Source organism: Jiangella anatolica, assembly GCF_003236295.1.
Taxonomy (GTDB): Bacteria; Actinomycetota; Actinomycetes; order Jiangellales; family Jiangellaceae; genus Jiangella; species Jiangella anatolica.
Genome location: NZ_POTW01000043.1, coordinates 1 through 51,932 on the forward strand (window position 1 = coordinate 1; position 51,932 = coordinate 51,932).

Sequence of the window (51,932 nt, forward strand, 5' to 3'; positions counted from 1 at the left end):
GGCGTCGGCAGCGTCAGATGGGAATAAGAGACAGGTGGGTGGGTGGGCTCATCACGGGAAGAAGCCAGTCGAGCCCGCGAAACCGGCGGATGCACGCCACAGCGACGGATCCGGGCGTGCGCCGGTCTGCATCCCGCGGTTTCGCGGGCATCGGTGGCCGGCGCAGCACTCTCGCAGCGGCCTGAGGGCCGGCGGCGGAATGCAGGCGTGGATCCAATGTCGACGAGATGGGATCCTCAAGCTACGATGCGTTCCATGACGCCCAGCTGGCTGGCCCCGAACCCGACCCTGCTCGGCACCCGGCACTCCGCGTCGTCGGGGCACTACCTCGCCTCGTCGGCCGCGTTCGCGATCCTCGAGGCGGGCGGCAACGCCGTCGACGCCGGGTGCTGTGCGGGCATGGCGCTGGCCGTGCTGCACGCCGACGAGGTGAACTTCGCCGGCGTCGCGCCCATCATGATCCGCCTCGCCGACGGCACGACCGTGAGCCTCGACGGGCTCGGGGTCTGGCCGCGGCGGCTGCCGGCCGACCTGTTCATGACCGAGCACGACGGCACGATCCCCACCGGCATCCTGCGCACCGTCGTGCCGGCCGCGCCCGACGCGTGGATCAGCGCGCTGCGCGACTACGGGACCATGACGTTCGGGCAGGTCGCCGACGCCGCGCTGCGGCTGGCCCGCGACGGGTTCGCCGTCCACCCGCTGCTCGCCGACGGCATCGCCAAGCGGCAGGCCGGCTACCGGAAGTGGGCCGCCAACGAGGCGATCTACCTGCCCGGCGGCCGGCCGCCGCGGGTGGGCGAACGGTTCGTCCAGGCCGACCTCGCCCGCACGATCCAGACCATGATCGACGCCGATACGACGGCCGGCGGCGACCGTGTCGCCGGCCTCGAGGCGGCCCGCGCGGCGTTCTACGAGGGCCCGATCGCCGAGCTGATCGTGGACTACCACGAGGCCAACGGCGGCTACCTGCGCCGCGACGACCTCGCCGAGTTCCGGTCCCGGTACGAGCCGGTCGTCGAGACGCGCTGGCGCGACTTCACCCTGCTGACCTGCGGCGCCTGGTGCCAGGGGCCGATCCTGGCCGAGGCGCTGCTGATCCTGGAGCGCTACGGTCTCGACGGCCTGGCGCACAACAGCCCGCAGTACGCGCACGTCGTCATCGAGGCGCTCAAGGGCGTCTTCGCCGACCGCGAGCACCACTTCGGCGACCCCGCGTTCGTCGACGTCCCGCTCGACCGGCTGCTCGGCGACGAGCACGTCGCCGCCCGGGCGGGCGCCATCGACCCCGAGAAGGCCTTCGCCGGCCTGCCACCGGCGCTGTTCGGGCAGTCGCAGGCGCTGCCTGACGCGATCAGCGCCGAAGAGGTGCGCCACATCGGCGAGGGCGGCACCAGCTACGTCTGCGTCGTCGACCGCTGGGGCAACGCGTTCTCGGCGACGCCGTCCGACGGCGCCTCGACCGCACCGGTGGTGCCCGGCACCGGCATCGTGCCGTCGCTGCGCGGGCTGCAGTCGCGGCCGGACCCCGCACACCCGTCCGGGGTGGCGCCGGGCAAGCGGCCCCGCCTGACCCCCAACCCCGCCATCGCGGTGCGCGACGACGGCAGCGTGCTGCCGTTCGGCTGCCCGGGCGGCGACATGCAGGTGCAGGCGATGCTCCAGGTCTTCCTCAACGCCTTCCACTTCGGCATGGACCTGCAGGAGGCGGTGAACGCGCCGCGCTTCTCGACGTGGAGCTTCCCGAACTCGTTCGCGCCGTTCGACTACCTCGCCGCGCACGTCTTCCTCGAGGACCGGTTCGACGAGTCGGTCCACACCGAGCTGGAGCGGCGCGGGCACGACGTGCGCCGCTGGCCGGCCTTCACCCGCGACGCCGCCGCGGTCGAGGCGATCTACCGCAACGCCCGGACCGGGTTCCTGGAGTCCGCCGCCGACCCGCGCCAGCCGGCCCAGGCGGTGGTCGCATGACGCGGATCCACGTCGCTCCGGTGCTGACGATGGACCCCGAGCGGCCGCGGGCCGAGGCGCTGGCCGTCGCGGGCGACCGCATCGTCGCGGTGGGCACACTCGAAGAGGCGCGCGCGGCGGTGCCCGCGGGGACACCGGAGCAGCCGCACGACGGCGTCATCCTGCCCGGCCTCATCGACGCCCACCTGCACATGCAGCGGGGCGGGCTCAAGGCGCTGGCCCACCTGCCCGCCGGCGCCGGGTTGGACGAGTTCATCGAGACGATGGGCCGGACTTTCCACGACGAGGACTGGCCACGGCGGCAGCCGCCGACGCTGGACGAGCGGGTCGAGGGCATCGACGTCGCCCAGCGGCTGTTCCACCAGCTCGGCTTCACCGGCATCGTCGACCCGGCCACGACGATCGACGAGATGCGCGGCTACCAGGAGGCGCGCCGGCGCGGCGTGCTCACGATGCGCACCGTCGCGATGCCCTACCTCGAGCCCGGCTCCGCGGCGACGCCCGACGTCGACGCCGTCATCGCGCACCTGGAGGGCACCGGCGTCTCCACCGGGTTCGGCGACGACGAGCTGCGGATCGGCCCGATCAAGGTCTACGCCGACGGCGAGGCGCTGAAGGGCCAGGCGCTGCTGGCTCAGCCGTGGGACGAGTCCGGCTACACCGGCCTGCAGCGGATCTCCGACGAGGACTTCCGGCGGCTGGTGCGCTTCTGCGCCGAGCACGGCTGGGGCGTGGGCACGCACGCCGTCGGCGGCGCTGCGATCGACCTCGTCGCCCGCACGTACGCCGACGTGGGCCCGGCCGTCGCCGAGCGCCGCTTCCAGATCATCCACGGCTACCTGGAGCCGACGGCGGAGACGATCGCGACCGCCGCCCGGGCCGGCGCGATCGCCTCGCTGCAGCCGTCGATCATCTGGCACAACGGCGCCGGCCTGCGCGCCAAACTGGGTGACCGGGCCGAGCGCGCCAACCCGGTGCGCAGCTGGCTCGACGCCGGCGCCGTGGTCGCGTTCGGTTCGGACGGGCCGTTCTTCGCCTTCGACCCGCGGCACCTCGTGTGGCAGGCGGTGACACGGCGGGTGCGCGACGAGGCCGAGCCGCTCAGCCTCGCCGAGGCGATCACCGTCGAGGAGGCGCTGGCCGCCTACACGACCGGCGCGGCGTACGCCGCCTTCGCCGAGGAGTCGCGCGGCATGCTGCGGGCCGGGCGCCTCGCCGACTGGGCGCTGTGGTCCGACGACCCGACGGCGGTGACCGTCGACGACCTGCGCACGCTGCGGGTGCTGCGCACCGACGTCGGCGGGCGGACGGTGCACGACGAGGCGGCCGGATGATCGAGACCGTCCTCGGCCCGGTCGACGCGGCCCGGCTGGGCCGCGTCGCCACGAACGAGCACGTGCTCACCGACGCGCGCGGCCTGACGCGGCCGACGCGCGAGGGCGGCGTCCTCGAGGGGCCGGTGCGCCCGGAGATCCTCGGCGACCTGCGGTGGAGCTACCTGTCGCTGCCCGACAACCTCACGCTCGACTCGCCGGAGACCGCCGTGGCCGAGCTGAAGGCCGCCGCGGCCGACGGCTTGGGCACGATCGTCGAGGCGACGTCCTGGGGGATGGGCCCGCGCCACGCGGACCTCCCGGCCGTCTCGCGCGCGGCCGGGGTGCACATCGTCGCCGCCTACGGCAGCTACATCGACAAGACGCTGCCGGACTGGTGGGCCGGGCAGACCGAGGCCGAGATGGAGCGCGCGTTCACCACGGCGCTCACCGACGCCATCCCCGGCACGGACTTCCGCGCCGGCCTGCTCGGGCTGCTCGGCACCAGCGACGAGATCACCGCGGCGGAGGGCCGCGCGCTGCGGGCCGCCGCCCGGGCCGCGGCCGCGGCGCACGCGGCCGTGAGCATCCGCCTCGACGCCCGGGCCCGCCGCGGGCCGGAGGTCGCGGCGCTGCTCGCCGCCGAGGGGCTGGACCCGTCGCGCATCCTGTTCTGCAACATCGACAAGGTCCTCGACGCCGCCTACGTGCGCGAGATCGCCGACACCGGAGCGACGGTCGAGTTCGCCTTCGGCAGCGAGCACTACTTCGGCGACGGCGCCCGCGACGCCACCGACGGCGAGCGCCTGGACTTCCTGCTGCGGCTGCTCGACGACCGCCCGGGCGTCGCCGTCACGCTGACCTGCTCGGTGTGGACGAAGGGCCAGCTCACCCGGTACGGCGGCATGGGCTACGGGCACGTCGTACGCCGCATCGTCCCCGCACTCGCCCGCCTGGGCGTCCCGCCCGAGCGGATCGACGACCTCATCGTCGCCCGCCCCGCCGCACTGCTCGACCGAACGGACGGAGCCCCATGACCGACACCCCGCTGCACTGGTGGAGCGCCGCCGGCCTCGCACGCGGCATCCGCACCCGGGAGATCTCCGCCGAGGAGGTGATGCGCGCCCACCTCGACCGCATCGCCGAGCACAACGACACCATCGGCGCGATCGTCTCGATGGTCCCGGAGCCGGACGCGCTCGCCGCGGCCCGCGAGGCCGACCGCGCGGTCGCCCGCGGCGACGACGTCGGCGTCCTGCACGGGCTCCCGACCGCGGTGAAGGACCTCATGGACGTCGCCGGGCTCCCGACCAGCCACGGGTCGGCCGCCTACGCAGGCGCGCCGCCGGCCACCGAGGACGCGCTCATGGTCCGGCGCATCCGCGCCGCCGGCGCGATCGTCATCGGGAAGACGGCCACGCCCGAGGAGGGCCTGGGCACGCTGACGTTCAACCCGCTGCACGGCGTGTGCCGCAACCCCTACGACCCGGCCCGGCATGCCGGCGGGTCCAGCGGCGGCGCGGCCGCGGCGCTCGCGGCCGGCCTGCTGCCGATCGCCGACGGTTCCGACAGCGGCGGCAGCCTGCGCTACCCGGCGGCCTTCTGCAACGTCGTCGGCCTGCGCCCGGCGCCCGGCCGGGTCGCGAGCGGGCGGCCCGACAACGGCTGGACCGCGCACGGCGTGCTCGGCCCGATGGCACGGTCCAGCCTCGACGCCGCCCTCGGCCTCGCCGCGATGAGCGGCGCGGACCCGATCGCGCCGATGTCGATCCCGGAGGACCCGGCCCGCTTCCTGCAGGTCGCGCCGGCCGGGCCGGACCGGGTGCGGATCGGCTGGAGCGCCACGGCCGGCGGCGTGCCGATCAGCGCGGAGATCGCCGCCGTCCACGCCGCCGCCCGCGACGCGCTCGCGGCGGCCGGCTACTCGATCGTCGACTTCGAGCCGGAGCTCGCCGACGCCGAGGAGGCGTGGGAGACGATCGAGATGTTCAACTTCTTCGCCTTCGGCCGCGACGCCGCGGCGAAGCACGGCGACGCGATGCGCCCGGACCTGCTGCGCAACATCCGGCAGGGCGAGCGGCTCACGGCGGCGCAGCTCGCCGACGCGCTGCGCACGCGCACCGAGGTCTTCCGCCGCACGGCGCAGCTGTTCGACGACGTCGACGTGCTGGTCGCGCCGGCCACGCCGGTCGTCGCGCCGCCGGCCGAGGTGGAATGGGTCGACCGCGTCGGCGACGTCGAGTACGACCGGTACTTCCGCTGGCAGATGCTGGCCAACCGGTTCACCGTCACCGCCCACCCCGTCGTCGTCACACCGGCCGGCTTCAGCGCGGGACTGCCGGTCGGCCTGCAGGTCGTCGGCCGCCACCGTGGCGAGTTCGAGCTGCTCGGCGCCACGGCCGGCATCGAGGCCGTGCTCGGCCACGTCGACCGCCACCCCGACCTCCAGAACGTCCGCGACGCTGCGGAACCCCACCCCCGCACTGCAGAGGAGCGTCCGACATGACCATCCACCCGCACGGCCGGCGGCTCGCCGCCACCGGCCTCGCCCTCATCACCGCCGCCGCGCTCGCCGCCGGCTGCAGCGGCTCCTCCGGCGACGACACCGCCGCCGAGGGCGGCATCGGCGGCGAGGTCATCTGGGCCGACTTCGGCGGCCCGACGAACGACAGCCGCCAGGTCGCCTACTTCGACGGGTTCGCCGACGAGCACGGCGTCGAGGTGACCTCCGTCCCCATCGAGGACGCCGTCTACTACCCGATGCTCGAGGGCGAGGCCGGCGACTACGACGTGTTCCAGGTCAGCGCCGCCGAGCCGATCAACTACCCCGACGGCGCGCAGGAGCTGCCGGCGGATGCGCAGTCGGACCTGCTGCCCGACGAGCTGCGCCCATACCTGATGGGCGGCTTCTACCTCGGCATGGCGCAGGGCTGGCTGACCGACACCTTCCCCGACGGCGGCCCGCAGAACTGGGCCGACTTCTTCGACACCGAGAAGTACCCGGGCAAGCGCGCCTGGCCCGGGCAGCCGCCGTTCTACGACTCGTCCTACGAGATCGCCCTGCTCGCCGACGGCGTCGCGCCCGAGGACCTCTACCCGCTCGACCTCGAGCGGGCCGTTGCCAAGCTCGACACGATCCGCGACGACCTCGTCTTCTACCAGTCCTACGCCGAGGTGCAGCAGCTCCTGGTCAGCGGCAGCGCCGCGATCGCGGTGTCGGTGACCGGCCAGTTCAACGCGCTGCGCAATGCCGGCCAGGACGTCACCGTCCAGTGGAACCAGGCGTTCACGACGCCGCAGGGCTTCGTCCTGCCGGCGGAGGCGGGCAACCCCGACGCGGTGCTGGCGCTCGCGGAGTGGATGAACGACCCCGAGCACCAGGTGACGTTCGTCGAGCGGACCGGCTACGGCCCGGTCAACTCCGAGGTGTTCGAGAGCCTGGACCCGGAGCTCGCCGCCACCCTGCCGAACGCACCGGAGCACGAGGGCCTCGTCATCCCGTGGAACGAGCGATGGCGGGCGGAGAACAAGCAGGCGATGCTCGACACCTACACCGAATGGCTGGCCGGCTGATGATCATCGACGCGTACAACACGACGCAGGACGTCCGCGGGCGCTCGGACTACCTCACCGGCGCCCGGCCGGGGGAGGAGCCGCCCGCGTACGTCCCGTTCGACCCGCAGCGGATCCTGACCAGCATGGACGCCGCCGGCGTCGACATGGCCATGGTGTGCTCGCTGTCCCAGCGCATCGAGAACGACTTCATCATCGGCATGCAGGACGCGTACCCGGACCGGTTCATCGGCTTCGGCCAGGTCATGCCGCAGGCCGACGACGCGCTCGACGAGATCGCCCGGCTGGCCGAGGCCGGCATCCGGGGCCTCAAGCTGCACCCCAGCCTGCACGGCTACCACGTCGCCGACCACGGCCTGCTCGACCCGGTCTTCCGCCGGTGCGCGGAGCACGGGATGGTCGTGCTGATCAACGCGCTCGACGACCCGTTCTGCGCGCCGTTCGCCATCGAGGAGATCGCGAAGGGCCACCCGGACGTGCCGACGATCATCGCCCACATGGGCGCGGTCTGGAACGTGCCCGAGGCGATCATCGTCGCCGAGCGGCAGCCGCACGTGTACCTCGAGACCTCAGCGACGCTCATGGCCGACGTCAAGCGCGCCTACGCCCGGCTCGGCGCGGAGCGGATCCTCATGGGCACCGAGTGGCCGGGCTCGGACTTCGACATCGAGCGGCTGAAGATCGCGAAGGCGATCCCCGACCCGGCCGACCGCGCGCTCGTCGAGGGTGGCAACTACGCGAAGCTGCTGGGCCTCGGGTCATGAGCCGGCCGCCGCTGGCCCGGCCGCCGGAGATGGGCGACGACGACGCCGCGCTGATGGCGGCGGCCGCGGCGCTGCTCGACCGCGTGTACGTGGCCGGACGGCACGAGGTCGTCGCCGCGATGCGACTGGCCGACGGGTCCGTGCAGCTGGGCGTTCACGTCGACGGGTCGGCGCGGCGCAGCGCGGTGTGCGCGGAGGGTGTTGCCGCCGGGAACGTCGTCGCGTACGCCGCGACCTCCGGGGCCGCACCGTCGGTGCTGAGCTCGGTGAGCGTGCTGCGCCGGCCGGGCGGCACCGAGCACGTGATCGAGCCGTGCGGCGTCTGCGCCGAGCTGCTCAGCGACTACTGGCCGCGGGCGCGCGTGTGGGTGACGCGCGGCGACGACACCGTCGCCGTCACCGCCGCCGACCTGCTGCCGGCCAAGCGCCTGCGTCAGTGGTGACGCGGCCCCGCTGGCCAGGTGTAACACAATCGTGACCCAATTGGATCCACTACCCGCTATGGTGGATCCACACAGATCGCGAGAAGGGGGTTCGACATGGCGCTCACACGCAGCGGCACCAAGGCGTTCACACGCAGGGACATCCGCCGGGCCGGTGTCGCGCTCGGCGCCGCGGCGACCAGCCTCGCCCTGCTCGCGGGCTGCGGCGACGACGCCGGCGACGACGCGCAGACCAGTGGCGACGGCGCGGCAGAGCTCAGCGGCGAGATCATCTGGTCCGACTTCGGCGGGCCGACCAACGAGGCCCGGCAGGAGATCTACTTCGGCCCGTTCACCGACGACACCGGCGTCGAGGTCACCTCCGTCGTGGTCAACGACGCCATGCAGGAGGAGATGATGTCCGGCGGGCCGGGCGACTACGACGCCACCCACGTCGGGCTCGACCTCGTCTACGCCAACATGGACAACGTCATCCAGATCCCGGAGGAGTTCCAGGACCAGGCGCTGCCCGAGGACATCCGCGCCTACGCCTTCGGGACCTTCTACGTCGGGCACGCGCAGGGGTACCTCACCAGCACCTTCCCCGACGGCGGGCCGCAGACCTGGGCCGACTTCTGGGACACCGAGACCTACCCGGGCAAGCGGGCCTGGCCCGGCACGCCGGGCAGCTACGACAGCTCCTGCGAGATCGCGCTGCTGGCCGACGGCGTCGCCGCCGAGGACCTGTACCCGCTGGACTTCGACCGGTGCTCGGCGAAGCTCGACGAGCTGCGGCCGGAGATGGTGTTCTACATGTCCTACCCGGAGATCCAGCAGCTGCTCGTCTCCGGCACGGCGGCCGTCGCCATGGGCCCGAGCGGCCAGTTCGCGGCGCTGCGCAACGCCGGCCAGGACGTCACGGTCTCGTGGGACCAGGCGGTGGTCGCGCCGAACGTGATCGCGATCCCGAAGGAGGCGCCGAACCAGGAGAACATCCTGGCGCTCACCGAGGTCTTCCACGACCCGGAGCTGCAGGCGCAGTTCGCCGAGCGCACCAACTACGGTCCCGGCAACCCCGACGCGTACGAGTTCATCCCCGAGGACGTCCAGGACAACCTCGTGAACGCGCCGAACCACGAGACCGTCGTCTACCAGGACTCCAAGGCCCGCTCCGAGGCCACCGAGGACCTGCTCAACTGGTACACGGAATGGCTGGCGGGCTGACCACCGCACCGGCCGCGGACGATCATCCGGTGATCGTCCGCGGCCGGATCCGCACGATGGACGACGAGCGGCCGCTCGCCGACGCGATGCTCGTGCGCGGCGGCCGGATCGTCGCGACCGGCACCCTCGCCGCGATGCACGGGCTCGACCCGTCCGCGCGGGTCGAGCGGGCACGGGGCACGGTCCTGCCCGGCTTCATCGACGCGCACCTGCACACGCTGGTCGTCGGCCTGGAACGGCGGCGGCTGACGATCTCCGACGCCGGGTCGGTGCGGGAGGTCGTCGAGCGGGTCCGCGACTGGCTGGCCGCCCACCCCGGGCTGGACTGGGCCGTCGTCGGCGCGCACTTCCACGCCGAGGATCTCGCGGAGGGCCGGCTGCCGGACCGGCACGACCTCGACCCCGTCTCCGGCGGCACCGCGCTCTACCTCGACCGCCGCACGCACGACGCGATCGTGAACACGGCCGCGCTGCGGCGCGCCGGCATCGACCGGTCCACGCCGGACCCGCCCGGCGGCACCATCGAGCGCGACGCCGGCGGCGAGCCGACCGGCGTGCTGGTCGAGCGGCCCGCCGCCGACCTCGTGTTCGCCCAGATCCCGCCGGTCGACGCCGACGAGCTGCACGCCGCGCTCGCCGAGGCGCAGACGTACCTGCACAGCCTGGGCGTCGTGGGCGCCGCCGAGCCTGGGCTCAGCCCGGCCGAGCTGGCCGTCTACCAGGAGGCCTGGGCCCGCGGCACGCTGACGCTGCGGACGCTGGCCATGCCCCTCGTCGACACCGCGGTCGCGCCGGAGGAGTACCTGGCCGGCCTCGGCACGGTCACCGGCTTCGGCGACGAGCGCCTGCGCGTCGGCCCGCTCAAGGTGTACTTCGACGGCACCGGCGGCTTCGGCACCGCGCTGCTCGGCCGCGACTGGCCGGGCCGGCCCGGCTACCACGGCACCCAGGTCTGCTCCACCGAGACGTTCCAGGCGCTGGTCGACCACTGCGCCGCCCGCGGCTGGTCGGTCGCCGTGCACACCGTCGGCGACGAGGCGGTCCGGATCGTGCTGGACTGCATGGAGCGGGCGGACAAGCGCCACGCCATCCGCGACTTGCGGTTCTCGATCATGCATGCCTACCTGTGGCCGTCGGCGGAGTCGATGGAGCTGGCCGCGCGGCTGGGTGTCGTCCTGTCGACGCAGCCGTCCATGCACTGGCGGGTCGGCGCCGGGATCGCCGATCGCTTCGGCCCGGCGGCCGAGCTGCTGGCCCCGCTGCGCGCCTGGGCCGACGCCGGCGTGCGGCTGGCCGGCGGCTCCGACGGCCCCGACTTCCCGATGTCGCCGCTGTTCGGCATGTGGCAGGCGCGGACCCGGCGGATCCGGGGCCGCGACGACCCGCTCGGCGCGCACTCGGCGCTCACCCCCGCCGAGGCGCTGCGGATGTGGACCGTGGACTCGGCCTACTACTGCTTCGCCGACGGCGTGCGCGGCAGCCTCGCGCCGGGCAAGCTGGCCGACTGGGTCGAGGTGAGCGTCGACCCGGTGGGGGCCAGCGACGACGAGCTCGCCGAGGCGGCCGTGCTGCGCACCGTCGTCGGCGGGCGCGAGGTCTATACAGATGGGTGAGGAGGCGCCACCGGTCGTCGTCCCGCCGCGGGTGATGGGCTACACCGGCCGCGTCTCCTACCGTCCCGGCGACACCGTCGAGCTGCACGTCAGCACCCCCGCCGAGCGCTGGCGCGGCGAGCTGGTCCGGCTGCGGGCGCTGGAGATCCCCGCCGCCGGGGTCCGGCGGCGCACCGAGGCGGTGCCCGCCGCCGAGCCCGTCGAGGCGCCCGGCATCGAGCAGCGCACGGCCACCGGCTCGTATGCGCGCTTCGGCGGCGTCCCGCCGATCGGGCCGGACGGGCTGGTCGTCGCGCTGGCGCTGCTGCCGACGACGCCCGGCGACCCGGCGCTGGGCCCGCAGGTCGCGATCGCGCACGCCGCCGACGGCACCGGCTGGTGGGTCGGGCTCGACCCCAGCGGCCGGGCCTGCGTCGGCGTCTGCACGACGTCCGGCCCGGTCAGCCTGTCGGCCGGCGAGCCGCTGGCCGCGGGCTGCTGGGTCGAGGTCCGGGCCGTGATCCCGGGCCGCCCCGGTGAGCGGCTGCGGATCGAGGTGGCCCAGGCGGGCACGTTCGCCGCGAACCGGTTCGTGCGGCCGCCCGCCGCACCCGCCACCGCGTCGGTCGTGCTCGGTGCGCCCGTCGTCCCGGCGCCCGGTCCGCTGCTGTGGGGCTGCCGGTCGCTGCGCGACGGCCGTGAGCCGGAGCTGAGCTTCGACGGCCGGATCGAGAACCCGGTGATCGTCGCCGCCGCGGCCGCGACCGGCTCCCGCCGCGAGCTGGCGGCCCACCCCGCGGTCGTCGCGGCCTGGGACCTCGGCGCCGGCATCGGGCCGGACGGGATCGCCGCCACCACGCACGTCGCCGACGTCAGCGGCCGCGGCCGGCACGGCGTCACCGCGCAGCACCCGCACCGCGCCGTCACCGCGTCGGGCTGGCGTGGCGACGTCACCGACGCCCGGTTCGCGCCGGACCAGTACGCGGCGATCCACTTCCACCGCGACGACCTCACCGACTGCGGCTGGCGGCCGCAGGCCGGGATCGAGCTGCCGCCGGACCTGCGCAGCGGGGTGTACGCCGTCCGGCTCACGGCCGATGACACAACTGAGGACCTGGTCCCGGTGTTCGTCGGCCCGCCCGCGGGCACCGCAACGGCGCCGCTGCTGCTCGTGCTGCCGACCAACTCCTACCTCGCCTACGCCAACGACCACGTGGGCGTCGACAGCCCGCGCACGCAGGTGTGGAGCCAGATGGTGCCCACGCTCGACGACTTCGAGCTGTTCCGCAACGCCCGCCGCGAGCTCGGGCTGTCGCTGTACGAAGTGCACGGCGACGGCTCGCCGGTGTTCTACTCCAGCTGGCGCCGGCCGATCCTGACCATGCGCGAGCGCGTCTACGACCACAACGCGCCGGTCTGGCAGTTCACCGGCGACATGCAGATCGTCGACTGGCTGGAGCGCACCGGCCGCCGCTACGACGTCGCGACCGACCTCGACCTGCGGCGCGAGGGCGCCGCCCTGCTCGCGCGGTACGCGGCCGTGCTCACCGGGTCGCACCCGGAGTACGCGAGCGGGCCGATGCTCGACGCGTACGAGGAGTACGTCGCCGGCGGCGGCCGGCTGCTCTACCTGGGTGGCAACGGCATGTACTGGGTGACGGCGTACGACCCGCAGGACGAGCAGGTCATCGAGATCCGCCGCTGGGGCGGCACGCAGGCCTGGTGCGCCGACCCGGGGGAGTACCACCTGTCCTTCACCGGCGAACCCGGCGGCATCTGGCGGTTCCGCGGCCGGGCACCGCAGAAGACGTTCGGGGTGGGGTTCGTCGCGGCCGGCAACCCCGGCGCGTCCGCGGGCTACCGCCGGGCCACCGACGACCCGCGGGTCGCCTGGGTGTTCGACGGCGTCGACGGACCCGACTTCGGCCGGTACGGCGTCGCCGGCGGAGCGGCCGGCCTGGAGATCGACTCCGCCAGCCCGCCGCTCGGCACGTCGCCGGACGCCGTCGTTCTGGCGACGTCCGTCGGGCACGGCGACGACATGCTCGAGGCGCGCGAGAACTTCAACATGACCAGCCGCGTCCTGGGCGGCGGACGCAACCCGAAGGTGCGCTCCGACCTCGTCCTGGTGCCGCGTGCGGGCGGCGGCGCGGTGTTCTCGACGGGGTCGATCGCGTTCGCCGGCGCGCTCGGCGGGGACGACGGCGAGACGTCGGTGTCCAGGCTGCTCGGCAACGTCGTCGACCGGTTCCTCTCCGGCGCTCCCGTCCTGGACTGAACGGGACGGGTGTTGCGGAGCCGTAACATCACCGATACGCTTCAGGATCCATAGAGGGCTAGATTGGATCCACAGAATGCACAGGTGAGCTTCTGCAACACGTCCGCAACCTCGATCCGGGAGCATGACGAAGTGAGCGTGCCGACCATCACCATGCCGGGAGCCCCGGTGAGCCCGGCAGTGCGCAAGCCGCTGGGGGTGTCCAGAGCCGAGTCCCGGTGGCTGCTCTGGCCGCCCCTGGTGTTCTTCGCCGTCGCGCTGGGACTCCCGCTGCTGATGCTCGTCACGCAGTCGTTCGAGGGCGGTGGCGTGGCGTACGGCGACGCACTGGACGTGCCGACCTTCGCCGGGTCGCTCATGCGGACGATCGTCATGGCGGTCGTCGTCATGGTCCTGACCGTGGTGCTGGGGACCGCCTACGCGCTGGCGATCGTCGCGTCGCCCGTGTGGTTGCGCTTCGGCCTGCTCGCCGCGCTGATCCTGTCGCTGTGGACGTCGATCATGGTGCGCTCCTTCGGCTGGATGCTGCTGGAGCTGCCACAGGGCGCCCTGCACTGGTTCCTCGGGCTGTTCGGCCTGGCCGACGAGCCGCTGGAGCTGTACCAGACAACCATCGGCATGTATCCGGCCATGGTCGCCGTCATGCTGCCGTTCGCGGTGCTCCCGGTGATGTCGGCGCTGCAGTCGATCGATCGCGAGCAGCTCAACGCGGCCACGATCTTCGGCGCGGGCCCGCTGCTGACGTTCCGCTCGGTCACCTGGCCGCAGATCCTGCCGTCCATGCTCAGCGGCGGCGTGCTCGTCTTCGTCATGGCCCTGGGCTTCTACGTCACGCCGTTGCTGCTCGGCGGGCCCAGCAACATGACGGTGTCCGGCGTCATCAACGCGCAGATGAACCAGGCCAACCGGCCCGACATCGGCGCCGCGATGAGCATCCTGCTCGTGGGCGGGACGATGATCGTCTACCTCATCGCCGACCGCCTGTTCCGGGTCAGCGAGAAGTGGGGATGACGCGATGAGCTCGACCGTCGGCCGCAGTCTCGGCTGGTACCGCGTCCCCGTCGTGGTCGTGGCGCTGCTGGCCAGCCTGCTCCTGATCGTCCCGTTCGTGATCCTCGTCGCGACGTCGTGGACCGGTGGGAGCTTCATCCTGTTCCCGCCCGAGGGCTTCTCGCTGCAGTGGTACACCGAGGTGCTCGACGACCCCCGCTGGATGGACTCGTTCCGTCTCTCGCTGTGGACGGCGTCGCTCTCGACGCTGATCGCCGCGGTGCTCGGCCTGCTGGGCGCGGTCGGGCTGGCGCGGGTGCGCAGCCGGCTGGCGCAGCGGTGGATCCGCACCCTGTTCATCGTGCCCATCGCGCTGCCGCCGATCGCCTACGCCGTCGGGCTGTACGGCGTGAACATGGAGCTGGGCTTCCTGCGCGGCACGCTCGTGACGCTGATCGTCGGGCACGCGCTGGTCGCCCTGCCCTACGTCTTCGTCATCGTCTCCGGCGGCATGTCCCGCATCGACCCGGCGCTGCGTCCGGCCGCGAGCACGCTCGGCGCGAAGTGGCCGCTGGTGCTCTGGAAGATCGAGCTGCCGGCGCTGCTGCCCTATCTGCTCTCGGGAGCGCTGTTCGCGTTCGTCGTGGTCTTCGACGAGGTCGTCCTCGCGGTCTTCCTCGTGCCGCCCGGCGAGCAGACGCTGCCGCTGCGGATGCTCAACGCGTCGCAGGAGGCGTTCTCGCCCGAGCTGACGGCGGCCTCCACGCTCGTCTCGATCCTCGCCATTCTCGTGCTCGCCATCATCCCCGTCACCAATGCCGTGCGGCGCCGGCGGGCGCTGGAAGGAGTCACCCGATGACCATCGCGCTCTCGATCACCGACGTGCATGTCACCCTGGGGCACAACCACGTGCTCAAGGGCGTGTCGCTGGACGTGCGGCCCGGCGAGTTCGTCACGTTGCTCGGCGCGAGCGGCAGCGGCAAGACGACGCTGCTGAACGTCATCGCCGGCCTGCAGGCCGTCGACAGCGGCCACCTCACGTTCGACGGCGTCAGCATGGAGAGGACGCCGCCGCAGAAGCGCAACGTCGGCGTCGTCTTCCAGTCCTACGCGCTGTTCCCGCACATGTCGGTCGGCGAGAACGTCGCGTTCCCGCTGCGGGCCGCGCGCCGCCCGGCCAGGGAGCGTAAGTCCGTCGCCGAGGAGATGCTCGCGCTCGTCCAGCTGCCTGGCATGGCCGGCCGCTCGCCGGCGTCGCTGTCCGGCGGCCAGCGCCAGCGCGTCGCCCTGGCCCGTGCACTGGCCGCGAACCCCGGGATCCTGCTGCTGGACGAGCCGATGGCCGCGCTGGACAAGCAGCTGCGCGAGCAGATGCAGGTCGAGGTCACCCGGATCCAGCGCAAGGTCGGCATCACGACGGTGTCGGTGACGCACGACCAGACCGAGGCCCTCACGATGTCCGACCGCGTCGCCATCATGCGCGACGGCATCCTGGTGCAGGTGGACTCGCCGGAGGACCTCTACCGCCACCCCGTCGACGAGTACGTCGCCGGCTTCCTCGGCGAGGCGAACCTGCTGCCCACGGCCGGCGGCCGGATCCTGGACGACGCCGCGGGCGCCGAGGTCGACGGCACCGCGGTGGTGCGCCCGGAGGACCTCGAGCTGGTGCCGTCCGGCGAGGCCTGTCCCGCCTGGCACGTCGAGGGCGCGATCCACCTGCTGAGCTTTCAGGGCACCCGGTTCCGGCTGGAGCTGCTCACCGACGGCGGCCGGAAGGTCGTCTGCTCCCTGCCCCCGTCCATCGACGCGTCGACGCTCGTGGTGGGCGAGCGCGCCCGCGTCGCCTGCCGCAACCCCGAGCGCGTCCACGTCATCGCCGCGACGCCCGCCACCGCCGCCATGGTCGCCGCCTGAGACGGCGGACCCTGCTACATCTCGCGCTCCCAGCCGCCGCGCGTGTCGACGCCCGTGGCGTCGGCCAGCGCCTCCAGCTCGGCGATCTCCTCGTCGCTGAGCTCGATGTCGCGGGCCTTGCTCAGCCCGTCGACGTGGCCAGGCTTCGTGACCCCGATGATCGGGATCGTCCCCTTGGCGATGGCCCAGGCGGTGGCGACGTCGGCGGCGGACGCGCCTCGGCCCGCGCCGATCGTCGCCAGCCGCCCGGTCAGCGCCTGCAACCGCGGCAGCATGCCGTTGTACACGACGGCGCGGCTGCTGCCGTCGGGCAACGGGTGGTCCGGGCCGTACGCTCCGGTCAGCGCCCCCTGTTCGAGGACCATGTAGGAGAAGAACCGCACGTCCTTCGTCCGGCAGTGGTCGAGGATCCCCGCGCGCTCGGAGCTGCGGTACAGCAGGCTGTAATGGTTCTGGACCGCCTCGACCCGGAAGCCGGCCTCGCCGAGGATCCGGTCGGCGAGCGCGAGCTCGTCCAGGTTGTGGTTCGAGACGCCGACGTGCCGGATCAGGCCGTTCCGCAGCAGCGGGATCAGCCGCGGCGTCCAGCGTGCGACGTCGGCCGGGTTGTGGATCCAGTACAGGTCCACATAGTCGGTGCCGAGCCGGTCGAGGCTCTGCGCCAGCATGTCCGCGACCGGATCGTCGCCGTCGCCGGCGATCTGCGGCGTGAACTTCGTGGACAGCTGGTATTCGCTTCGGTCGTAGCCCTTCAGGGCCTGGGCGAGGACCGTCTCCGAGCGGCCCATGCCGTAGACGACGGCGGTGTCCCACATCGTGAGCCCGCTGGACTGCGCCTTGTCGACGACCTCCCGCAGGCCGGCTTCGGTCAGCCGGCTGCCGAAGTAGCCGTCGCCGGCCTCGCCGCTGTCGCCCCAGGCCCAGGTGCCGAGCGCCACTGCCGGCGCCGTCAGTGTCGTGCTCGTCATGTCATCCCTCTGGTGGTTATCACCTCTCGATGACACCAGCTCCGCCGGGCCGGCGGCAGTGTGGCCGAGTCCTGGGTCTGGCAGGGCCACCCAGGACCGCTCAGGCCGCGGGGTCGCGCGGCGCGAAGATCGTGACGATCGCCAGGGCGGCGAGCTGCAGGCCGGCGGCCACGACGAACGCCCAGGTGGTCGACGCGGCGGCGATGACCAGGCCGCCGATGAGGGCGCCGCCGGCGTAGCCGACGCTGGTGAAGGCGGAGAACATGCCCAGGCCGAGGGCGCGGTTCTCGACGGTGAGGCCGCGCGTCGCGAGCATCGTCAGCGACGGGTAGAGCGGCGAGAAGCCGACGCCGATGAGGGCGGCGCCGATCGCCGCCGTCCAGAAGTCGCGGGCGAAGGCGAGCGTGGCGAGCCCGGCGGCAAGGGCGCAGAGCGAGATCGCCGTGGAGCGCAGCGGGCCGATCCGATCGGGCAGGTTCGCCAGCGCGATGCGCGCGGCGATGACGCTGACGGAGAAGACGGCGAAGACGGACGCGGCGCCGAGCAGGCCGCCGGACGCCACGCCGGCGCCGGTGAGGTGGACGATGAGGAAGCCCAGCATCAGGCCCTCGCCGCACCAGGCGACCGCCGCGACGACGCCGGGCACCCACACGGCCACGAAGGCGCGCCCGGCCGCGACCGCACGGCGCGGACGGTCCGCCGCCCCGCCATCGGCCGGCGCCGGTCGCGGCGGCCGCGGCAGGAAGGCGATCAGCGACGCCGTCGTCAGCTCCAGCGCCGCGCAGACGAGGAACACGGCGACCGGCCCCGCCGCGTCGTTCACGGCGGTGCCGACCTGCGGGCCGAGGGCGAGCCCGATCCACACGCTCAGCCCGAAAATGCTCAGCGCCTTGCCCCGCTGCGCCGCCGGCGCCATCGCGACCAGCCAGGTCATGACCAGGCTCATCGCCGCGGCGTTGCCGAGGCCGAACAGGATGCGGCCGAGACCGGCGCCCCACAGCGACGGCAGCAGCGCGAGCGCGACCATCCCGGCGGCCGCGATCGCGCCGCCGGTGAGCGCGACCGTCCGGTACCCGTGCCGGTCGCCCAGCAGCCCGGCGGCCGGCATCGCGATCATCGACGAGACCGCCGCGACCGAGATGACCAGGCCCGACAGTGTCGTGCCCCCGTCCAGGACGCGTTCGACGTACACCGGGATGATCGGCGTGCTCGCCGCGTTCGTCATCGCGCCAAGCGCCGACGCGGCGAAGATGAGCCAGAACGGGACCGTGCGGGTGATGTCGCGGCCGGGACTCATCCTGCGGTGGGCTCGGGGACGCACTCCAGGTCGAGCCACAGCTCGAAGCAGTTGTTGCGCGACAGCGACGTCGCACCGATCGACGCGCGGCCCAGGCTGCCGGCGTCGGCGCCGAAGACCTCGAGGAAGAGATCGCTCGCGCCGTTGGCCACCTCGTGGAGCGGCTCGAACCCCGGCGGGCAGACGACGAAGCACAGGGCCCGGGACAGGCTCGCGACGTGGTCGAGCGAGCCGAGCGCGTAGCGGATCATCCCGAGCGTGTGGATCGCGGTCAGCCGAGCCGCGGCGTAGCCCTGCTCGACGGTGACGTCGACGCCCACGACGCCGGGGTGCAGCCGCTCGCCCGCGCGGTTCTCCGGCGTCATCCCGCCGAGCTGGAGCAGGTCGCCGATGCGGTGGAACGGCTTCACGGGTCCGTAGCGGTGACCGTAGGGCGGGTCCGCATAGTCGGGGATGTCGAGCCCGAGCTCGCGGGCCCTCTGCTCCGCACCGGTCATGGACCCTCCCATTGCTCATGTGTATCCGATAACATCCAGAATGGATCCACTCTAGCCGGAGGAGCCCTGTGACGACGATCCCGACCCCCGAACAGCGCGCGGCCGAGCTGGGCCTGGTGATCCCCGACTATGCCGACCCGCCCTACGGCGAGCGGTACAGCCCGATGAAGGCCTTCCACCGGTCCGGCCGCACGGTGACGATCAGCGGCATGACGCCGGAGGACCGGCAGGGCGCCAAGGTGTTCCCGGGCCGGGTCGGCGCGGACGTGACGCCGGACCAGGGCTACCAGGCGGCGCGCGTGGCGGCGGTCAACGTCCTCGGCCTGATCCGCCTGGCCACCGGGTCGCTGGACGAGGTCACCGCGTTCGTGCGCACGCTCTGCTTCGTCGTCACGACCCCCGAGTTCAGCGACGTCAACCTCGTCGCGAACGGCGCGCTCGACCTGTTCGCCGAGGTCTTCGGCGACGACGTGGGCCGCGGGACGTCGGCCAGCATCGGCGTCGCGAGCCTGTCCGGCGGCAACGTGTTCGAGCTGGTCGCCGCCGTCGAGACGCGCGGGGAGCCGGTGTGATCGAGACCGTTCTGGGCGCCGTCCCCGCCGACCGGCTGGGCGTCACGTCGATGCACGACCACGTGCTCAGCGACGCCTCCGCGCTGCGCCGCGACGGCGCCGCGCCCGGCCCGGCGTCGGACCGGGTGGGCCCGGAGACCCGGGACTACCTGCGTACCAACATGCTCGCGCTGGCCGACAACCTGCGGCTGGACGAGCCCGACGTCGCCATGGTGGAGCTGGCGCACGCCGTCGGCCTCGGCCAGCGCGCGCTGGTCGAGGACACCTCGTGGGGCCTGGGGCCGGACCACGCGGGCCTGCCCGAGATCGCGCGACGCTCCGGCATGACCATCGTCTGCAGCTACGGCGCCTACATCCGCCGCACGCTGCCCGGCTGGCTCGCCGAGCTCGACGAGGACGGCCTGGAGCGGCACCTGGCCGGCGCGCTGCTCGACCGCGTGCCCGGCACCGGCTACCGCGCCGGGATCCTCGGCATCATGGGCACGACGGCGGACCTGCCGGAGGAGGAGCGGTCCACGCTGCGCGCCGCCGCCCGCGCCGCGGTGCGGGCGGGCGCGGCGGTCACGGTCCGGCTGGACCCCGACGCCGCCCGCGGGCTGGAGGTGCTCGGGCTGTGCGCGGCCGAGGGGCTGCCGGCCGAGCGGGTCGTGTTCACCAACGCCGACGAGTTCATGGACGCCGCCTACTGGGCCGACCTCGCGGCGGCCGGCGCGGTGCTCGAGATGTGCTTCGGGACGGAGGACGTCCACGAGGGCCGCGTGCACAACCCCTCGGACGCGCAGCGGCTGGAGTTCTTCACCCGGTTCTGCGCGGAGCAGCCCGGGTCGCGGCACGTGCTGGGCCACTCGCTGTGGACGAAGGCGCAGCTGCGCACGTACGGGGGCCACGGCTACGGCCACCTGCTGGCCCGGATCGTGCCGGCGCTGCGTGACGGCGGCGTCCCGGCGGACCGGCTCGACCGCATGCTCGTCGGGGAGCCACGGCGGCTGCTCGACCGGCCCGCCATCGACACCACGGAGGTCACCCCATGACGACCGGACGACTCGGAGCGGAGGGCCTGGCCAACGTCGGGCAGGCCCGCGCCGACGCGCGGGGCCGGGCGTCGGTCTCGGACTGGATGCCCTACCTGCCCGCCAACACGACGCCGTACCCGCCGGACGGGGTCGACCCGGACACGCTGACCTGGGCGGAGACCGTCGCGCCGGGCGGCTACACGCACCTTCGGGTGGCGCGCGGCACCCGGCTGCGGCTGGAGGACGTCGACGGCGAGGCCTGCGCGAGCGTGCTGGTCCACAACGCGGCGCAGCCGGGGGAGCGGCTCAACGTCGCCGACACGCAGAAGATCCCGTGGCAGGCCTACCTCGGCGCCGGCCACCCGCTGCTGTCCGGCGACGGACGCGTGCTCGCGACGATCGTCGCCGACACCTCCGGCCGGCACGACGCGTTCTGCGGCGCCAGCAGCGACGCCTGGAACGAGGCGAAGTACGGCGACGCGACCGCGGAGGGCCCGTCCCCGTCGGGGCACGCGCTGCTGCGCCTGGCCGCGGCCCGGCACGGGCTGGAGTCCCGTGACCTGCCGCCGGCCGTGTCGTTCTTCAAGGGTGTGCGCGTGGCCGCGGACGGCGCGCTGGAGTGGACCGGCTCGGCCGGCCCGGGCCGGTCCGTCGACCTGCTCGCGGAGCTGCCGCTCGTCGTGCTGATCGCGAACGCGCCGCACCCGCGCGACCCGCGCCCGGACTACGTCGCCGGTCCCTTGCGCGTGCACGCCTGGCGCTCCCGGCCCACCGGCCTCGACGACGACGTCGCGGCCGCGACGCCGGAGCGGGAGCGCGCCTACCGGAACACGATCGCCTATGCCGGCCTGGCCGGGCTGTGACCGCGAAGGAGCAGCGATGAGCATCACGACCACGGTCCCGCCCCGGCCCGTGCACGACCCGGACAGCCCGCTCGACTGGTCCGGCCCGCTGGTGCCGGGCGAGGTCGTGCTCGACGAACGGGTGGCGCCGCGCGCCGCGTGGTCGGGCGTGGTGGCGGCCGCCGACGTGCTGACGATCGTCGACGTGGGCGGCAACCAGTCCGCCGACTGCCTGCTCTACGCCGCGGACGACACCGCCGAGCGGTACAGCGCCGCGGACACGATCGCCTGGCAGGGCAACGTCTACGTGCGCACCGGGACCGTGCTGCGCAGCAACCTCGGCCGGCCGCTGATGGCGGTGGCCGGCAACGAGGTGGACCGGCAGGACACCATCGGCGGCGCCTGCGGCAAGGAGTCCAACACGCTGCGCTACGGGCACCACACCGCCTACCAGCACGCTTGCCGCGAGAACTTCCTCGCCGAGGGCGCCCGGCACGGGCTGGGTGTGCGCGACCTCGTGTCCAACCTCAACTGGTTCATGAACGTGCCGGTCGAGGCCGACGGCTCGCTGGGCATCGTCGACGGGATGTCCGGACCGGGCCGGCGGGTGGCGCTGCGCGCGGAGCGCGACGTGCTGGTGGTCGTGTCGAACTGCCCGCAGATGAACAACCCGTGCAACGACTTCAACTGCACGCCGCTGCGGATGATCGTGACGAGGCCGTGACCAGCGTCGACGCGGTCGACGCCGCGTACGGCCGGCTGCGCGAGGCCGGCCGGCCCGAGGTCTGGATCACGGTGCGCGACGAGGCGGACGCGCTCGCCGAGGCCGCGGCGGTCGACCGCCGGACCGCGGCGGGGGAGCGGCTTCCGCTCGCGGGCACGGTGGCTGCCGTCAAGGACAACATCGACGTCGCCGGGCTGCCGACGACGGCGGGCAGCCGCGCCTACGCCTACGACCCGGACGCCGACGCGACCTCTGTCGCCCGGCTGCGGGCGGCCGGCGCCGTCGTGATCGGCAAGACCAACCTCGACCAGTTCGCCACCGGCCTCGTCGGCACCCGCAGCCCGTTCGGCGCGGTGCGCAACGCCTGGGATCCCGAGCGCATCTCCGGCGGGTCCAGCTCCGGCTCGGCCGTCGCGACGGCGCTCGGGATCGTCGACCTCGCCCTCGGCACCGACACCGCCGGCTCCGGCCGGGTGCCGGCCGCCCTCAACGGCGTTCACGGCGTCAAGCCGACCCGCGGCCTCGTGCCGGCGACAGGCGTCGTCCCGGCCTGCCGCACGCTCGACTGCGTGACGGTGTTCGCGCGCGACCTCCCGCTGGCCCGGCGCGCCGTCGAGCTGATGAGCGGCCCCGACGGCGCCGACCCGCTGGCCCGCCCGGACCGGCCGGCGCCCGCGCTGGACGCCGCGCCGCGCGTCGCCGTGCCGGCGCCCGAGCACCTCGACGGCCTGGCCGACGGCTGGGCCGAGGCCTTCGGCCGGGTCGTCGAGGACCTCGCGGCCACCGGCGCCGAGATCGTCGAGGTGGACATCGCACCACTGCTCGAGGCGGCGGCGCTGCTCTACGGCGGCGCGTTCGTCGCCGAGCGGACGGTGGCGGTCGGCGACTTCATCGCGGCGCACCCCGAGCTCGTCGGCGACGACCTCGACCCGACGGTGGCGGCCATCGTCCTCGCCGGCCGGCAGGCCGGCGCCGTCGACTACGTCCGCGACCGGGAGCGGCTGGACCGGCTCGCCCTGGATGGGCTGACGCGGCTGGCCGGCACGGCCGCGCTGCTCACCCCGACGACCACCGGGCACCCGACGCTCGCCGAGGTCGCCGCGGACCCCGTCGGCGCCAACGCCCGGCTGGGCCGCTACACGAACTTCGCGAACCTGCTGGACCGCAGCGCGCTCGCGGTCCCGGCCGGCGCGGTCGCCGGGCTGCCGTTCGGCGTGATGCTCACCGGCGCGCCGTTCGCCGACCGCACTCTCGCGCAGCTCGCGGAGCGGATCGCGGCGCCACCGGTCGAGCTGCTGGTCGTCGGCGCGCACCTGCGCGGTCAGCCGCTGAACCACCAGCTCGTCTCGGCCGGCGGCAGCTTCGTCGCCGACGTGCGCACCGCGCCGTCCTACCGGCTGTACGCGCTGCCGACGACGCCGCCGAAGCCCGGCCTGGCCCGGGTCGCGGCCGGCGGCGCGAGTGTCGCGGGCGAGCTGTGGCGGCTGCCGGCGACCGGCTTCGGCGCCTTCGTGGCCGGCCTGCCCCAGCCGATGGGCATCGGCGCGGTGCGGCTCGACGACGGCCGCCTGGTCTCCGGCTTCGGCTGCGAGCCGGTCGCGATCGAGGGCGCCCTGGACATCACCGGCCACGGCGGCTGGCGGGCCTATCTCGCCGACACCACGCGCAGCTGACGGGAGATGCCCTGCGCCGCGACCTGGAGCGCGGTGGTGAGCCGGCCGCGGTCGCGCTTGAGGCTCCGGACGACGGCGCCGACGGCGGCCACCACCTCGTCGCCGTCGCGCACCGGCACGGCGACCGAGCAGGCACCGAGCGTCATCTCCTCGTGCGTCGTCGCGTAGCCGTCGCGCCGGACGCGGTCCAGCTGGGCCGCGAGGACGGCGGGCTGGGTGATCGTGTACGGCGTGACGGGGCGCAGCGAGGCCAGGACGCGCCGGCGGACGTGCTCGGGGGCGTGCGCCAGCAGCACCTTGCCGACGCCCGTGGCGTGTGCCGGCAGGGTGGAGCCGACGTTGCTCACCACCGGCACCGACGCGCGGCCGGAGAGCCGGTCCAGGTACAGCACCTCGTCGCCGTCGCGCACGGCGAGGTGGACCGTGGCGAGCGTGGCCGCGTACAGGTCGTGGAGGAACGGCGCGGCGGCCTCGCGCAGGGTCGAGCGGACCGGCGCCAGCAGCCCGAGGTCCCACAGGCGGCGGCCGACCACGTAGTCGCCGCCGTCACGGGTCAGGGCGCCGTGGCGCACCAGCTCGCCGACCAGCCGGTGCGTGGTCGGCGGCGGGAGCCCGGCCCGGCGGGCGATGTCGGTCAGCGTCAGCCGCCGGTGCTGCTCGTCGAAGGCGCCGAGCACGGCCATGACGCGGCCGGCGACCGTCGCGCCCGGTGTGCCGGTGTTGCCAGCCATGGCCTCTTCTTCCACTGAGCAGAATCGATGGATCCAATCTTACGGCCAGCGGATTACCCTCTGGCGCGTGATGAGCTTCGTCTACGCGGCGGTGCGCACGCCGTTCGGCCGGTTCGGCGGCGCGCTGGCGGGGGTGCGGCCCGACGACCTGGCCGCCGGCGTCATGCGCGCGGTGCTGGCGCGGGCGCCGGGCCTGGATCCGGGCGCGATCGACGAGGTCGTGTGGGGCAACGCCAACGGCGCGGGCGAGGAGAACCGCAACGTCGGCCGGATGGCGGCGCTGCTGGCGGGGCTGCCGGTCTCGGTGCCCGGCACGACGGTGAACCGGCTCTGCGGCTCGTCGCTGGACGCGGCGATGATCGCCTCGCGCGCGATCGAGACCGGCGACGCCGAGATCGCGCTCACCGGCGGGGTGGAGTCGATGACGCGGGCGCCGTGGGTGCTGCCCAAGCCCGGGCGCGCGTTCGCGCCGGGCGACGTCACCGCGGTCTCGACGACGTTGGGCTGGCGACTGGTCAACCCGCGGATGCCGGCGGAGTGGACCGTCAGCCTCGGCGAGGCGAACGAGCAGCTGGGCGAGCGGTACGGCGTCGGCAGGGAGCGGCAGGACGAGTTCGCGCTGCGTTCGCACCAGCTGGCGGCGGCGGCCTGGGACGACGGCTTCTACGACGACCTCGTCGTGCCCGTCGACGGCGTCGACCTCGGGCGGGACGAGGGCATCCGGCCCGGGTCCACGCTCGAGGTGCTGGCCGGGCTGACCCCGAGCTTCCGCGCCGGCGGCACGATCACCGCGGGCAACGCGTCACCGCTGAACGACGGCGCCTCCGCCGTGCTGCTCGGGTCCGAGCGGGCGGCCGCGGCCATCGGGCTGGAGCCGCTGGCGCGCGTCGCCGGCCGCGGCGCGTGTGCCGTCGAGCCGCAGTCGTTCGGCTACGCGCCGGTCGAGGCGGCCGCGATCGCGCTGCGCCGGGCCGGCATCGGCTGGGACCAGGTGGGCGCTGTGGAGCTGAACGAGGCGTACGCGGTGCAGTCCCTGGTCTGCGTCGACGCCTGGCTGCGACACGGACTGGCCGACGCCGGGATCGTCAACACCAGGGGCGGTGCGATCGCCATCGGCCATCCGCTCGGCGCGTCCGGCGGGCGCATCCTCGCCACGCTGGCCGCGGTGCTGCGCGAGCGCCGCGAGCGCTGGGGCGTGGCCGCGATCTGCATCGGCGTCGGGCAGGGCCTGGCCGTCGTGCTGGAGAACACCGAGGTGGCGCCGTGAGCCGCACCCGGGTGCTGGACACCGTCGACGAGGCGGTCGCGGGCGTCGAGGACGGCGCGACCGTGCTGGTGGGCGGGTTCGGCCTGGCCGGCATGCCGTTCGACCTCATCGACGGGCTGATCCGGCAGGGCGCCGGCGACCTCACCGTCGTCTCCAACAACGCCGGCAACGGCGACGTCGGCCTGGCCGCGCTGCTGCGGGCCGGCCGGGTGCGCAAGGTGGTCTGCTCCTTCCCCCGTCAGGTCGACTCCTACGTGTTCGACGAGCTGTACCGGGCCGGGAAGGTCGAGCTCGGGGTCGTGCCGCAGGGCAACCTGGCCGAGCGGCTACGCGCGGCCGGTGCCGGCATCGGCGCGTTCTACACGCCCACCGGCGCCGGCACGCCGCTGGCCGTGGGCAAGGAGACGCGGGTCATCGACGGCCGCGAACACCTGCTGGAGTACCCGCTCAAGGGCGACGTCGCGCTCATCGCCGCCCATCGCGCGGACGTGCTCGGCAACCTCGTCTACCGCAAGACCGCCCGCAACTTCGGCCCCGTCATGGCCACCGCCGCCACCACGACGATCGTCCAGGTCGGCGACGTCGTCCCGGCCGGCGCGCTGGACCCGGAGGCGGTCGTCACCCCCGGCATCTACGTCGACCGGGTCGTCCGGGTCGACGCCCGGCGCTACACCGTCGAGGGAGCACGATGAGCCTGACACCGGACGAGCTGGCGGCCCGGGTCGCCCGCGACATCCCCGCCGGCGCCTATGTCAACCTCGGCATCGGCCAGCCCACCAAGGTCGCCGACCACCTGCCCGCCGACCTCGGCGTCGTGCTGCACACCGAGAACGGGATGCTCGGCATGGGCCCGGCCGCCACCGGCGACGACGTCGACCCCGACCTCACCAACGCCGGCAAGGTCCCGGTGACCGAGCTGCCCGGCGCGGCCTACTTCCACCACGCCGACTCCTTCGCCATGATGCGCGGCGGTCACCTCGACGTCTGCGTCCTGGGCGCCTTCCAGGTCTCCCAGCACGGCGACCTCGCCAACTGGCACACCGGCGCGCCCGACGCCATCCCCGCCGTCGGTGGCGCCATGGACCTCGCCATCGGGGCCAAGCAGGTGTTCGTGATGATGACGCTGTTCACCAAGTCAGGCGAGCCCAAGCTGGTCCCGTCCTGCGGCTACCCCCTCACCGCCGTGGCCTGCGTCAGCCGCGTCTACACCGACCACGGCGTCTTCGCCGTCGGCCGGGACGGGGTCACCGTCCTGGAGACCTTCGGCACCACGGTCGGCGAGCTGTCCGCCCGGCTGGACGTCGAGCTGACCGTTCTCACTCGGTGAGGCGGGACTCCAGGGTCGCGGCCTCGTGGGTCCGACCCTGGGCGTTCAGGCGGTCGACCAGGAGCCAGCCGGCCCGGTACCAGAGGTCGTGGCCCTCAGGGAGGCTGGTGAACAGCTGCTCGACCTGCTTCTCGTCGGTGCTGCCGTGCTCGGCGATCAGGAGGCGGGCGCTGGCGTGCATGTCGTCGTGCCCGCCGCGTTCGTAGAGCTCCGCGGCCCGCGTCGCATGCCGCACGGCTGCGTCGGTCTCGCCTCGCCGGAGGGCGATCATCGCGAGATCCCACTCGACGCCGGCGGTCTGGAAGAGGACGAGTGGATCCGCGGACGGGAGTGCGTCGAGCACCAGGCGGACGCGTTCGAGCAGCTCCAATGCCTGGTCGACGTTGCCGAGGTACGCGGCCGACTGCCCTGCCAGGCGGACGGCCTGCACCTGGTCGACGGGCTGTTCGGCGGCCACATAGAACGACGCCGCCGCGAGGAAGGAGTCGACGGCCGCCTCGTCGCGATCGAGCTGCTGCAGCAGCAGACCCTCATCCTGCCGAACCATGCCCAGCCAGGCCGGATGCGCCTCAGGTGGCGCCGCGGCCAGCAGCTCCCGCACCTTGGTCAGCGCGGACTCGCGCTCGCCCAGGGCGCGGTAGGCGTTGAGAAGCAGGCCGCGCACGTCCTCCAGCGGATCGGCGAGGCCGGGGGTGCGATCCAGGACGGTCAGCGCTTCCTCACCGGTCTCGGCCGCCTCCAGAGTGCGCCCGGTCATCAGGTACGCCCGGGCCAGCTCCACCCGGCACAGTGCGACGTGCACCTCGGCACCTGGCGTCCCCGCCGCCAGCGCGACCGCCTCGATCAGATCGTCGACCGCCTCGGCCGGACGCTCCAGCCGTACCCGGAGCCATCCGCGCTGCTTGTAGGCAGCGGATCGCTGCGGAGCGTCGGAGCTGCCGAGGCCGGCCGTCGCGGCGGCCTCCGCCTCCTCGAGGCGACCCAGCTGCGCCAGCATGTCGCACTCGGCGATCACGGCGGCCGAACGGAGATCGTCGTCGACGTCAGTGCGCCGGCGGAGCTCGGTCAGCTCGCCGAGGGCGTCCTCGGGCCGGCCTGCCTGCGCGTACATGATCGCCAGAGAGTACTGCCAGTACGCACGGCGCCGGGGCTCGTCGTTGGCCAGCAGCCAGTGCGCCGGCTCCTCGGCCGTCGCGAGGCCTTCGTCGACCTGACCGCCGGCGCACAGCACGCGGCCGATGCGCGCTCGGTCGCGCCGCGCGCGGACCTCCTCGCCCGAGGCGGCGTACAGCTCGAGCGCCTCGCGCCAGGCCTCCTGAGCAACCTCCGGGTCGTTCTGTGCCATCAGGCCGCGACCATCCAGCACGCGGGCCCGGTCGACCGGCGTCCAATCGCTCTCCGCCACCTCCTGTTCGAACCCCTGCCATGCGGCGGCGGCCTCTTCGTATGCACCCCGGTGCCACGCGTCCTCCGCCCGGTCCAGCCAGCCGCGCCCGGCCGGCGTCGCCGGCTCGGCCTCCTCCGCCGCCACCGTCACGGGCGCGGGCGGCGGGCTCGCCTGCTGGTGCAGCCGAGCCCGCCGCGCGGTCTCCGACAACGGCAGGTAGTCCAGCCACGGCTCGGCCGTCAGCATCGCCCGGATCACATCGCTGGTGTGCGTAGTCCGGTTGCGCTCGTCGAACTGCGCGGCCAGCTCCAGCGCACGTCCGGCCAGCCGCTCGCCCAGCTCTGCCGCCAGCACAGGCGCGGCTTTCGGCTGCCGGATCGCCAGGTCGCCCGCGCGGCCGAGGGCGTGGGCGGCCGCCGCCGCGAACATCATCTCCGCGTGCGGCGAGGACGGGTCGGCGGTCTCGCCGAGGTGCCGCTCGATCAGCTCGACGGCCTTGACCTCGTTGCCGGTCCGGGCCAGGAACATGATGTGGTCCGCGTGCTCCCGCAGCCGCCCGGCCCGGCCGCGCAGGATCCGGTAGGCCTTCCGGTGCGCGTCGACCGCCTCGGCCTGCATGCCTTCGGCCACGTAAGCGGGCAGCAACGCGGTCAGCAGCTCTTGGGGTTGTTCCTCACAGGTGTACTGCCCGTCCAGCACGTTCAAGCCCAGCGCGACGGCGTCCGCCGTCCGGCCGGCGCTGGTCAGGTGGTGCACCTTGGACGTGGGGTCACAGCCGGCGCAATCGGACAGGCCGTCGCGGGGTGCGGTGGACCAGAGCCGGAACTGCTCGGCCGCCGCTTGGACGTCACCGATGTGATGCGCGACCAGCCACCGGTGCTGGTGCACGGCATGCATGCTGTGGCCGCCGGCCCGCCACCGCCGCTCCATGTCGTCGAGCACCGCGTACGTCCGGTCCAGCGGGACTTCGGGGAACTTGGTCATGGTGCTGGGCGCGTACTTGAAGCACCAATGGAACTTGTGCGAGTGGCGCTGATACCTGCCCGGGTCGGCGTCCCAGTCCGCCACGCACCGCGCGAACGGCACCAGCGACTTGCGCGGCTCGCCGCCCAGCACATACGCCGTCACCAGCGACAGCCGGCTGTAGAACGCGAGGTCGTCCTCGCCCGCCGCATCGGCGCGGCGCACGACGTCCTCGAGCAGGGCAGACCGCGCCTTCCCGTACGGCGCGTTCTCGGCCTGCCGAAGCCGGTCGACCAGTTCCTCGTTCATCGGGCCGGGTCCTCCTGAGTGGGGACGGCCTGATCCAGCAGGCCGAGGAAGGAGCGGTTCACCAGTGCGGAGTCGGCCGGGCTGATCGGGTGGTAGCCGAGCATCAACGCGTGCCCGTACAGGCCTTCCACCGCGATCCGCGTGAGCTCTCGGTCGCCCAGCGTCGCCATCCGCCGGACGAGCGGACTGCGGTGGTTCAGCACCAGCTGCGGGCGGCTGTCGTCGTGCGTGTCGAGTGCGCCGAGCACTTCGGACCAGAGTGCGTCGGCACGGTCCTTGGTCGCTCTGAGCTCGCTCGCGAACTGAGCGGACCGGTCGACGAGGTAGAGCGCGGGCAGACTGGCCGGCTCGAAGGCGCGGACCACCACCTCGCAGCCGACCGGATCCAGCGCGGCCTGGGCGAGCTGGACGAACGGGCGGAGCCGCAGCTCGGTGTCCGGGTCGAGACTGTCGAAGCTGGTGCTCAGCTCGGTCGGGTCGAACCTCATCGTGGTGAGGCCGGGCACCACCTCGGGCAGCCGTTCGAGCAGCTCGCTGTCGTAGGTGTAGCCCGCGTTCACGACCGTGATCTGCTGGGCGCCGGCGACCGCGGCCAACTGGCGGAACTCCTCGGTCGTGGCGACATAGCGGATCACCCCCGAACGCTCCCGCAGTTCGGCAGTCGTCATGCGGCCGTTGTTGGTCTCGAACCGCAGCCAGCGATGGACCAGCCGCAGCATCTCGTCGTCGTGCAGTGCCAGGGCCTTCACCCCGAGGTGGTGGATGCCGATGAACTTGTCGAGCCTGGCGGGGTTCGTGGTTCCGAGCCGGACCAGCCAGCCGCGCAACTGCTCACCCAGCGCGTCCCGGGTGGCGTCGAGGGCGCCGTCATCGAAGAGCGCCTCGCGGCTCGCGGTCGGCCTCAGCTCCGAGGTGTCGATGACCGCGCGGACGAAGAACGCCCAGTCGGGCAGCAGCCCTTCGACGTTCTCGGCGAGCAGCATGCGCTTCAGGTACACGCGGTGCGTGGCGCGCTCGGCCGGGTTGGCGGCGAACGGCAGCACGAAGGCCACGCCGGTGAGCCCGGCGGCCGGGTTGCTCAGGTGGATCACGTCGAACGGCGTGAACCCGAGCTCGTCCTGGGCGTAGCCGACCAGGTCCGCACGTTGGGCGCCGCCGGCGCCCTCCCACGGCGCCGTGCCATCGGTGACCCGCCCGCCGTCGACGCGGATCTCGATCGGCAGGAGCGCGCCGAAGAGCCGGATCAGCTCGACGACGGTGGCCCGCTGGTACCACTGCTCGGCGCCCCGCCGGGCTTTGAGCGTCACTGTGGTGCCGACCTCGGCACGGTCCGCGGTCGCCGCAACCGTGTAGCGGCCGTCCGCCGCACCGATCCAGCGGGTGGCCGGGCCGCCGTCGGGCCGGGTGACGACCTCGACCTCGTCGGCGACCATGAACGCGGACAGCAGGCCGATCCCGAACTGGCCGATGAACTCGGTCCGGGCGAACCCGATCTCGTCGCGCTTGGAGCTCCGCCCGATCGTCGCCAGCAGCTCCCGCACCTCGTCCGGCCGCAGCCCGATCCCGGTGTCGGCGATGCTCAGGGCGTCGTCCGCCGTCCGCATGTCGATCCGCCGCGGCGCCTCGGGATCCTGGGCCTGCCGGGCGGTGATCGCGTCGACGGCGTTCTGCAGCAGCTCGCGCAGATACACGCGCGGACTGCTGTACAAGTGGTTGCTCAGCAGGTCGACGATCCCCTGTAAGTCGACCTGGAAGTTCTCACTCACCCCGGCAACCTATGTCATCCCGATGTGTCGCGGGTGTCCTCATCCGTCGCGATCGGCCGCAGCGGCATGCGTGTGGTGGTGAGGTCCAGGTCGACCGTGCTGGCGGGGGAGAGTTCGACGGCGAAGCGGGCCGTGCCGACGGGCGTCGTCGCCGCGGCGGTGCGCACCGACTCGATCCGGAACTCGCCGAACGCGCCGCCCTGGACGATGACCTCGCGAGGCTGCGCCGGGTGGAGGTTGACCAGGCGCACGCTCACGCCGTCGGCGGCGACGCGGTGGACCAGCGCCGCGACGTCCGGCGGCAGCCCGGGCCGGCCCTCGGTGAAGTACCGCAGCCGGGTGTGCAGCAGCCCGCCGTTGTAGATCGGCGCGGGCCCGCCGAGGGTCAGCTGGACCAGGGCCTCGGTGCTGACCGGGTTCATCCGCTGCCAGTGGTGCAGGTCGTAGGTCAGTGGGTCGGCGTCGTCGGCCTGGACCGCCGACGTCTGGGCGGCGACGTGCGCCAGCGCGGCCGCGGCCGCCCGAGCCGGGTAGTCCGGGTTGGCGCCGCTCAGGTAGTGCAGCCAGGGCCGGGTGCCGGCGTCGCGGAACCGGCCCGGCTCGGACGGGACCGCCGTCCAGTCGTCGGGGTCGCCGGTCTCGAGCTCGTCGAGCAGGGCCCGGTCGGCGGGGTCGCCGGACAGGTGCCAGAGCGCCAGGGCGAACCGCGGCGGCAGCGGCTTGAAGTCGAACCAGCCGGAGGCGTCGTGGCGGTGCGGCACCACCAGCCGTCCGTCGTCGACCCGGCCCAGCTCCAGCATCCGGCGCAGCAGCGTCCGGGGCAGGTCGAGGTACCCGTCGTCGGCGGTGAGTAGGTACGCCGACGAGGCGGCCACCAGCACCGCGCTCGCGATCGGCTCCAGCCCGTGCGGCCACGACCAGCCGTAGTGCCCGCCGTACCAGCGGCTGTCCAAGTACTCGCCGACCGCGCCGGACAGCCCGACGTTGTCCGGGATCAGCCCGCCGTTGGCGGCGGCCCGCTCCCGCCAGGCGTCGACGTAGCCGAGCACCCAGTCGCGCAGGCCCGGCTCGCCCGTGGTGGCGTAGGCGAGCGTGACCAGCCCGGTCGAGGTGAGGTTGACGGCGGTGTCGCCGCGCGCCATGCGCTCGTGCATCGCCTGGCCCATGCGCCGGGCGTTGGCCGGGTCCTTCAGATCGGTGAACGCGGTGATCCCGGGCAGATCGCGGAACGGCAGCCCGTACGGCTCGTGCCGAGCGCTCCACTCGTAGACGTTCTCGTCGTCGGTGAACGGGTGGGAGTAGCGGTACGGGCCGAAGCGTGGGCCGCCGCTGCCGGTGTGCGCCGCGCGGATGATCCGGTGGACGGGGTCGTAGTTGCCGTGCGCAGGGTCGGTGTAGAGGCCGGCGAACCGGGCGACCCGGTCGCGCCAGGCCGCCGGGTCGGCGAGGCACAGGTGGTGGAGCAGCAGGTTGCCCTCGCCCTGGTGGAACCAGTCGTAGCCGCGCTCGTACTCGTGCAGCGCCTGTCCGTACCGGGTGAACTGCGCGGTGACGCCGGACCAGACCCGCGCCGACGTCGCCAGCAGCGAGTCGTCCGCGCCCAGCAGGTAGGCCAGCGGCCAGTCGTAGACGGACTCGTAGCCGTCGTCGAGGCCGTCCCGGCCGGGCAGCGCGTCGCGCCAGATCAGGCTGCCGTCGGACGCCAGGTACGTGGCCGCGAAGATCGCGGCCGCCGGTCGGAGGTCGTCGAGCAGCCGCCGTTGCTGGACCGCCCAGGACGGCGGGCTCCCGAGCGGCGCCGTCATGCCGCGGAGGCGGGTCACCATGGCCGGGACTCTAGAGTGACCCAGATGACCTCGTCAACATGCTGAGAGGCTGTCAACATGTCGACAAGCCTTCGCTCCGTCACTATGCTGACGCGATGTCGACCTGGACAAGTGTGTCGCCCGCACCCGCGGTCCTGCGGGCCGGTGCGGCGTTGGACATCATCGCCGCGGCCGGCCGGCGGCCGGTGCGACTGCCGGAGATCGCCGCGGGCCTGGGCATCGCCCGTTCCTCCGCCGCCAACGTCTGTGCCGCCCTCGCCGAGATCGGCCTGATCAAGGAGGTCGACCGCGGCTTCGTGCTCGGGCACAAGCTCGTCGAGCTCAGCGGCTACTACCTGGCGGCCTTCGACCCGATCCAGCGGTTCAACGACTACTGCCGCATGCACGAGGAGGTGCACTCCTACACGCTGCACCTCGCCACGCTCGAGGGACTGAACTCGATGAACGTGGCGCGCAGCTACGGCACCGACTCCGTCGCGGTCGCGCCGCGCGTGGGGCAGCACCTTCCGGCCAACTGCACGGCCATCGGCAAGATCATGCTGGCCCAGTTCGACGACGACGAGGTGCGGCGCCGGGTCGAGGCGGCCGTGCCGCTCCAGGCGATGACGGTGCACAGCAAGACCGACGTCGACGAGGTGCTGGCCGACATCCGCGCCACGCGCGAGCGCGGCTACGCCGTCAACGACGAGGAGACCTACCTCGGCGTCTACGGCGTCGCGGTCGCCGTCACCGATCTCGCCCCAGGTGAGGGGCCCTACGGGGTGAGCTGCTCGACGCTCAAGGCGTCGATGGACTCCAGTCAGCGCGACGCGATGCTCAAGCTGCTCCGCGACGTGGCGAGCGCGACGGCGGGCTGACGACCTCGATTCTGTCAGTATATTGACAGAAGGTCGACCTATTGACTCCTTAGTTGGTTGCCTCTACTTTTCGAGGACCCCGACGGAAACGAAGGAGTCTCCGGAATGGTCCGTAGATCGCGTCGCGAACTGCTCCGCGACCTGGGCGCCGTAGGCGTCGGGTCGGGCGTTCTCTCCGTGCTCCCGGCCGGTTTCGCCTCGGCCCTGACGCCCGCCCGCAACGACGCCGCCGATCACGTCTACGTCTCGCTCCAGGGCGACGACCGCTGGTCCGGCCGGCTCGCCGACCCGGCGCCCGGCGGCGACGACGGCCCGCTGCGCACGCTGGGCGGGGCGCGTGACGCCGTGCGCCGGCTGAAGGCCCAGGGCGGCCTCACCCGCCCGGTCGACGTCGTCGTCCGCGGCGGTGTTTACCACCTGGCCGAGACGCTGCTGCTCACGCCCGAGGACTCCGGCACCGAGGAGTGCCCGATCGTCTGGCGGGCGGCCGACGGCGAGCACGTCGTCATCTCCGGCGGCCGGCCCGTCGAAGGCCCCTGGACCCGGGGGAGCGACGGCGTCTGGTCCACCTCGATCCCCGCGGGCTGGTCGTTCCGGACGCTGTTCGCCGACGGCCGGCGCGAGACGCTGGCCCGCTACCCGAACCCCGACCCCGACGACCCCGGCCGCGGCTACCTCTACCACGGCGGCCAGAACCCGAACCTCATCCTGGCCGGGCTGGCCCGCGGCGGCGACTTCGTCGAGTACCGGTTCGACGTGACGATCGCGGCGACGTACGACCTGTGGATCGGGGTCGCCACCGTCGAGACGAACAACCAGGACTTCCTCGCGGTCACCGTCGACGGCGAGCCCGTCGCGCTGTCGGTCATCGACGGCAGCGGCGGCTACCGCGCCATCCGCTACAGCCGCGCCGGCGCCGGCATCGCGTTGCAGCCGGGCGAGCACCGGATCCGCATCGAGAGCACCACTCCGCCCGGCGGCGACCACCGGGTCCACCTCGACGCGCTGGTGTTCACCGACAACCCCGACGTGGCCGCGGCCGGGCCGGGCCTCACGCCCGTCGCGCCCGGCGAGCACCGCGTGGTCGTCCAGGCGGAGGACGAGGACGCCCGGGTGGCGGGCTACAGCTCCATCCGGTTCCAGCGGTTCATCGTGTCCAGCGTCCCCGCCACGGCCACCGACCTGCACGCCGACCCGGCGCTGGTCAAGGCCGCCTGGAAGGACGACCCGGAGGCGCTGGCCGACGTCGTCACCGTGCTGCAGTACTGGAACGAGCTGGCGCCGATCACCGCCATCGACGCGGAGCGGGGCATCGTCTCCGTCGACCGGCCGGCCGCTCCCGGCGCGCTGCAGGCCGGCAACTACTTCTTCGTCTCCGGCGTGCGGTCCGAGCTGGACACGCCGGGGGAGTTCTACGTCGACAGCGCGGCGGGCCGTCTGGACTACCTGCCGCGCGACGGCGCCGACCCGAACGCGTCGACGTTCGTCGCGCCGGTCCTGGACCGGCTCGTCACGCTCCGCGGCGACGCCGTCGGCGACGCCCGGGTCGAGTGGGTGACGTTCCGCGGCCTCACGTTCAGCCACACCCGCGGCAGCCTCAGGTACCTCTCGGACCGGTCGCCGACCGACGCGGCCATCCAGCTCGACTGCGCCTGGCACTGCACCATCGAGGACTGCCACATCACCGGCGTCGACGGCAACGGCCTCTGGCTGCACCTGGACAGCTGCGAGAACGTCGTCCAGCGCAACGAGATCGACGACATCGGCATCGGCGGCGTCCTGCTCAGCGGCCCGGTGCTCGACTACCTCGACCTCGCGCCCGGCATGACCCTCGACCCGCGCCCCGAGGTGCAGGGATACGCCCCGCTGCGCAACGCGTTCCTGCGCAACCACATCCACCACGGCGGCAAGGTGCGCATCCTCGCGGCCGGGTTCAACCTGGGCAGCCGGCCGGCGTCGACGGCGTACGCCGCGGGCAACCTCATCGCGTTCAACGACGTCCACGACATGACCCGCCAGGGCCTGTTCGGCTTCCGCCACCAGGGCGGGAACGTCATCGCCTACAACCGGTTCACCGACGTCGTCACCGCGTCCGCCGACACCGGCGCGATCAACCTCGCGGTCATGACGAACCTGGTGGCCCCGAACCTCGTGCTGCACAACGTCGTCGACGGCGCCCGCGGGCTGTTCCGGCTGGGCGCCGAGGAGGTGTTCCCGTACGGGTTCGGCCTCTACGCGGACCACTCGTCCAGCCACTTCTGGTTCGAGGACAACGTGGTCGTCGGCGCCTCGTACCCGGCCATGGCCAACGGCGGGCAGTTCAACGGCTACGTCAACAACGTCCTCGCCGATCCCGGGCAGATCTGGTTCACCGACACCGACGGCATCGCCCGCGGCAACCGGATGGACCGCGGCGTCATCGCGAACGTCCGCACCGGCGACGACGTCTCGTATCGGCTCGACGTGCTGCCGCCGTTCCTCGACGACGTGCTGGCCGACCCGCGCGCCGTCGTGGCGAGCGACCGCAACGTCCTGTTCAACGGCGGCCGCCCGGTCGAGGTGGTGCCGCACCGGTCGCTGGCGTCCTGGCAGGAGCACGGCAACGACGAGTCGTCGACGGTCGCGGATCCGCTCTTCGCCGACCCGGCCGGCGGCGACTACCGGCTGCGGCCGTCCTCGCCCGCCCTCGCGCTGGGGTTCCGGCCCATCGACACGGCGAACACCGGAGTCGACGGGCAAGCGAAACTGCCGGCGATCCGCACCATGGCGGCCGTCCGGGCCGCGGCGCCGCTGGACCCCGTCGACGCCTCGACCGTGCGGGCCGGGCTCGCGATCGACGACGCCGGCCTCTACCGGGTCTACCTGCGCCGCAACGCCAGCACCACGGCGCCGCAGAAGCTCTCCGTCGTCATCCGGCACGCCCGGGGCGAGAGCCGGATCGTCCTCGACGAGGTCGTCAACGCCGGACGCAACCCGCCGCCCCGCTTCGGCCTGTACGCCGGCACCCACCCGTTCGAGCCGGGCGGCCCGGCGGAGGTGACGGTGCTCCAGCCGGGCACGGCCGCTCCGGTGTTCCCGGCCGAGGTCGTGCTGCTGCGCGTGCCCCGGATGCCGACCGCGGCGGCAGACGTCCTGTGGGAGGCGACGGCGGCGGCCGAGACGCCGAAGCTCGCCGCCGGCCGGACCACCCGGATCCGGGTCGACGCCTGGACCGCCGACGGCCTGCCGTTCCGGACCAGCCTCGGGTCGACGACGTTCAGCAGCGACGCGTCCGGCGTGGCCAGGGTGAACTCCGCCGGCCTCGTCACCGCCGTCGCGCCGGGACTGGCCCACGTCACCGCGACGGTCGGCCACGCCGGCGGCCCGGTGGCCGCGCCGCCCGTGCGCATCGTCGTCGGCGACGTGCTGTGGGAGGTCGCGCTCCGGGCCGAGGACGAACTGCTGCGCGTCGGCGACGGCACCTGGCTCAGCGTGTCCGGCCACACGGACACCGGCGCCGACGCGGACCTCACCGGCGCCGCCATCGCCTACGCCAGCGACCGGCCCGCCGTTGCCACCGTCGACCCCACGTCCGGCGCGGTCACCGCCGTCGCCGAGGGGAGCGCGGTGCTCACCGCCACCGTCACGCAGCACGGCGTCACGCTGACCGCGTCGACGCCGCTGACGGTGGCCGCGCAGGTGACGCCGTTGCTGTCCTACGGCTTCGACGAGTCCGGCACCGAGCCGGCCGCCGACGCCGGCGTCGCGCCGGCGGCGCCCGGCACGCTCGCCGGGGCGGCGCGGCGCACCACCGACACGCCGCGCGGCGCCGGCGCGGCCGTCGACCTCACCGCCGGCGGCGTCGCCTACGTCACGCCCGGGGTGACCGGCTCGGCCAAGGTGAACGCGCTGGCGCAGTTCACCGCGGTGCTCTGGCTGAAGCTGACCGCCGACCCCGCCGTCAACGACCGGATCCTCGGCCGCGGCAGCGCGCTGGACTGGTACGTCCTGGCCGGGTCGACGGCGGACGCGGTCTCGACGCTGCTGCAGGTCGGCCCGCTGGGGCTGCGGCCGCCCGCCTTCGACGCGCGGGAGTGGCAGTTCCTCGCCGTCCTCGGCGACGCCACCGGCCTGCGGGTCTACCGCGGCGACCGGACCGCCGCCGTCGCCGAGATCGGCCGCGTCGCCGGCAACGCCGCGCTGCCGTCCGCGCCGGCCGCCGAGCTGCGGCTGGGCTCCACCACGCTCACCACCGCCGAGCGCACCCCGCCGGCCCGGCTCGACACCTTCCGCATGTACGGGCTGGCGCTGCCGGCCAGCCAGCTGGAACTGCTCCGGCGCGAGGACCTGCGGACCACCTGACCCGACAACGCTCGAGGAGACACCGATGAGAACGACCCGATGGACCCGCACGGCCGCGGCGGCCGCGGCGGCCGCCCTGACGCTCACCGCCTGTAGCGGCGGCGACGACGAGACGGGCACCTCCGAGGGCCCGGTCGAGCTGCGCATGGTCACGTGGACCCCGAACGAGGCGCACCTCGCCATCCTCAACGAGATCGCCGACGAGTTCGTCGCGGCGCACCCGGACGAGGTGTCCTCCGTCGCGATCGAGACCACGCCGGCCGGCGAGAACTACCGGACCGTGGTCACCACCCAGATCTCCGGCGGCGACGCCCCCGACGTGGGCTGGTTGAGCGAGGTCGACGCGCTGGACTTCATCGACCTGGACGGCCTGGTCGACCTCGGGCCGACCGTGCGCGACGACGAGGCCTACGCGTTCGACGACCTCACCCCGAGCGCCATGGAGCTGTGGAGCGACGGCGACGCCGTCTACGGCATCCCGTTCTCCACGTCGCCGGCCGGCGTCTTCTACAACGCCGACATGTTCGCCGCCGCCGGCCTGCCGACGCCGGACCAGATGCTCGCCGACGGCACCTGGACCTGGGAGAACCTGGCCGTGGCCGCCAAGGCCATCAGCGACTCGCAGCAGGTGGCGGGTTTCTACATCGCCCCCTACCTGAACTTCGACCAGAACTGGCAGTTCCTCTCCCACGTGACCTACGCCTACGGCGGGGCGCCGTGGAACGAGGACGGCACCGAGTGCACGTTCGACGACGCCGGCAACGTCGACGCCCTCACGCTGCTGCACGACATGATCTACACCGACGGCTCCTACCCGACGCCGGGTGAGGTCGTCGACTTCGCCGCCGGCAACGCCGCCATGGTCGACACGTTCATCAGCATGGCGAACACGCTGGAGAGCGCGCCGTTCCAGTGGGGCCTGGTCCCGCTGCCGAGCGGGCCGGAGACCTCCGACGGTCAGACCGCGGTGATCGGGCAGTCCGCCGTGGTGGCCTTCGCCGAGGGCGACCACCCCGACCTCGCCGCCGAGTTCGTCGCCTTCATGACCAACGAGGAGAACTCCCGCAAGCTCAGCGAGTTCTTCCCGTCGATCCGGACGCCGCTGATCGACGTCGACACGCTGGCCGCGGCGAACCCCGTCCTCACGCCGGAGCAGCTGCAGTCGGTCGTCGTCGACGGCATCACGCACGGCCGGCTGGCGCCCACGCACGCCGGGATGGGCGACATCCAGACCGAGGGCCGCATCGGCCTGGAGTCGCTGTGGCAGCCCGACGCCGACGTCCAGACGGCCTTGACCGGGGTCTGCGACCGCATCGGCCCCTTGCTGGCCGAGTAGGACACATGACGCAACTGACCGATGTCAGGGCGGCGGCGCCCGGTGGCTCCTCGGGACCACCGGCGCGCAAGCCCTGGCTCACCCAGCCCCGGCGCGAGCTGATCGCGGGCTACCTGTTCACCTCGCCGCAGGTCATCGGCTACTTCGCGGTGGTCGTCGTGCCGATGGTGGCACTGTTCTGGTACAGCTTCCAGGAGTTCAGCGCGCTGTCCGGCCGCAGCGAGTTCGCGGGCACGGAGAACTACCAGCGGCTGCTCGACGACCCGAACCTGCCGACGGTGCTCCGCTCGACGGGGATCTTCGTGATCGGGCTCGTCGCGCTGGGGGTGCCGCTCGCGTTGTTCCTGGCGGTGCTGGTGAACCAGCGGATCCGCGGCATCAGAGTGTTCCGGGCGATCTTCTTCGCGCCGGCGCTGGTCTCGGTCGCCGCCTGGGTCATCGTCTGGCAGTTCATGCTGCTGCCCGACGGCGCCGTCAACGGCCTGCTGCGGATGATCTCCGTCGACGGACCGAACTGGCTGCGCGAGCCGGTGCCCGCGATGGTCTGCGTCATCGTCGTGCAGGCGCTCAAGGGCGTCGGCATCAACATGCTGATCTTCCTGGCCGCGCTGCAGGGGGTGCCGAAGGAGCTGACGGAGGCCGCGCGCGTCGACGGCGCGGGCCGGCTGCGGACGTTCCGCTCGGTGACGCTGCCGATGATCTCGCCGGAGATCCTCATGGTCACGATCCTGATGACGATCGGCTCGCTCAAGGTGTTCGCGCAGGTCCTGCTGCTCACGGAGGGCGGGCCGGGCTACGAGACGACCGTCCTGGCCTACTACATCTACCGGCAGGCCTTCGGCAACGGCGACTTCGGCTACGCCGGCGCGCTGTCGGTGCTGCTGTTCCTGGTGCTCGTGGTGCTCACCGGCGTCATGTGGGTCGCGCGCAAGCGGGTGGTGTTCCATGAGTCGGAGTAGGGTCCTGCAGGCGCTGGCCTCGCGGGCCGGGCTGTACGTCGTGCTGCTGCTCGCGTCGGCGCTGTTCGTCCTGCCCGGGCTGTGGATGGTGACGGCGTCGCTGAACTCCAACGACGCGGTGTTCTCCTATCCGCCGCGGTTCTTCCCCGTGCAGTGGAACTGGGAGAACTACCGGACGGTGTTCGAGGTGCAGCCGTTCGCGCGGCAGTACTTCAACAGTCTCTACATCGCCGTGCTCGCGACCGCCGGCACCGTCCTGGTGTCGACGATGGCCGGCTACGCGCTGGCGCGGTTCCGGTTCCGCGGCCGCAACGGGATCTTCCTGCTGCTCATCAGCGGGATCCTGATCCCCGACGAGGTGACGGTGGTGCCGCTGTATCGCATCGTCAACTCGCTCGGGCTGATCGACACCCACTGGCCGCTGATCGTGCTGCCGATCTTCTCCGGCGGCGGCGTCATCGCGACGTTCGTCATGCGCCAGGCGTTCCTGTCGCTGCCCAAGGAGATGGAGGACGCGGCCCGGCTGGACGGACTGGGCCGCTGGGGCACCTACTGGCGGGTCGCGGTGCCACTGGTGCGCCCGACGGTCGCCGTCGTGGTGATCCTCTCCGTCTACAACAGCTGGAACATGTTCCTCGAACCGTTGATCTTCCTGCGCACGCCGGAGAACTTCACGCTGCCGCTGGTGCTCACCGATATCGAGGACGCCTACGGCACCCAGCTGTGGAACGTGCAGATGGCGGCGACGACGCTGTCCATCCTGGCCGTCCTCGTGGTCTTCGTGGCCGCGCAACGTCATGTGATCGCGGGCCTCACCGCAGGGAGCGTCAAGGGATGACCATCGAACTGGCCAGGTACAACCCGCTACGCCGGGTGCTGTCGTACGACGACTTCGACCGCGGGGTCAACGGGTGGTGCGAGCTGTGCGGCAACCACGACGGCGATCTCGACACCGTCCGGCCGTCGTTCGGCGACCTCCGCCCGCCGCAGCTGTCCACCGTCCCGTTCTTCGACATCGGCTCGCACGGCGCGATGACCGGGACCTACGCGCTGAAGCTGGCCACCCGGCCGCGGGCCGGCCACACCGCCTGCCTCATCAAGCGGCTCACACTGGCCGACGAGGCGCTGGTGCAGTTCGAGACGTACTTCGCCGCCAAGCCCGAGGCGCGGCAGGGCAACGGCGTCTACGCCGACCGCGGCTGGGACGGCAACGAGGACCCGAGCGAGTACGACCTCGGCGCGTTCACGCTCAGCAACGACATCGGCCGGTTCGACGGCAGCCGCTACCACTGCGCGCTGCGCTACCAGAACACCACGGTCGACGGCGAGCTGGTGCAGGGCTGGTACTACAAGACCAGCCTCCAGCCGACCACGAAGATGCAACTGGTCGGCCAGGTCCCGAACGGCGACTTCCACACGCTGTCCGACGACGACTGGCAGCCGGTGCCGGGCGGGCAGGGACCGCTGTGCTTCAACGAGGTGCCCACCAAGGTCAACTGGCACTACCTGCGCTGGCAGGTCGACACCAAGGCCGGCCGGAACGTGGAGCTGCAGGTCAACGACCGGGTGATGGACCTGCGCGACATCGACGTCCCGGTCTACCCGCACCCCTACACCGGCCTGCGCGGGCTGTTCAACCTGCTGCTGGACGTGCGGACGCACCGCGACGTGCGCAATTTCCTGTTTCTCGATTCCTGTGTCATCTCGGCGGACTGGTGAGGCATGAGGGTTTCGCATACGGCTGTCATCGAACGCAACGGGCGCTTCGACACCCACTTCGCCACCGAGCCCTACGAGGCCGGCTGGGCCGGTGAGGCGCGCTGGTTCCTCCGGGTCGCGTCGGCCACCGGCAGGTGGGCGGTCCAGACGGAGATCTCGCCCGACGGGCACCACTGGTGCGCGCACGGCGAGGCCGTGCGGTTCGACGCGCCCGGGCTGTACACCGTCGGCGTCACCCAGTTCGGCGGCTGGCTGCGGCTGGCCGCGCATCCCGAACAGGGCGAGGCGCACCTGCACGCCCAGGTGTACCTGACGCTCAAGGAGTGACCCGTGGCTGAACCGATGCCGGCGTTCGGGCTGGGGCTCGCGCCGCTGGGCAAGGACGCCGGCGCGCCCTGGCGCGAGACGGTCGACGCCGCCTGGGACGCCGGCGTCCGCTTCTTCGACACCGCGCCGCTCTACGGCCCGTCGCGGCGGGCCGAGCAGCGGCTGGGTGCGGCCCTGCACGGGCGGGCACGGGGCTCGTTCGCCGTCGCCACCAAGAGCGGCTGGACCATGCTCGACGACGGCGCCAGGGTCGCCGACTTCTCCTACGACGCGACGCTGCGCTCGGTGGCCGAGAGCCTGCGGCTGCTCGGCGTGGACCGGCTCGACGTCCTGCACGTCCACGACCCCGCCGAGCACCACGACGCCGCGCTCGCCGGCGCCTACCGCGCGGCCGTGCGACTGCGCGAGGAGGGCGTGGTGGGCCACATCGGCGCCGGGTTCAACGACGGCCCGGCCGCCGCCCGGTTCGTCGCGGCCGCCGACCTCGACTGCGTGCTGATCGCGCTGCGCTACACGCTGCTGGACCAGTCGGCGCTGGCGTCGCTGCTGCCGCTGTGCGACGAGCGCGAGGTGGCGGTCATCGCGGCCGGCGTGTTCGGCTCGGGCCTGCTCGCCGACCCCGCCGACGGCGCGCCGTACGCCTACGCGCCGGCGCCGCCGGAGCTGGTCGGCCGGGCCAGGCGGCTGGCGGCCGTCTGCGCCCGCTATGGCGTGCCGCTGGCGGCCGCGGCGCTGCGGTTCCCGTTCGGCCATCCGGCGGTGCGCAGTGTCGTCGTCGGCGCCGGCACCCCGGCGGAGATCGCCGACGACGTCCGGCTCGCGGGCCTGGACGTCCCGCGGGAGCTGTGGGCGGAGCTGGTGTCGGAGGGACTGCTGCCCGAGGAGGTGCCCACGCCGTGATCGTCGATGCCCATCACCACCTGTGGCGCGACGCCGGCCGCGGCTACCGCTGGCTGGAAGGGCCGGCCATGGCGGCGCTGCGGCGCCCGTTCTGGGTGCCGGAGCTGCGGACCGTGCTGGCCTCGTCGGACGTGGAGCGGACGGTGCTGGTCGAGTCCGGGCTCGGCCGCGAGATCGAGGTCGAGGAGTTCCTGGCGGTCGCCGAGAAGACCCCGGAGATCGGGGGAGTGGTCGGCTGGATCGACCCGGCCCGGCCGGACCTGGCCGACGCGCTGGCCCGCTACCGGTCGCTGCCGGGCGGCCGGTTCCTCTCCGGCGTGCGCGCGCACGCGACGCACAGCCCCGACGCGGACTACTTCGACCGTCCCGAGGTGCGCCGCGGCCTGGCGGCGGTCGGCGCCGCCGGGCTCACCTTCGACCTGGTCGTCCGCCACGATCAGCTGCCGGCCGCCGCACGGGCGGTCGCGGCGCTGCCGGAGGTGACCTTCGTGCTCGACCACCTGGCGCTCCCGCCCCTGGACGGCGGCGCCGCGGGCTTGGCGCGGTGGCGGTCCCTGGTCGCGCCACTGGCGGCGTCGCCCAACGCCGTCGCGAAGGTGTCCGGCCTGGTCACGCTGCCCGGCGCCACCGTGGCGGCCGCGGCGCCGTTCGTGGCGGCGGCGGTGGAGCTGTTCGGCCCGGACCGGCTGATGCTCGCCGCCGACTGGCCCAACTGCCTGCGCATGGCGGACTACGCGCAGACCTGGCGGTTCCACGAGGCCGCGCTGCCCGCGCTGTCGCCCGCCGAGCTGGCCGCACTGCGCGGCGGCTCGGCGGTGCGGGTCTACGGCCTCACCTGACGGGGGATTTCGCACGGCATGACCTGATTCTCAATGTCGAGGAGGCAGTGCCATGACCCACGACCTGACCCGACGAACCCTGCTGCGGGGTGTGGCGGCGATCACCGCCGGCGGCGCCCTGATCGGCCTCGCTCCGCCCGCGCACGCCGCGGGCCGGACGATCTACGTCGCCACGAACGGGAACGACGGCTGGACCGGGCAGCACCCGGACCCGCAGAGCGACGGCAGTGGACCACTGCGCACCCTGCTCGAAGCGAGCGAGCGGGTCGCCGAGGCCGTCGCCGCCGGCCTGCCGGCGGGCGGCCTCGAGGTGGTCGTCCGGCCGGGCACCTACCACCTGGACGCGACGCTGGTGCTCGGGCCGGAGCACTCCGGCGCCGACGCGAGCCGGCCCGTCGTGTGGCGCTCCGAGGTCCCGCACGCGGCGGTGATCAGCGGCGGCCGGGTGCTCACCGGCACCTGGACCGCGCCCGGCTCCGACGGCGTCCGCAGCCTGAGCGTGCCCGGCTCCGGCCGCTTCCGCACCCTGTTCGTCGACGGCGTGCGGGCGCCGCTGGTGCGGTACCCCGCGACCGGGAACCTCTACCACGGCGGGCAGTCCCCGAACCTGATCCTGGCCGGCCTCGCCCGCGCCGGTGACTACGTCGAGTACACCTTCCAGGCCCCCGTGAGCGGGACGTACGACCTCTGGCTCGGGGTGTCCACCGGCCACGAGAACAGCCAGGGCTGGTTGCGGTTGGCGATCGACAACGGTGCGCCGCTGACACCCGGCACCATCGCCAAGAGCGACGATGACTTCCGTGTCGTCAAGTACAGCCGGGTGCTCACCGGGCGGTCCCTGACCGCCGGGAGCCACACCGTCCGGGTGTCCAACATCCGCACCGCCGCCGAGGGCCGGGTACACCTGGACGCTCTCGTCTTCACCACCAACACCGCGATGGTCCCGCCGGTCGGCGAGGTGCTGCCCGCTCCGGTCGCGGGCGAGCAGCGGGTCGTCGTCGACGCCCTCGACTACGCGGCCGGCTACAGCTCCATCGAGTTCCAGCGCATCGCCGTGACGGGCTGGGACCCGGACAACCACCAGACCCTGAAGGCGGAGTTCGCCCGGCAGCCGTGGGCCGACGACCCAGAGGCGTTCGTCGAGGTCGTGAGCGGGTTCCAGTACTTCAACGAGCGGCGCGACATCAGCACGGTGAACACCGCGACGGGGCAGATCCAGCTGGCGGCGCCGGCCAACGGGCGGCTGGAGCCGGCGAACCCGTTCACCGTCCGCGGCGTGCGTGCCGAGCTGAAGACGGCGGGGCAGTGGTATCTGTCGACCAGCGCCCAGCGGCTGGACTACCTGCCGCCGGCCGGTCAGGACCCGGGCACGCAGGAGTTCGTGGTCCCCGTGCTGGACCGGCTGGTCGTGCTGGCCGGCGACGGGGTCACGGGCGCCCGGGTGCGCTGGCTGACCCTGCGCGACTTCACGTTCACCCACTGCGCCACCGCGGAGTCCTACCCCGAGCCGCGCGTCGTCACCGACGCGGCGATCGTGCTCGACTGCGCCTCGAACTGCCGGATCGAGGACTGCCACCTCACCGGCGTCGACGGCTACGGCATCTGGCTGCACCTGGACAGCTGCGACAACGTCGTCGACGGCAACCTGATCGACGACATCGGGGCCGGCGGGATCCTGCTCACGTCGGCCCGGATCGGCTACGGCCACGAGTACGACGCCCGCTCACAGGTCCAGAACTTCGCCCCACTGCGCAACGCGCTGACGAACAACACCATCCGCGACGGCGGCCGGGTCTGGCTCTGCGCGGCCGGCATCAACCTGGACAGCAGGCCGCCGAGCACCGTCTACGCGGCCGGCAACCTCGTCGCGGCCAACCTGATCGAGAACATGCCGCGGCAGGGCGTGTTCGCGTTCCGGAACCAGGGCGGCAACATCATCGCCTACAACCGGATCCAGGACGTCGTGCTGTCGACCGCCGACGCCGGCGCGATCAACATCGCGATCATGACCAACCTGTCCGCGCCGTCGCTGGTGCGGCACAACGTCATCGTGGACGCGCCCGGGATGCTCCGGCTGGGCACCGGCGTCAGCCGGCCGTACGGGTTCGGTCTCTACGCCGACCACAGCACCAGCAACGTCTGGTGGGAACGCAACAGCGTCACGGGGGCCTCGCTGCCGATGCTCGTCCACGCGGGGCAGTTCAACGCACTGGTCGGCAACGAGTTCCTGAACCCGCACCAGGTCTGGTTCCTCGACACCGACCAGCACCTGCGCGACAACCGGATGCGCCGCAACGTGCTCTCCGACCCCTCGGCGGCCACGCAGCCGGCCGTGCGCCTCTACAGCCCGGTGTTCGCGTTCCAGAACCTGCTGACGGCCAACCCGCGGGCGGTCCTCGAGAGCGAGCGGAACGTGGTGTGGAGCGACCCGGCCGTGTGGTTCGAGCCCGGCCGGCGCACGTTCGCGGCCTGGCAGGCCCTGGTCGTCGACGTCGGCTCCGTCAACGCGGCGCCCGGCGCCACGTCCTACTCGGCGGTCGGCTTCCAGCCGATCGACACCGGCAACGCCGGGCCGGGCGCCGTCACAGCACTTCCTGCCCTCGCCGGCATGGCCGCGGTCACGACGACCGCCGCACCGGTCGTCGTCGACGCGAAGACGACGCGCTACTCGCCGACGTTCGGCCAGGCGGGCGCCTACCGCGTCTACGCGCGCCGGTCGTCGTCGACGGCGCCACAGCCGCTGCGGATCCTCGTCGAGCACGCCGACGGCCAGTCCATGTCGGTCTACAGCGAGTGGACCGGCACCGGCCGCAACCCCGAGTACACCCGGTTCGGGACCTACGTCGGGACGTACCGGTTCAACGCCGGCGCCGGGCACCACGTCACCTTCAGCCAGCCCGGCACCGCGACGCCGGTGATGCCGTCCCAGCTGGTGCTCATCCGAGTCCCGCAGTTCGACACCGCGGTCGCCGACGAGCTGTGGGACGCGGTCACCGCGGTCGGCGCCGCCACGCTGACCGTCGGCGCCACCACGCCGGTCGTCACCCGCGGCCTACTCGGCGACGGCACGCTCGCCGACCTCACCGGCGCGTCCATCTCGTACGGGAGTGACACTCCCGCTGTGGCCACGGTCGTCGCCGGCGGGCCGACCGGCCACCAGGTCGACGCGGACGGCGCCGGCACGACCCGCATCTGGGCGGCGGTGACGCTCAACGGGCTCACCGTGCGCTCGCGCCCCATCACTGTGGTCGTCACGTAGCGGAGCACGCCACCGGCCGGGTCGTCATGGCCCGGCCGGTGGCGGCGTCACGGCGGATTGGTGACAAGCGCACCTGTCCACTGATCGGCCGGCCGCCCACGCTGAGATCATGAGCATCGTCGATCGAACGCCCGGTCCCTGGGGCCGGTTCGTGCCGTGGCGTGGTCGCCCCACCCGCCTGGACCTGGCCCTGATGGGCGCGATCCTCGCGGTGGTGGCGCTCGGGCTGGTGCTGCGGCCGTTGAAGCCGTTCCTGCTCGCCTCGCACCCCGTCATGCTGTCGTTCCTCACCGGCGACCTCTCGGCGATCGGCGCCGCCGCGGCGTTCGCCCGCGTCGGCGAGGGACCGCTCTGGCTGGTCGTCCTGGCCGGCGCGGCGGGCATGGTGAAGCTGGACTGGCTGACCTGGTGGACGGGGCGGCAGTGGGGCGTGGGCATCGTCAGGATGTTCACGACCAGCGAGCGGGCGCTGCGGTTCGCCGGTCGCGCGACCGAGCTGCCGCCGTGGATCCTGCGCTCCGCGGTCGTGCTCGCCGTGCTGCCCGGTGTGCCCACGCCGGTCGTGTACGCGATGGCGGGCATGGCCGGGATGCGCGTGGCGACCTTCCTCGTCCTCGACTTCGCCGGCGCGCTGGTGATGACGGGCCTGGTCGCGGGCCTCGGCTACGGCCTGGGCCAGCACGCGGTCGACGTCGTCTTGGTCGTCGACCGGTACGCCTCGGTCGTGAGCCTCACCCTGATCGGTGTCGCCCTGCTGATCCCGGTGCTCAAGCGGCTGGTCCGGCGCCTGCGCGGCCTCGGGTCAGGCGGATCGGTGCCGGGCGCCGCCCTCGACGTGGATCGTCTCGCCGGAGACGAAGCCCGCCCGCAGCAGCCACATCACCGCGTCGACGACGTCATCGGCCTCGCCGTGGCGTCCGACGAAGGTGCCGGCCGCACTCCTGCTCAGGAGGCCGGCCTTGGCGTCACCCAGGCGGTCCCACGCGCCCGAGTCCACGACGCCGGGCGAGACGGCGTTGACCCGCACCGGAGCGAGATCGGCCGCCAGGTGGCGTGCGGCGTACTCGACCGCGCCGTTCGTGATCCCCTTGACCAGTGAGCCCGGCCCGGGCCGCCAGCCCACGACGCCGGAGAACAGCACCATCGACCCCGTCGGCCGCAGCACCGGGGCGAAGTGCTTGGCGACCAGCAGGGGGCCGAGCACCTTCGCCGTGAACGCGGTCAGCAGCCGGTCGCGATCCAGCTCGGTCGCGCGGACGTCGTGCGGCGCCGAACCGGTCGTCACGACGTGATCGACTCCGTCGCGCAGCCGCTGCGCCGCGGCCGCGATCGTCGCCTCGTCCTGCAGATCGACGCGCACCGCGGTGCCGCCGATCTCGCGCGCCAGCACGCCGGCCGCCGACAGATCACGAGCACCGACGACCACGTCGTACCCGTCCGTGGACGCACGCCTCGCCACTGCCGCGCCGAGCGCCCGCGCGCCTCCGATGACCAGGACCCGCTCCATGCCGTCACTCCCTCTCGTAGGATCAGGACGAACGGTATGGATTTGATACCGGTATCTTCAACGGAACCGAGAGCACCCATGGGCAAGGCGTACAACGTGATGGCGGCGACCTGTCCCAGTCGCACCGTGCTGCACCGCATCGGAGCCCGCTGGACCGTCTTCATCGTCAACGCGCTGGACGACGGGCCGCGCCGCTTCACCGAGCTGAAGGCGCACATCCAGGGCATCACGCCGAAGGTCCTGACCGAGACCCTGCGGTCCCTGGAGGCCGACGGCCTGATCAGCCGGCACGAGTACGACGAGAGCCCGCCGCGCGTGGAGTACGCGCTCACGCCGCTGGGCCGCTCGCTGCTCGTCCCGCTCCGCGCCGTGCGGCTCTGGGCCGAGCAGCACGTCCCCGACATCGAGGCGGCCCGGGCCCGCCGGCACGATCACGCGTAGCGCGACTCCGCCTCCGCGCGCAGGTACGGGCAGTCATCCGCTGGATGCGCCGACGGGCAGGTGAGAAGGTGCTCCAGGTGCGCCTTCGCGGCGCCGAGCCGGGTCAGCTGCTGCTCGATCGCCGCCACGCGGTGCTCGACGACGTCCCGCCAGGACGCCCCGCCGGTCAGCACCGCGCCGATGTCGTCGAGCGACATCAGGCCGGTCTCGCGCCACAGCTGGATCAACGCGATCCTGTGCACCTCGTCCGGTCCGTGGCGGCGCCGCCCGGCCCGGCGTTCGGCGGCCCGGAGCAGCCCGCGCTCCTCCCAGTACCGCAGCGTCGAGACGGCCAGCCCGAACCGGGCGGCCACGGCGCCGATCGGCAACGACTCCGTCGCAGCGCTCATCGCTCATCCCTTCCGCGTCCGGCTTGACCTCAAGCCGGCTTGAGCATGCAGCATAGCTTCTTGTTGAAACTGATCCTCAATAAGGAGTTCACGTGTTCGTGCGACGACGGATGCTCGCGCTCACGGCGCGGGTGCGCGGGTATGTGGCCGCAGGTGTCCTGACGGCGCTCGGTGTCACGGCGCTGCGCGTGGCCGCGGCCGTGCTGGTCGCGCGCCTCCTCGCGCGTGCGCTGGACGGCGCCGAGCCGGGCGAGCTGACCGGCCTCTTCGCCGCGCTGCTGGCCGCGATCCTCGTGCGGGCGCTGCTGCTGTGGTGGCGCGAGCTGCTGGCCGGACGCGCCGCGGCGGCGACCCGGGAGCGGGTGCGCATCGCCCTGTTCGACAAGCTGTTCGAGCTCGGTCCCGGCTACGTCGCCGAGCGCCGCAGCGGCGAGCTGCGAGCGACCGTCCTGGACGGTGTCGAGGCGCTCGGCCCGTACGTCTCCCGCTACCTGCCGGCGCTGGCCAACGCGCTGGTCGCCCCGCTCGGAATCGTGGTCTACCTGCTGTTCGTCGCGCCCGGCGCCGCGTTGGCCGCGCTGGCCGGCGCCGTCGTCGCGCTGGTGCTGCCGGCGGTGTGGGTGGCGATGCGCGCGGAGTCCAGCGGCCGGGTCTGGCGGGAGATCGGCGGCCTGGACGCCGAGTACACCGACACGATCCAGGGCCTGCTCACCCTCAAGGCCTTCAACGCGACGGCCCGGCGCCGGGCCGTGATCGCGGCCAGGGCCGACGCGGTGCGCGTCGCGGTGATGAAGGAGCTGCGGGTCTCGCTGCTGCACGTCGGGTTCAGCAACCTCGGCACCGTGGGCGGCACCGCGGCGGCGCTCGGCTGGGCGCTGTGGAGCGCGGCGAACGGCGGACTGGACGCGATCGGCCTGCTCACCGTCCTGGTGGTGATGCGCGAGATCTACCGGCCGCTCGACGAGGTCGGCCGGTACGCCTTCGACGCGATCACCGCGGACAACGCGGTGGGCGGTATCGACGAGCTGCTGACCGCGCAGCCCCGGACGCCCGAGCCGGTCCGGCCGGTCGGGCCGGCCGGCGGGCTGCCGCCACGGATCGAGTTCGAGGACGTCACGTACCGGTACCCGGGCCGCGACCGCGACGCCGTCCACGGCATCAGCCTGGCGTCGCCGAGGGCGAGACCGTCGCGGTGGTCGGCGCGTCGGGCGCCGGCAAGAGCACCCTGGCGATGCTGCTGCTGCGCTTCGCCGACCCCGACGCCGGCCGGGTCCTGATCGGCGGGCACGACCTGCGCACGCTCCCGACGGCGACGGTGCGCGCCCAGCTGTCCGTCGTGTGGCAGGACACCTACCTGTTCTCCGGCACGGTCGCCGAGAACATCGCGATCGCCCGGCCCGGCGCGACCGAGGCCGACGTCCGGCGGGCGGCCGAGGCGGCGGGTGTCGCAGGCTTCATCGACGAGCTGCCGGACGGCTACGCCACGACGGTCGGCGAGCGTGGCGCCCTGCTGTCCGGCGGACAGCGGCAGCGCATCGCGATCGCCCGGGCGATGCTGAAGGACGCGCCGGTCCTCGTGCTCGACGAGGCGACGTCCAGCGTGGACGCCGCCGCCGAGGCCGGCGTACAGGCCGCGCTCGCGGCCGCGGCGCAGGGCCGCACGACGCTCGTCATCGCACACCGGCTGTCCACCGTGCAGGACGCGGACCGGATCGTCGTGCTCGACCAGGGCGCGATCGTCGAGACCGGCACGCACGCCGGCCTGCTCGCCCGCGACGGCCGCTACGCCGCGCTGGTCACCGCCCAACTCCTCGACCCCGCCGGAGCCCTCCGATGACCGTCGCACCCCCCGAGA

The 51,932-nt window shown here is 73.2% G+C and carries 43 protein-coding genes and 1 pseudogene; 35 read left to right on the forward strand and 9 right to left on the reverse strand.

Annotation, left to right across the window (positions count from 1 at the left end):
* Positions 1-255: 255 nt before the first annotated feature.
* From C1I92_RS17780 to C1I92_RS17840, 13 genes are all read left to right on the forward strand, one after another.
* Positions 256-1,971 carry a gamma-glutamyltransferase family protein gene (locus C1I92_RS17780; protein ID WP_199521328.1) on the forward strand — a complete coding sequence of 572 codons (1,716 nt, stop codon included), beginning with the start codon at positions 256-258 and terminating at the stop codon, positions 1,969-1,971.
* Positions 1,968-3,305 carry an amidohydrolase gene (locus C1I92_RS17785; RefSeq protein WP_111255995.1) on the forward strand — a complete coding sequence of 446 codons (1,338 nt, stop codon included), beginning with the start codon at positions 1,968-1,970 and terminating at the stop codon, positions 3,303-3,305. The genes C1I92_RS17780 and C1I92_RS17785 overlap by 4 nt, the downstream gene beginning before the upstream one ends.
* Entirely contained in the window at positions 3,302-4,321 is a 1,020-nt protein-coding gene (locus C1I92_RS17790; protein ID WP_111255996.1) for a phosphotriesterase family protein, read from the forward strand. The genes C1I92_RS17785 and C1I92_RS17790 overlap by 4 nt, the downstream gene beginning before the upstream one ends.
* Positions 4,318-5,790 carry an amidase gene (locus tag C1I92_RS17795; protein ID WP_111255997.1) on the forward strand — a complete coding sequence of 491 codons (1,473 nt, stop codon included), beginning with the start codon at positions 4,318-4,320 and terminating at the stop codon, positions 5,788-5,790. Before C1I92_RS17790 ends, C1I92_RS17795 begins: the two co-directional genes overlap by 4 nt.
* Positions 5,787-6,857 carry an extracellular solute-binding protein gene (locus C1I92_RS17800; protein ID WP_111255998.1) on the forward strand — a complete coding sequence of 357 codons (1,071 nt, stop codon included), beginning with the start codon at positions 5,787-5,789 and terminating at the stop codon, positions 6,855-6,857. The genes C1I92_RS17795 and C1I92_RS17800 overlap by 4 nt, the downstream gene beginning before the upstream one ends.
* Positions 6,842-7,621, forward strand: coding sequence for an amidohydrolase family protein (locus C1I92_RS17805; protein ID WP_199521329.1), 780 nt, complete (start codon positions 6,842-6,844; stop codon positions 7,619-7,621). Before C1I92_RS17800 ends, C1I92_RS17805 begins: the two co-directional genes overlap by 16 nt.
* Positions 7,618-8,064, forward strand: coding sequence for a cytidine/deoxycytidylate deaminase family protein (locus C1I92_RS17810; RefSeq protein ID WP_111255999.1), 447 nt, complete (start codon positions 7,618-7,620; stop codon positions 8,062-8,064). The genes C1I92_RS17805 and C1I92_RS17810 overlap by 4 nt, the downstream gene beginning before the upstream one ends.
* Before the next feature lie 96 nt (positions 8,065-8,160).
* On the forward strand, positions 8,161-9,267 hold the full coding sequence (locus tag C1I92_RS17815) for an ABC transporter substrate-binding protein (protein WP_111256000.1): 1,107 nt from the start codon (positions 8,161-8,163) through the stop codon (positions 9,265-9,267).
* On the forward strand, positions 9,252-10,880 hold the full coding sequence (locus tag C1I92_RS17820) for an amidohydrolase (RefSeq protein ID WP_111256001.1): 1,629 nt from the start codon (positions 9,252-9,254) through the stop codon (positions 10,878-10,880). Before C1I92_RS17815 ends, C1I92_RS17820 begins: the two co-directional genes overlap by 16 nt.
* Entirely contained in the window at positions 10,873-13,137 is a 2,265-nt protein-coding gene (locus C1I92_RS17825) for a N,N-dimethylformamidase beta subunit family domain-containing protein (RefSeq protein ID WP_111256002.1), read from the forward strand. Before C1I92_RS17820 ends, C1I92_RS17825 begins: the two co-directional genes overlap by 8 nt.
* Before the next feature lie 132 nt (positions 13,138-13,269).
* Complete coding sequence (locus C1I92_RS17830; protein ID WP_111256003.1) at positions 13,270-14,148, forward strand: ABC transporter permease; 879 nt, start codon at positions 13,270-13,272, stop codon at positions 14,146-14,148.
* 4 nt (positions 14,149-14,152) lie between these two features.
* Complete coding sequence (locus C1I92_RS17835) at positions 14,153-14,986, forward strand: ABC transporter permease (RefSeq protein WP_111256004.1); 834 nt, start codon at positions 14,153-14,155, stop codon at positions 14,984-14,986.
* Positions 14,983-16,041: an ABC transporter ATP-binding protein gene (locus C1I92_RS17840; protein ID WP_111256005.1), complete on the forward strand. Its 1,059-nt coding sequence runs from the start codon at positions 14,983-14,985 to the stop codon at positions 16,039-16,041. The genes C1I92_RS17835 and C1I92_RS17840 overlap by 4 nt, the downstream gene beginning before the upstream one ends.
* A 14-nt stretch (positions 16,042-16,055) precedes the next feature.
* Here C1I92_RS17840 and C1I92_RS17845 read toward each other — a convergent pair whose 3' ends face one another.
* From C1I92_RS17845 to C1I92_RS17855, 3 genes are all read right to left on the reverse strand, one after another.
* Positions 16,056-17,009: an aldo/keto reductase gene (locus C1I92_RS17845; protein ID WP_111256006.1), complete on the reverse strand. Its 954-nt coding sequence runs from the start codon at positions 17,007-17,009 to the stop codon at positions 16,056-16,058.
* Positions 17,010-17,109: 100 nt separating this feature from the next.
* Positions 17,110-18,306 (reverse strand): MFS transporter, encoded by a 1,197-nt coding sequence (locus tag C1I92_RS17850; protein ID WP_111256007.1) that lies wholly within the window; start codon positions 18,304-18,306, stop codon positions 17,110-17,112.
* The gene (locus C1I92_RS17855; protein ID WP_111256008.1) at positions 18,303-18,803 is read right to left on the reverse strand and encodes a RidA family protein; all 501 of its coding nucleotides are present in this window, start codon (positions 18,801-18,803) and stop codon (positions 18,303-18,305) included. Before C1I92_RS17855 ends, C1I92_RS17850 begins: the two co-directional genes overlap by 4 nt.
* A 68-nt stretch (positions 18,804-18,871) precedes the next feature.
* On the opposite strand from C1I92_RS17855, the gene C1I92_RS17860 reads away from it, so the two are divergent.
* Genes C1I92_RS17860 through C1I92_RS17880 form a run of 5 tightly spaced genes read left to right on the forward strand, consistent with a single transcriptional unit; the run spans position 18,872 to position 23,627 of the window.
* Positions 18,872-19,375: a RidA family protein gene (locus C1I92_RS17860; RefSeq protein WP_199521330.1), complete on the forward strand. Its 504-nt coding sequence runs from the start codon at positions 18,872-18,874 to the stop codon at positions 19,373-19,375.
* Complete coding sequence (locus C1I92_RS17865; RefSeq protein WP_111256009.1) at positions 19,372-20,406, forward strand: phosphotriesterase family protein; 1,035 nt, start codon at positions 19,372-19,374, stop codon at positions 20,404-20,406. Before C1I92_RS17860 ends, C1I92_RS17865 begins: the two co-directional genes overlap by 4 nt.
* The gene (locus C1I92_RS17870; protein WP_111256010.1) at positions 20,403-21,251 is read left to right on the forward strand and encodes an urea amidolyase associated protein UAAP1; all 849 of its coding nucleotides are present in this window, start codon (positions 20,403-20,405) and stop codon (positions 21,249-21,251) included. Before C1I92_RS17865 ends, C1I92_RS17870 begins: the two co-directional genes overlap by 4 nt.
* A 16-nt stretch (positions 21,252-21,267) precedes the next feature.
* Positions 21,268-21,954 carry an urea amidolyase associated protein UAAP2 gene (locus C1I92_RS17875; protein WP_199521331.1) on the forward strand — a complete coding sequence of 229 codons (687 nt, stop codon included), beginning with the start codon at positions 21,268-21,270 and terminating at the stop codon, positions 21,952-21,954.
* Positions 21,951-23,627, forward strand: coding sequence for an allophanate hydrolase (locus C1I92_RS17880; protein ID WP_199521332.1), 1,677 nt, complete (start codon positions 21,951-21,953; stop codon positions 23,625-23,627). The genes C1I92_RS17875 and C1I92_RS17880 overlap by 4 nt, the downstream gene beginning before the upstream one ends.
* On the opposite strand, the gene C1I92_RS17885 is transcribed toward C1I92_RS17880, so the two are convergent.
* Entirely contained in the window at positions 23,600-24,358 is a 759-nt protein-coding gene (locus tag C1I92_RS17885; RefSeq protein ID WP_111256012.1) for an IclR family transcriptional regulator, read from the reverse strand. The two genes, C1I92_RS17880 and C1I92_RS17885, sit on opposite strands and share 28 nt — an antisense overlap.
* Positions 24,359-24,428: 70 nt before the next feature.
* On the opposite strand from C1I92_RS17885, the gene C1I92_RS17890 reads away from it, so the two are divergent.
* From C1I92_RS17890 to C1I92_RS17900, 3 genes are read left to right on the forward strand one after another with little or no spacing between them, the layout of a single operon-like run.
* Positions 24,429-25,625 carry a thiolase family protein gene (locus C1I92_RS17890; RefSeq protein ID WP_111256013.1) on the forward strand — a complete coding sequence of 399 codons (1,197 nt, stop codon included), beginning with the start codon at positions 24,429-24,431 and terminating at the stop codon, positions 25,623-25,625.
* Positions 25,622-26,317, forward strand: a complete 696-nt coding sequence (locus tag C1I92_RS17895) for a 3-oxoacid CoA-transferase subunit A (protein ID WP_111256014.1) — start codon at positions 25,622-25,624, stop codon at positions 26,315-26,317. The genes C1I92_RS17890 and C1I92_RS17895 overlap by 4 nt, the downstream gene beginning before the upstream one ends.
* Complete coding sequence (locus C1I92_RS17900; protein WP_111256015.1) at positions 26,314-26,952, forward strand: 3-oxoacid CoA-transferase subunit B; 639 nt, start codon at positions 26,314-26,316, stop codon at positions 26,950-26,952. Before C1I92_RS17895 ends, C1I92_RS17900 begins: the two co-directional genes overlap by 4 nt.
* On the opposite strand, the gene C1I92_RS17905 is transcribed toward C1I92_RS17900, so the two are convergent.
* Genes C1I92_RS17905 through C1I92_RS17915 form a run of 3 tightly spaced genes read right to left on the reverse strand, consistent with a single transcriptional unit; the run spans position 26,942 to position 33,203 of the window.
* Positions 26,942-29,611 (reverse strand): tetratricopeptide repeat protein, encoded by a 2,670-nt coding sequence (locus C1I92_RS17905; protein WP_111256016.1) that lies wholly within the window; start codon positions 29,609-29,611, stop codon positions 26,942-26,944. The genes C1I92_RS17900 and C1I92_RS17905 overlap by 11 nt on opposite strands.
* Positions 29,608-31,377 (reverse strand): HSP90 family protein, encoded by a 1,770-nt coding sequence (locus tag C1I92_RS17910; protein ID WP_111256017.1) that lies wholly within the window; start codon positions 31,375-31,377, stop codon positions 29,608-29,610. The genes C1I92_RS17905 and C1I92_RS17910 overlap by 4 nt, the downstream gene beginning before the upstream one ends.
* A gap of 14 nt (positions 31,378-31,391) precedes the next feature.
* The gene (locus C1I92_RS17915) at positions 31,392-33,203 is read right to left on the reverse strand and encodes a DUF8034 domain-containing protein (protein WP_111256018.1); all 1,812 of its coding nucleotides are present in this window, start codon (positions 33,201-33,203) and stop codon (positions 31,392-31,394) included.
* A 95-nt stretch (positions 33,204-33,298) separates the two neighbouring features.
* Here C1I92_RS17915 and C1I92_RS17920 point away from each other — a divergent pair, with 95 nt between their 5' ends.
* The 11 genes and pseudogenes from C1I92_RS17920 to C1I92_RS35445 form a co-directional block, all read left to right on the forward strand.
* On the forward strand, positions 33,299-34,060 hold the full coding sequence (locus tag C1I92_RS17920; RefSeq protein WP_158564189.1) for an IclR family transcriptional regulator: 762 nt from the start codon (positions 33,299-33,301) through the stop codon (positions 34,058-34,060).
* Positions 34,061-34,165: 105 nt separating this feature from the next.
* On the forward strand, positions 34,166-38,401 hold the full coding sequence (locus C1I92_RS17925; protein ID WP_111256020.1) for an Ig-like domain-containing protein: 4,236 nt from the start codon (positions 34,166-34,168) through the stop codon (positions 38,399-38,401).
* Positions 38,402-38,426: 25 nt separating this feature from the next.
* Positions 38,427-39,737, forward strand: a complete 1,311-nt coding sequence (locus tag C1I92_RS17930) for an ABC transporter substrate-binding protein (RefSeq protein WP_111256021.1) — start codon at positions 38,427-38,429, stop codon at positions 39,735-39,737.
* A gap of 5 nt (positions 39,738-39,742) precedes the next feature.
* A complete protein-coding gene (locus C1I92_RS17935) occupies positions 39,743-40,696 on the forward strand; it encodes a carbohydrate ABC transporter permease (protein WP_111256022.1) in 954 nt (317 codons plus the stop codon).
* Positions 40,683-41,534, forward strand: coding sequence for a carbohydrate ABC transporter permease (locus tag C1I92_RS17940; protein WP_111256023.1), 852 nt, complete (start codon positions 40,683-40,685; stop codon positions 41,532-41,534). The genes C1I92_RS17935 and C1I92_RS17940 overlap by 14 nt, the downstream gene beginning before the upstream one ends.
* Positions 41,531-42,415 carry a DUF6772 family protein gene (locus C1I92_RS17945; RefSeq protein WP_111256024.1) on the forward strand — a complete coding sequence of 295 codons (885 nt, stop codon included), beginning with the start codon at positions 41,531-41,533 and terminating at the stop codon, positions 42,413-42,415. The genes C1I92_RS17940 and C1I92_RS17945 overlap by 4 nt, the downstream gene beginning before the upstream one ends.
* Before the next feature lie 3 nt (positions 42,416-42,418).
* Positions 42,419-42,742, forward strand: a complete 324-nt coding sequence (locus C1I92_RS17950) for a hypothetical protein (protein WP_111256025.1) — start codon at positions 42,419-42,421, stop codon at positions 42,740-42,742.
* Positions 42,743-42,745: 3 nt separating this feature from the next.
* Positions 42,746-43,642: an aldo/keto reductase gene (locus C1I92_RS17955; RefSeq protein WP_199521333.1), complete on the forward strand. Its 897-nt coding sequence runs from the start codon at positions 42,746-42,748 to the stop codon at positions 43,640-43,642.
* The gene (locus tag C1I92_RS17960; protein ID WP_111256027.1) at positions 43,639-44,481 is read left to right on the forward strand and encodes an amidohydrolase family protein; all 843 of its coding nucleotides are present in this window, start codon (positions 43,639-43,641) and stop codon (positions 44,479-44,481) included. The genes C1I92_RS17955 and C1I92_RS17960 overlap by 4 nt, the downstream gene beginning before the upstream one ends.
* Before the next feature lie 52 nt (positions 44,482-44,533).
* Positions 44,534-47,740, forward strand: a complete 3,207-nt coding sequence (locus C1I92_RS17965; RefSeq protein WP_111256028.1) for a right-handed parallel beta-helix repeat-containing protein — start codon at positions 44,534-44,536, stop codon at positions 47,738-47,740.
* 274 nt (positions 47,741-48,014) lie between these two features.
* A pseudogene (locus C1I92_RS35445) lies at positions 48,015-48,395 on the forward strand (VTT domain-containing protein); the annotation flags it as partial.
* Positions 48,396-48,542: 147 nt separating this feature from the next.
* Here C1I92_RS35445 and C1I92_RS35450 read toward each other — a convergent pair.
* Positions 48,543-49,247, reverse strand: coding sequence for an SDR family oxidoreductase (locus C1I92_RS35450; protein ID WP_111256029.1), 705 nt, complete (start codon positions 49,245-49,247; stop codon positions 48,543-48,545).
* A gap of 78 nt (positions 49,248-49,325) precedes the next feature.
* On the opposite strand from C1I92_RS35450, the gene C1I92_RS17980 reads away from it, so the two are divergent.
* Positions 49,326-49,688 (forward strand): winged helix-turn-helix transcriptional regulator, encoded by a 363-nt coding sequence (locus C1I92_RS17980; RefSeq protein WP_111256030.1) that lies wholly within the window; start codon positions 49,326-49,328, stop codon positions 49,686-49,688.
* Here C1I92_RS17980 and C1I92_RS17985 read toward each other — a convergent pair.
* Positions 49,679-50,077 (reverse strand): MerR family transcriptional regulator, encoded by a 399-nt coding sequence (locus tag C1I92_RS17985; protein ID WP_111256031.1) that lies wholly within the window; start codon positions 50,075-50,077, stop codon positions 49,679-49,681. The genes C1I92_RS17980 and C1I92_RS17985 overlap by 10 nt on opposite strands.
* A 92-nt stretch (positions 50,078-50,169) precedes the next feature.
* On the opposite strand from C1I92_RS17985, the gene C1I92_RS17990 reads away from it, so the two are divergent.
* Both C1I92_RS17990 and C1I92_RS17995 read left to right on the forward strand, forming a co-directional pair.
* Positions 50,170-51,354 (forward strand): ABC transporter transmembrane domain-containing protein, encoded by a 1,185-nt coding sequence (locus C1I92_RS17990; RefSeq protein WP_199521334.1) that lies wholly within the window; start codon positions 50,170-50,172, stop codon positions 51,352-51,354.
* Complete coding sequence (locus C1I92_RS17995; RefSeq protein ID WP_199521335.1) at positions 51,270-51,914, forward strand: ABC transporter ATP-binding protein; 645 nt, start codon at positions 51,270-51,272, stop codon at positions 51,912-51,914. Before C1I92_RS17990 ends, C1I92_RS17995 begins: the two co-directional genes overlap by 85 nt.
* Positions 51,915-51,932: the final 18 nt, after the last annotated feature.

Bases quoted from the DNA above. Each gene is read 5' to 3' on its own strand.
- C1I92_RS17935 (WP_111256022.1), top strand. From the start codon at position 39,743: ATGACGCAACTGACCGATGTCAGGGCGGCGGCGCCCGGTGGCTCCTCG.
- C1I92_RS17925 (WP_111256020.1), top strand. From the start codon at position 34,166: ATGGTCCGTAGATCGCGTCGCGAACTGCTCCGCGACCTGGGCGCCGTA.
- C1I92_RS17875 (WP_199521331.1), top strand. From the start codon at position 21,268: ATGAGCATCACGACCACGGTCCCGCCCCGGCCCGTGCACGACCCGGAC.
- C1I92_RS35450 (WP_111256029.1), bottom strand. From the start codon at position 49,247: ATGGAGCGGGTCCTGGTCATCGGAGGCGCGCGGGCGCTCGGCGCGGCA.
- C1I92_RS17820 (WP_111256001.1), top strand. From the start codon at position 9,252: ATGGCTGGCGGGCTGACCACCGCACCGGCCGCGGACGATCATCCGGTG.
- C1I92_RS17980 (WP_111256030.1), top strand. From the start codon at position 49,326: ATGGGCAAGGCGTACAACGTGATGGCGGCGACCTGTCCCAGTCGCACC.
- C1I92_RS17915 (WP_111256018.1), bottom strand. From the start codon at position 33,203: ATGGTGACCCGCCTCCGCGGCATGACGGCGCCGCTCGGGAGCCCGCCG.
- C1I92_RS17810 (WP_111255999.1), top strand. From the start codon at position 7,618: ATGAGCCGGCCGCCGCTGGCCCGGCCGCCGGAGATGGGCGACGACGAC.
- C1I92_RS17940 (WP_111256023.1), top strand. From the start codon at position 40,683: ATGAGTCGGAGTAGGGTCCTGCAGGCGCTGGCCTCGCGGGCCGGGCTG.
- C1I92_RS17845 (WP_111256006.1), bottom strand. From the start codon at position 17,009: ATGACGAGCACGACACTGACGGCGCCGGCAGTGGCGCTCGGCACCTGG.
- C1I92_RS17780 (WP_199521328.1), top strand. From the start codon at position 256: ATGACGCCCAGCTGGCTGGCCCCGAACCCGACCCTGCTCGGCACCCGG.
- C1I92_RS17805 (WP_199521329.1), top strand. From the start codon at position 6,842: ATGGCTGGCCGGCTGATGATCATCGACGCGTACAACACGACGCAGGAC.
- C1I92_RS17930 (WP_111256021.1), top strand. From the start codon at position 38,427: ATGAGAACGACCCGATGGACCCGCACGGCCGCGGCGGCCGCGGCGGCC.
- C1I92_RS17885 (WP_111256012.1), bottom strand. From the start codon at position 24,358: ATGGCTGGCAACACCGGCACACCGGGCGCGACGGTCGCCGGCCGCGTC.
- C1I92_RS17965 (WP_111256028.1), top strand. From the start codon at position 44,534: ATGACCCACGACCTGACCCGACGAACCCTGCTGCGGGGTGTGGCGGCG.
- C1I92_RS17985 (WP_111256031.1), bottom strand. From the start codon at position 50,077: ATGAGCGCTGCGACGGAGTCGTTGCCGATCGGCGCCGTGGCCGCCCGG.
- C1I92_RS17850 (WP_111256007.1), bottom strand. From the start codon at position 18,306: ATGAGTCCCGGCCGCGACATCACCCGCACGGTCCCGTTCTGGCTCATC.
- C1I92_RS17795 (WP_111255997.1), top strand. From the start codon at position 4,318: ATGACCGACACCCCGCTGCACTGGTGGAGCGCCGCCGGCCTCGCACGC.
- C1I92_RS17785 (WP_111255995.1), top strand. From the start codon at position 1,968: ATGACGCGGATCCACGTCGCTCCGGTGCTGACGATGGACCCCGAGCGG.
- C1I92_RS17790 (WP_111255996.1), top strand. From the start codon at position 3,302: ATGATCGAGACCGTCCTCGGCCCGGTCGACGCGGCCCGGCTGGGCCGC.
- C1I92_RS17870 (WP_111256010.1), top strand. From the start codon at position 20,403: ATGACGACCGGACGACTCGGAGCGGAGGGCCTGGCCAACGTCGGGCAG.
- C1I92_RS17900 (WP_111256015.1), top strand. From the start codon at position 26,314: ATGAGCCTGACACCGGACGAGCTGGCGGCCCGGGTCGCCCGCGACATC.
- C1I92_RS17920 (WP_158564189.1), top strand. From the start codon at position 33,299: ATGTCGACCTGGACAAGTGTGTCGCCCGCACCCGCGGTCCTGCGGGCC.
- C1I92_RS17950 (WP_111256025.1), top strand. From the start codon at position 42,419: ATGAGGGTTTCGCATACGGCTGTCATCGAACGCAACGGGCGCTTCGAC.
- C1I92_RS17815 (WP_111256000.1), top strand. From the start codon at position 8,161: ATGGCGCTCACACGCAGCGGCACCAAGGCGTTCACACGCAGGGACATC.
- C1I92_RS17890 (WP_111256013.1), top strand. From the start codon at position 24,429: ATGAGCTTCGTCTACGCGGCGGTGCGCACGCCGTTCGGCCGGTTCGGC.
- C1I92_RS17800 (WP_111255998.1), top strand. From the start codon at position 5,787: ATGACCATCCACCCGCACGGCCGGCGGCTCGCCGCCACCGGCCTCGCC.
- C1I92_RS17835 (WP_111256004.1), top strand. From the start codon at position 14,153: ATGAGCTCGACCGTCGGCCGCAGTCTCGGCTGGTACCGCGTCCCCGTC.
- C1I92_RS17840 (WP_111256005.1), top strand. From the start codon at position 14,983: ATGACCATCGCGCTCTCGATCACCGACGTGCATGTCACCCTGGGGCAC.
- C1I92_RS17825 (WP_111256002.1), top strand. From the start codon at position 10,873: ATGGGTGAGGAGGCGCCACCGGTCGTCGTCCCGCCGCGGGTGATGGGC.
- C1I92_RS17905 (WP_111256016.1), bottom strand. From the start codon at position 29,611: ATGAACGAGGAACTGGTCGACCGGCTTCGGCAGGCCGAGAACGCGCCG.
- C1I92_RS17855 (WP_111256008.1), bottom strand. From the start codon at position 18,803: ATGACCGGTGCGGAGCAGAGGGCCCGCGAGCTCGGGCTCGACATCCCC.
- C1I92_RS17945 (WP_111256024.1), top strand. From the start codon at position 41,531: ATGACCATCGAACTGGCCAGGTACAACCCGCTACGCCGGGTGCTGTCG.